The sequence below is a fragment of the Rhodoferax sp. genome (assembly GCF_010365055.1).
Taxonomy (GTDB): domain Bacteria; phylum Pseudomonadota; class Gammaproteobacteria; order Burkholderiales; family Burkholderiaceae_C; genus Rhodoferax.
This window is the reverse complement of the sequence record NZ_JAAFHA010000008.1, coordinates 1-57,671: the sequence shown is the minus strand read 5'-3', so window position 1 is coordinate 57,671 and position 57,671 is coordinate 1. Positions and strand designations below refer to the sequence as shown.

General features: G+C 61.2%; 48 protein-coding genes, 1 tRNA gene and 1 riboswitch (1 of these 50 running past the window's edge). Of the genes, 28 read left to right on the top strand and 21 right to left on the bottom strand.

Features of this window, described 5'->3' with window-relative positions; genetic code table 11:
• From GZ093_RS03840 to GZ093_RS03775, 14 genes are all read left to right on the top strand, one after another.
• Positions 1–479: the 3' portion of a transporter substrate-binding domain-containing protein gene (locus tag GZ093_RS03840; RefSeq protein ID WP_296482350.1), read on the top strand. Its footprint begins 316 nt before the window's first position; 479 of the gene's 795 nt are visible here — the last part of the coding sequence; its start codon lies off the left edge, out of view; its stop codon occupies positions 477–479.
• Positions 476–1,312: a CHASE domain-containing protein gene (locus GZ093_RS03835; RefSeq protein ID WP_296482347.1), complete on the top strand. Its 837-nt coding sequence runs from the start codon at positions 476–478 to the stop codon at positions 1,310–1,312. Before GZ093_RS03840 ends, GZ093_RS03835 begins: the two co-directional genes overlap by 4 nt.
• Before the next feature lie 36 nt (positions 1,313–1,348).
• A complete protein-coding gene (locus GZ093_RS03830) occupies positions 1,349–1,708 on the top strand; it encodes a PAS domain-containing protein (protein ID WP_296482344.1) in 360 nt (119 codons plus the stop codon).
• Entirely contained in the window at positions 1,684–3,576 is a 1,893-nt protein-coding gene (locus tag GZ093_RS03825; RefSeq protein WP_296482342.1) for an EAL domain-containing protein, read from the top strand. The genes GZ093_RS03830 and GZ093_RS03825 overlap by 25 nt, the downstream gene beginning before the upstream one ends.
• A gap of 69 nt (positions 3,577–3,645) precedes the next feature.
• Entirely contained in the window at positions 3,646–5,568 is a 1,923-nt protein-coding gene (locus tag GZ093_RS03820; RefSeq protein ID WP_296482339.1) for a PAS domain S-box protein, read from the top strand.
• A gap of 210 nt (positions 5,569–5,778) precedes the next feature.
• The gene (locus GZ093_RS03815) at positions 5,779–6,243 is read left to right on the top strand and encodes an FKBP-type peptidyl-prolyl cis-trans isomerase (protein WP_296482337.1); all 465 of its coding nucleotides are present in this window, start codon (positions 5,779–5,781) and stop codon (positions 6,241–6,243) included.
• Positions 6,240–7,202: a 4-hydroxy-3-methylbut-2-enyl diphosphate reductase gene (gene ispH / locus GZ093_RS03810; RefSeq protein WP_296482335.1), complete on the top strand. Its 963-nt coding sequence runs from the start codon at positions 6,240–6,242 to the stop codon at positions 7,200–7,202. Before GZ093_RS03815 ends, ispH begins: the two co-directional genes overlap by 4 nt.
• Before the next feature lie 60 nt (positions 7,203–7,262).
• The gene (locus GZ093_RS03805) at positions 7,263–7,829 is read left to right on the top strand and encodes an ATP-binding protein (protein WP_296482333.1); all 567 of its coding nucleotides are present in this window, start codon (positions 7,263–7,265) and stop codon (positions 7,827–7,829) included.
• Between the two features lie 63 nt (positions 7,830–7,892).
• Positions 7,893–7,990: riboswitch (TPP riboswitch) on the top strand.
• Between the two features lie 41 nt (positions 7,991–8,031).
• Positions 8,032–9,054, top strand: coding sequence for a thiamine ABC transporter substrate-binding protein (locus GZ093_RS03800; RefSeq protein ID WP_296482330.1), 1,023 nt, complete (start codon positions 8,032–8,034; stop codon positions 9,052–9,054).
• An 11-nt stretch (positions 9,055–9,065) separates the two neighbouring features.
• Positions 9,066–10,718: an iron ABC transporter permease gene (locus GZ093_RS03795; protein ID WP_296482328.1), complete on the top strand. Its 1,653-nt coding sequence runs from the start codon at positions 9,066–9,068 to the stop codon at positions 10,716–10,718.
• Positions 10,711–11,355 (top strand): ABC transporter ATP-binding protein, encoded by a 645-nt coding sequence (locus GZ093_RS03790; protein ID WP_296482325.1) that lies wholly within the window; start codon positions 10,711–10,713, stop codon positions 11,353–11,355. The genes GZ093_RS03795 and GZ093_RS03790 overlap by 8 nt, the downstream gene beginning before the upstream one ends.
• Before the next feature lie 43 nt (positions 11,356–11,398).
• Positions 11,399–12,757 (top strand): serine--tRNA ligase, encoded by a 1,359-nt coding sequence (serS, locus tag GZ093_RS03785; RefSeq protein ID WP_296482322.1) that lies wholly within the window; start codon positions 11,399–11,401, stop codon positions 12,755–12,757.
• A gap of 6 nt (positions 12,758–12,763) precedes the next feature.
• Positions 12,764–13,789 carry an extracellular solute-binding protein gene (locus GZ093_RS03780; RefSeq protein WP_296482319.1) on the top strand — a complete coding sequence of 342 codons (1,026 nt, stop codon included), beginning with the start codon at positions 12,764–12,766 and terminating at the stop codon, positions 13,787–13,789.
• A gap of 3 nt (positions 13,790–13,792) precedes the next feature.
• On the top strand, positions 13,793–15,511 hold the full coding sequence (locus GZ093_RS03775) for a GGDEF domain-containing protein (protein WP_296482316.1): 1,719 nt from the start codon (positions 13,793–13,795) through the stop codon (positions 15,509–15,511).
• Positions 15,512–15,622: 111 nt separating this feature from the next.
• On the opposite strand, the gene GZ093_RS03770 is transcribed toward GZ093_RS03775, so the two are convergent.
• The 8 genes from GZ093_RS03770 to GZ093_RS03735 form a co-directional block, all read right to left on the bottom strand.
• Positions 15,623–15,710, bottom strand: a tRNA-Ser gene (locus tag GZ093_RS03770).
• A gap of 43 nt (positions 15,711–15,753) precedes the next feature.
• Entirely contained in the window at positions 15,754–17,052 is a 1,299-nt protein-coding gene (locus GZ093_RS03765) for a tryptophan--tRNA ligase (RefSeq protein ID WP_296482314.1), read from the bottom strand.
• 33 nt (positions 17,053–17,085) lie between these two features.
• Positions 17,086–17,754, bottom strand: coding sequence for a site-2 protease family protein (locus GZ093_RS03760; protein WP_296482311.1), 669 nt, complete (start codon positions 17,752–17,754; stop codon positions 17,086–17,088).
• 32 nt (positions 17,755–17,786) lie between these two features.
• Positions 17,787–18,410, bottom strand: coding sequence for an L-threonylcarbamoyladenylate synthase (locus tag GZ093_RS03755; protein ID WP_296482308.1), 624 nt, complete (start codon positions 18,408–18,410; stop codon positions 17,787–17,789).
• A gap of 58 nt (positions 18,411–18,468) precedes the next feature.
• Positions 18,469–19,371 (bottom strand): DMT family transporter, encoded by a 903-nt coding sequence (locus GZ093_RS03750; protein WP_296482305.1) that lies wholly within the window; start codon positions 19,369–19,371, stop codon positions 18,469–18,471.
• Positions 19,372–19,378: 7 nt separating this feature from the next.
• On the bottom strand, positions 19,379–20,278 hold the full coding sequence (locus GZ093_RS03745; RefSeq protein WP_296482302.1) for a 3',5'-nucleoside bisphosphate phosphatase: 900 nt from the start codon (positions 20,276–20,278) through the stop codon (positions 19,379–19,381).
• A gap of 27 nt (positions 20,279–20,305) precedes the next feature.
• On the bottom strand, positions 20,306–22,030 hold the full coding sequence (gene recJ / locus GZ093_RS03740; protein ID WP_296482300.1) for a single-stranded-DNA-specific exonuclease RecJ: 1,725 nt from the start codon (positions 22,028–22,030) through the stop codon (positions 20,306–20,308).
• Positions 22,027–22,974, bottom strand: a complete 948-nt coding sequence (locus GZ093_RS03735) for a phosphoglycerate mutase (RefSeq protein ID WP_296482297.1) — start codon at positions 22,972–22,974, stop codon at positions 22,027–22,029. The genes recJ and GZ093_RS03735 overlap by 4 nt, the downstream gene beginning before the upstream one ends.
• Positions 22,975–23,060: 86 nt before the next feature.
• On the opposite strand from GZ093_RS03735, the gene GZ093_RS03730 reads away from it, so the two are divergent.
• A complete protein-coding gene (locus GZ093_RS03730) occupies positions 23,061–24,317 on the top strand; it encodes a lipoprotein-releasing ABC transporter permease subunit (protein WP_296482293.1) in 1,257 nt (418 codons plus the stop codon).
• Complete coding sequence (gene lolD, locus GZ093_RS03725) at positions 24,310–25,008, top strand: lipoprotein-releasing ABC transporter ATP-binding protein LolD (RefSeq protein WP_296482291.1); 699 nt, start codon at positions 24,310–24,312, stop codon at positions 25,006–25,008. The genes GZ093_RS03730 and lolD overlap by 8 nt, the downstream gene beginning before the upstream one ends.
• A gap of 42 nt (positions 25,009–25,050) precedes the next feature.
• Here lolD and GZ093_RS03720 read toward each other — a convergent pair whose 3' ends face one another.
• Genes GZ093_RS03720 through GZ093_RS03705 form a run of 4 tightly spaced genes read right to left on the bottom strand, consistent with a single transcriptional unit; the run spans position 25,051 to position 29,063 of the window.
• Positions 25,051–25,923 carry an ABC transporter permease subunit gene (locus tag GZ093_RS03720; RefSeq protein ID WP_296482289.1) on the bottom strand — a complete coding sequence of 291 codons (873 nt, stop codon included), beginning with the start codon at positions 25,921–25,923 and terminating at the stop codon, positions 25,051–25,053.
• A complete protein-coding gene (locus GZ093_RS03715; protein ID WP_296482286.1) occupies positions 25,920–26,807 on the bottom strand; it encodes an ABC transporter permease in 888 nt (295 codons plus the stop codon). Before GZ093_RS03715 ends, GZ093_RS03720 begins: the two co-directional genes overlap by 4 nt.
• Before the next feature lie 18 nt (positions 26,808–26,825).
• Positions 26,826–27,983, bottom strand: a complete 1,158-nt coding sequence (locus tag GZ093_RS03710) for an ABC transporter ATP-binding protein (RefSeq protein WP_296482283.1) — start codon at positions 27,981–27,983, stop codon at positions 26,826–26,828.
• A gap of 12 nt (positions 27,984–27,995) precedes the next feature.
• A complete protein-coding gene (locus GZ093_RS03705) occupies positions 27,996–29,063 on the bottom strand; it encodes an extracellular solute-binding protein (protein ID WP_296482282.1) in 1,068 nt (355 codons plus the stop codon).
• Between the two features lie 128 nt (positions 29,064–29,191).
• Between GZ093_RS03705 and GZ093_RS03700 the strand changes: the two genes are divergently transcribed.
• Both GZ093_RS03700 and GZ093_RS03695 read left to right on the top strand, forming a co-directional pair.
• Positions 29,192–30,043 carry a TatD family hydrolase gene (locus GZ093_RS03700; protein WP_296482279.1) on the top strand — a complete coding sequence of 284 codons (852 nt, stop codon included), beginning with the start codon at positions 29,192–29,194 and terminating at the stop codon, positions 30,041–30,043.
• Positions 30,044–30,166: 123 nt separating this feature from the next.
• Complete coding sequence (locus GZ093_RS03695; RefSeq protein ID WP_296482277.1) at positions 30,167–30,892, top strand: PEP-CTERM/exosortase system-associated acyltransferase; 726 nt, start codon at positions 30,167–30,169, stop codon at positions 30,890–30,892.
• Positions 30,893–30,999: 107 nt separating this feature from the next.
• On the opposite strand, the gene GZ093_RS03690 is transcribed toward GZ093_RS03695, so the two are convergent.
• Together GZ093_RS03690 and GZ093_RS03685 are read right to left on the bottom strand one after the other, a co-directional pair.
• A complete protein-coding gene (locus tag GZ093_RS03690; protein WP_296482274.1) occupies positions 31,000–31,899 on the bottom strand; it encodes a PEP-CTERM sorting domain-containing protein in 900 nt (299 codons plus the stop codon).
• A 206-nt stretch (positions 31,900–32,105) separates the two neighbouring features.
• Positions 32,106–32,957 (bottom strand): ThiF family adenylyltransferase, encoded by an 852-nt coding sequence (locus GZ093_RS03685; RefSeq protein WP_296482271.1) that lies wholly within the window; start codon positions 32,955–32,957, stop codon positions 32,106–32,108.
• Between the two features lie 245 nt (positions 32,958–33,202).
• On the opposite strand from GZ093_RS03685, the gene GZ093_RS03680 reads away from it, so the two are divergent.
• From GZ093_RS03680 to GZ093_RS03635, 10 genes are all read left to right on the top strand, one after another.
• Positions 33,203–34,057: a PEP-CTERM/exosortase system-associated acyltransferase gene (locus GZ093_RS03680; protein WP_296482269.1), complete on the top strand. Its 855-nt coding sequence runs from the start codon at positions 33,203–33,205 to the stop codon at positions 34,055–34,057.
• Positions 34,058–34,104: 47 nt separating this feature from the next.
• Complete coding sequence (locus tag GZ093_RS03675; protein ID WP_296482267.1) at positions 34,105–34,647, top strand: DNA-deoxyinosine glycosylase; 543 nt, start codon at positions 34,105–34,107, stop codon at positions 34,645–34,647.
• Between the two features lie 69 nt (positions 34,648–34,716).
• Positions 34,717–35,475, top strand: a complete 759-nt coding sequence (locus GZ093_RS03670; protein WP_296482368.1) for a spermidine synthase — start codon at positions 34,717–34,719, stop codon at positions 35,473–35,475.
• Complete coding sequence (locus tag GZ093_RS03665; protein WP_296482265.1) at positions 35,472–37,259, top strand: type II/IV secretion system protein; 1,788 nt, start codon at positions 35,472–35,474, stop codon at positions 37,257–37,259. Before GZ093_RS03670 ends, GZ093_RS03665 begins: the two co-directional genes overlap by 4 nt.
• Positions 37,260–37,294: 35 nt before the next feature.
• Complete coding sequence (locus GZ093_RS03660; RefSeq protein ID WP_296482264.1) at positions 37,295–37,786, top strand: tripartite tricarboxylate transporter TctB family protein; 492 nt, start codon at positions 37,295–37,297, stop codon at positions 37,784–37,786.
• Entirely contained in the window at positions 37,786–39,297 is a 1,512-nt protein-coding gene (locus GZ093_RS03655; protein WP_296482365.1) for a tripartite tricarboxylate transporter permease, read from the top strand. Before GZ093_RS03660 ends, GZ093_RS03655 begins: the two co-directional genes overlap by 1 nt.
• Positions 39,298–39,321: 24 nt before the next feature.
• Positions 39,322–40,626 carry a DUF3422 domain-containing protein gene (locus GZ093_RS03650; RefSeq protein ID WP_296482262.1) on the top strand — a complete coding sequence of 435 codons (1,305 nt, stop codon included), beginning with the start codon at positions 39,322–39,324 and terminating at the stop codon, positions 40,624–40,626.
• A gap of 42 nt (positions 40,627–40,668) precedes the next feature.
• A complete protein-coding gene (locus GZ093_RS03645) occupies positions 40,669–41,598 on the top strand; it encodes a DMT family transporter (protein WP_296482259.1) in 930 nt (309 codons plus the stop codon).
• 429 nt (positions 41,599–42,027) lie between these two features.
• Complete coding sequence (locus GZ093_RS03640) at positions 42,028–47,016, top strand: 2-oxoacid:acceptor oxidoreductase family protein (RefSeq protein ID WP_296482256.1); 4,989 nt, start codon at positions 42,028–42,030, stop codon at positions 47,014–47,016.
• Positions 47,013–49,856, top strand: coding sequence for a sulfide/dihydroorotate dehydrogenase-like FAD/NAD-binding protein (locus GZ093_RS03635; RefSeq protein WP_296482252.1), 2,844 nt, complete (start codon positions 47,013–47,015; stop codon positions 49,854–49,856). The genes GZ093_RS03640 and GZ093_RS03635 overlap by 4 nt, the downstream gene beginning before the upstream one ends.
• A gap of 58 nt (positions 49,857–49,914) precedes the next feature.
• Here GZ093_RS03635 and GZ093_RS03630 read toward each other — a convergent pair whose 3' ends face one another.
• The 7 genes from GZ093_RS03630 to GZ093_RS03600 form a co-directional block, all read right to left on the bottom strand.
• Entirely contained in the window at positions 49,915–50,616 is a 702-nt protein-coding gene (locus GZ093_RS03630) for a nitrous oxide reductase accessory protein NosL (protein ID WP_296482250.1), read from the bottom strand.
• Positions 50,617–50,626: 10 nt separating this feature from the next.
• Positions 50,627–51,211, bottom strand: coding sequence for a nitrous oxide reductase accessory protein NosL (locus GZ093_RS03625; protein ID WP_296482246.1), 585 nt, complete (start codon positions 51,209–51,211; stop codon positions 50,627–50,629).
• On the bottom strand, positions 51,208–52,023 hold the full coding sequence (locus GZ093_RS03620; protein ID WP_296482243.1) for an ABC transporter permease subunit: 816 nt from the start codon (positions 52,021–52,023) through the stop codon (positions 51,208–51,210). The genes GZ093_RS03625 and GZ093_RS03620 overlap by 4 nt, the downstream gene beginning before the upstream one ends.
• 9 nt (positions 52,024–52,032) lie before the next feature.
• The gene (locus GZ093_RS03615) at positions 52,033–52,980 is read right to left on the bottom strand and encodes an ABC transporter ATP-binding protein (RefSeq protein WP_296482239.1); all 948 of its coding nucleotides are present in this window, start codon (positions 52,978–52,980) and stop codon (positions 52,033–52,035) included.
• On the bottom strand, positions 52,955–54,232 hold the full coding sequence (locus tag GZ093_RS03610; protein ID WP_296482236.1) for a nitrous oxide reductase family maturation protein NosD: 1,278 nt from the start codon (positions 54,230–54,232) through the stop codon (positions 52,955–52,957). The genes GZ093_RS03615 and GZ093_RS03610 overlap by 26 nt, the downstream gene beginning before the upstream one ends.
• Complete coding sequence (locus tag GZ093_RS03605; RefSeq protein WP_296482233.1) at positions 54,229–56,865, bottom strand: NosR/NirI family protein; 2,637 nt, start codon at positions 56,863–56,865, stop codon at positions 54,229–54,231. Before GZ093_RS03605 ends, GZ093_RS03610 begins: the two co-directional genes overlap by 4 nt.
• Positions 56,866–56,929: 64 nt before the next feature.
• A partial coding sequence (locus GZ093_RS03600; RefSeq protein ID WP_296482230.1) for a cupredoxin domain-containing protein occupies positions 56,930–57,671 on the bottom strand: 742 nt, incomplete at its 5' end.

Genomic DNA, 57,671 nt, shown 5'->3' with positions numbered 1-57,671 from the left:
TCAGCAACAAATACTATTTGCTGGTGCGTCAGGACTCCGGTTCGCGCCAGTTGGCCGACTTCGAGCGCAATGAGCGGTTTCGGCTCGGCGTCATCCGCAGCTTTCGCTACAGCGAGTCCGCCAACCGACTGGTCGACAAACTCACGCTCGCCAACCGCGTCAGCCAGGCCAATGGCCTGGCGCCGCTGTATGAGACGCTGCTGCTCAACCGCATCCAGGGCATGATCATTGAGCCCTTCGACTACCCGGCGCTGGACCAGAAGAAAATCCGCGACATTAGCTCTGTCATTGAGTTTGACGACCCGCCCGTGCCCCACGGCCTCATCATGTCAAAGAAGGCCTTGATTCCGGCTGAGCAGGACAAGTGGCGTGCATTGGTCAATGACATGCGCGCCGATGGCACCGTGCGGCGCATCTTCGAGAAATACTTTGATCCCGGACTCGCTGGCGCCCTCGTTGATTTCCAGCCCCCGCCATGAGCTGGGTCCGCCTGAGCCGGTTACCCCTGCTCATCTTGGTTGCCTCGCTTGGCGTGACCTGGCTGCTATGGAGTCACGAGCGGCAAGTCTCGCGCAATCAGGTGCGCTCCCAGTTCGATTTTGCGCTGCGAGAGGCAGTCAGCCGTGTCGAGCAGCGCATGGCCAGCTACGAGCAGATGCTGCGTGGCGTGCAAGGCCTGCTCGCCACCACCGATGCCGCTGACCGCGACAAGTTCCGCGACTACGTCAGCGCGCTGCAACTCGGCGCCAACTTTTCCGGCATCCAGGCCATCGGCCACGCTGAGTGGGTGCCAGCGGCAGGCAAAGACGCCCACGAGGCCGACATGCGCCGGCTCGGCTTCGCAGACTACAGCATTCACCCCCTGGGTGAGCGCGAAAACTACGCACCGATAATCCAGCGCGAACCCTACGTGGGCAGCAACCGAATCCCCACCGGATTTGACCCCTGGTCAGAACCGGTGCGGCGACTGGCGATGGAGAAGGCGAGGGACTCTGGCATGGTGGCGATATCCGGCAAGGTCCGCCTGGCCGTGGACAAGCAGGCAGATGCACAGCCCGGCTTCATCATGTTTCTGCCGGTCTACACCCGTGGTCAGCCGCGCGACAGCGTGGCGCTTCGCCAAGCCCACTTGAGCGGCTGGGTCTACGCCTCGTTCCGCATGAACGACCTGATGGCCAGTCTGTATGGCGAACAGCCGCCCGGCCTCAGCCTCGCCATTTACGATGGCGTCGAGCCCGCAGCGAGCGCGCTTCTTTATTCGTCCCTTGTTGACGCTTCGCGCCCGCGCCGCGGCGCATTGGTGGCCGATTAGTACCTGGTCGTCGCGGGGCGCACCTGGCTGCTTTCCATGAACGCCAAGGATGAATTCAAGGACCGCGTCGGCAGCAGCGCAGAGTCGCTGATCGCCGTCACCGGCACGGGCCTGAGCCTGTTGCTGGCCTTGCTCGCCTGGCTCATGGCAACCGGGCGCGACCGTGCCATCGGTCTCGCTGCCACCATGACGAAGGAACTGCGCGAGAGCGAGGAAAAGTTCCGCGCCATCGCTGACTGCACCGTCAACCTGGAAGTCTGGTGGGGGCTCGACGGCCGGCCACGCTGGATCAACCCCTCGGTCAAGGACTACAGCGGCTATACCGTGCAGGAGTGCCTGGCCATGCCCGACTTCGCTGGCACGCTGAAGACATGCCGCGTGTTGCACCCGAGTTGAAAAAGGGGCTGCAGGGCCTGCGTGGTGACGACCTGGAATTCCGGTGTGTACGCAAGGATGGCTCCGTGTTCTGGCTGTCCGCGTCCTGGGTTCCGATCAAAGACGCCAAAGGCGTCTTCACGGGCTTTCGCACCAGCGGACGCGACGTCACCGACCGCAAGCAGGCCGAGGCCGAACTGCGCATCGCCGCGGTCGCCTTTGACTCGCTCGAAGGCATGATGATGACCGATGCCAGCAGCGTGATCCTGCGGGTCAACAAGGCGTTCACCGAAATCACGGGTTACTCGGCCGAAGAGCTTGTAGGGCAGACACCGCGGCTGATTCAATCTGGCCGCCACGGCAAGGACTTTTACCGCGCCATGTGGGAAGACATCCGCCGCACGGGCGGCTGGCAGGGCGAAGTCTGGAACCGGCGCAAGAGTGGCGAGGTCTATCCGCAGTTGCTCAGCATCTCGGTGGTGAAGGATCTGGACGGCACCGTGACCCATTACATCGCCGCGCACCATGACATTTCGGATCGAAAGAACGCAGAGGAAAGGATCAAGGAGTTGGCTTTTTTTGACCAACTCACCGGTCTGCCCAACCGCACGCTCTTGCTCGATCGTGTCGGACAGACCATGGCCGCCAGTTCCCGTGACGGCAGCTTCGGCGCGCTGATGTTCATCGACCTGGACAATTTCAAGATGCTCAACGACACGCTCGGCCATGACATGGGGGATGTCTTGCTCAAGCAGGTGGCGCAGCGTCTGAGCGCCTGTGTCCGGGACGGCGATACCGTCGCCCGGCTCGGCGGCGATGAATTCGTCGTCAAGCTGGCGGGTCTGGGCACCGTGGCGGCAGAAGCCGCGGCCAGTGCCGAGACCGTCGCAGACAAGATTCTTACCGACCTCAACCAGACCTACCAGCTGGGCAGTGTGGCCTACCACAGCACCCCGAGCATCGGGGTCACGCTGTTCAATGGGCAGAGCGTCGCGATCGAGGAGCTGATGAAGCAGGCTGACCTCGCGATGTACCGGGCCAAGGCGGCCAGCCGCAATACGATCCGCTTCTTTGATCCAGCCATGGAATCCGTCATGATGGCGCATGCCGCGCTGGAGCGCGACCTGCGTCAGGCCCTGGAGGAACATCAGTTCGTGCTCCATTACCAGGCCCAGGTCGCGGGGGATTACCACTTGACGGGCGCCGAGGTCTTGGTGCGCTGGCAGCATCCCGAGCGCGGCATGGTGTGGCCCGATGACTTCATTCCTGCCGCCGAAGAAACCGGTTTGATTTTGCCTTTGGGTCACTGGGTACTGCAAACCGCGTGTGCCCAGTTGACGGTCTGGGCGGCGCGGCCCGAGACCGCCGATCTCACGGTGGCCGTGAATGTCAGCGCTCAGCAGTTCCGCCAGCCTGACTTCGTGGCCCAGGTGCTGGCGGTGCTCGCTAGCACCGGGGCCAACCCGCAGCGCCTCAAGCTGGAGCTCACTGAAAGCCTGCTGGTGTCGAATGTGGAAGACGTCATCGAGAAAATGGTGGCGTTGAAGGCCCAAGGCGTGGGCTTTTCGCTGGACGACTTCGGCACCGGCTTTTCCTCGCTGTCTTACCTGAAGCGGCTGCCGCTGGACCAGCTCAAGATTGACAAGTCCTTTGTGCGTGACGTGGTCACCGATCCCAATGACGCCGCCATTGCCAAGACCATCATTGCGCTGGCCCAGAGCCTGGCGCTGAGTGTCATCGCAGAAGGCGTGGAAACGTCAGCACAACGGGACTTCCTGGCCCAGGCAGGCTGCCCGGCCTATCAGGGCTATTTCTTCAGCCGACCGGTGCCTCTCGAAGATTTTGAGCAGCTTTGCGCAGCGGGCTTGAGCGCGCCGGCAGGCGTCTGAATGACCCGTGCCATGCACCAAGAATGCGCAGGTCACCTGAGATTTCAAGAAATATTCCAAAGGTAACTTATGGCTTCAGCAGCACTTCCTTCCAATGAAGCTGAGCGAGTTTCTCTCCTGCATGCCCTGGATTTGTTGGACACGCCGGCCGAGCCCTCTTTTGACCGCATCACCCGGCTGGTGGCACGCACCCTGCGCGTACCGATTGCGCTCGTGTCTCTGGTGGACTCTGACCGCCAATGGTTCAAGTCGCGGGTTGGCTTGAACTTGCTCGAAACCCCGCGTGAATTTGCCTTCTGCGCGCACACTATTTTGCAGAAAAGTTCGATGGTCGTCGGGGATGCGACGATGGATGATCGTTTCACTGACAACCCACTCGTCACGGGCGATCCGAGCATCCGCTTTTATGCCGGTGCACCGATTGTGAGTACGGGCGGCATCGCTTTGGGCACGCTGTGCGCCATCGATTCGCAGCCGCGAGTTCTGATGCAGGATGAGCTCGACACGCTCATGGATCTGGCCAATTTGGTCAGCAAGGAGATTCAGCAACGCGAGGCCGTTTTTTTGGCGCGCCAGCATGTGAATCATGTGAAGACCGTGATTGAAGAGAGCGAAGCGCGTTTTCGATCCATCTTCGAGCGCGCCGGGCTCGGTATCGCGATCGTGGCACCCAATGGCCGGTGGACCAGCGTTAACGAAGCACTGTGCGAGATTGTGGGCTACAGCCAGGAGGAATTGGCCAAGCTCACGTTTCAGGACATCACCCACCCGGATGACCTGGAGTCCGATCTGAGCTTGTTGCAGCAGTTGGTGTCGGATGAAATCGGCCATTACCAGCTTGAAAAGCGCTATGTGCGCAAGACCGGTGAGGAGGTGTGGATCAACCTCAGCGTGACCAAGAAGGTCGATGCCGATGGGGGGCTGGACTACTTCATTTCTTTCATTCAGGATATTCAGGCACGCAAGGAGGCCGAAGCTTCGCTGGCCGCCTTGCGGCGTGACTTGGAACAGCGCGTTGACGAGCGCACCCGTGAACTGCGCACGACCAACGCCATGCTGTCTCGCAGCATGGCGCAACAGCTCAGCTATCAGCAGGCTTTGGTCAAACGCGAGGCCGAGCTGAGCGCAGTGATCGAGAACGCCAACGACGCTTATGTCTGCATGGACCAAGCTGGCGTCGTGAGTGACTGGAACCGTCAGGCCCAGGAAACCTTTGGCTGGAGCGCCGAAGAGGCGATTGGGCGCCGCCTGGAAGAATTGATCGTGCCCCCAAACTTGCGGGCAGCACATCGTGCGGGAATGAAACGCTACCTGGGCTCAGGCGAATCCACGATGCTCAACCGCAGGCTGGAACTTCAAGCCATTCGCCGGGATGGCAGCACGCTGCCCGTGGAGGTGCGCGTTCGGGCGCTCGACCTGCAAGGGCAAAAAGTCTTCAGTATTTTTTTGCATGACATCACCGCGCGCAAACGCCACGAAGAGGCCCGGGAGATAGAGGCCAGGCAGGATGCGCTGACCGGGTTGCCCAACCGCCGCGCCTTGTTCGAACGGCTGCCGCAGGCCATGGCCCGCTCCAATCGGAGCCGCACCGGGCTTGCCTTGTTGTTTATCGATCTCGATGGTTTTAAAGCGGTCAATGACACCTGGGGGCATGAAGCCGGAGACAGCCTGCTGCAGGAGATGGCCCGCAGACTGTCTGCCGGCTTGCGTGAAACCGACGCAGCCGCCAGGCTGGGAGGAGATGAATTTACCGTGTTGTTGGAAAACCTGAGCGGCCTGCGTGAGGACGCCGTTGCGGTCGCTGAAAAACTGTTGCTGAGCATCGCCATGCCCGTCCAGATTGGCAGGGCATCGGTCCAGGTCAGCGCAAGCATCGGGATTGCGTTGCACCTGCCCGGCGCGGATATGTCGCCAGACCAGTTGATCAATATCGCCGATACGGCCATGTACGAGGCCAAGCGCGCCGGCAAATCAAGATGCTGGGTGTCGTAGCGTTGACGCGTCATTGACGCCTGCGGCATGATGCTTGACGCGGTGCCTGGCGTCTTTGGCGCCAATTGGCGTTTGGGGTGCGGTCAATCGCATGGCTTGGTTTGTGCCCTGACGAAGGCTTTTACAATCGCTGCAGTTTATTCGCCCAACGCCGCATCCTTTGAGCATGTGGCTTCGTGGGCTTGTCCAGACTGAAACCAGGAATTAGATATGACATCGACACTCGCCACGGTTCAACCGGGTTCTTTCCTCACGCTGCATTACCGCATGGCCGGACCGGTCGGTGATGTGATCAACACCTTTGACGGCAAACCCGCCACGCTGACGCTGGGCACCGGCGAGTTGTCCCCCACGCTGGAGGCTTATTTGCTGGGCCTGGCCGAGGGCACGCACACGACCTTTGAGTTGCCGGCCGGTACCGCCTTTGGCCCGCACAACCCGGCCATGCTGCAATGGCTGGCGCGCCAGGAACTGATCGACATGGGCGAGCCCGACGAAGAGTATGCGGTGGGTGATGTGCTGCACTTTCCCACGCCCGACGGCAAAGGCAAGTTTGCCGGCTCGGTGCAAGACTTCAGAAGCGATGAGAAGGGTGACGCCGTGTTGTTTGACTTCAACCACCCGCTGGCCGGTCGTGCCGTGACCTTTGAGGTCCATGTGATCGGAATTCTGTGACCGCCAGCGCACCTCAAGAGATTCTGCTGGCCGAACCGCGCGGTTTTTGCGCGGGCGTGGACCGGGCCATCGAGATTGTGGAGACGGCGCTGCAAAAATTTGGCGCTCCCATTTATGTGCGCCATGAAATCGTGCACAACACTTACGTGGTGAATGACTTGAAGGCCAAGGGCGCTATCTTTATTGAAGCGCTGGACGACGTGCCGAAGGGGGCTACGCTCATTTTCTCGGCCCACGGCGTGAGCCGGGCCGTGCAACAGGAGGCTGCGGCCCGGGGTTTTCAGGTTTTTGATGCCACCTGCCCGCTGGTGAGCAAGGTGCATGTGGAAGTCGCCAAGCTGCATAAAGAGGGCTATGAGTTCATCATGATCGGCCACAAGGGACACCCGGAGGTCGAAGGCACCATGGGCCAGTTGGACGGCGGCATTCATTTGGTGGAGAGCGTGCTTGACGTGGCGCGCATCAACCCCGCCCAAACCGACAAGCTGGCGGTGGTGACGCAAACCACGCTCAGTGTGGACGACGCGGCGGACATTGCGGCCGCCATCAAGGCACGGTTTCCGAAGGTGCGCGAACCCAAGCACCAAGACATTTGCTACGCCACGCAAAACCGGCAGGACGCCGTCAAAGTGATGAGCCCGCTGGTTGATGTCGTGATTGTGGTGGGCAGCCCGACCAGTTCCAACAGCAGCCGGCTGCGTGAAGTCGCACGCAAGCTGGGCACCGAGAGCCACATGGTGGATGGCCCGGACGAGTTGCAGCCGCAGTGGTTTGAAGGCCGGCAACACGTGGGCTTGACAGCCGGTGCTTCCGCCCCCGATATCCTGGTGCGCCAGGTAATTGACCGCATCAAGGCGATGGGCGCGGTGTCGGTGCGCACGATGGCGGGCACGCCGGAGACCGTCAAGTTTCCACTGCCCAAAGGCTTGCGGTTGAACGATGCCGAGGATCTGAGTTAGCTATTTTAATAGTAGCGTAGTACGCATAAGGGACGGGGGCTCTGGCCTGATTCTTCATAAATGAGGCAGACCAACTTAGCGCGCGATGTGATGTTCAATCCGCAGCTCATCTGCCTGATCGGTGCGGAGTGCACCGGCAAAAGCACGCTGGCACCGGCCCTGGCCGCGCATTTTTCCGGGCTGTGGGTGCCAGAGCATTTGCGCGCGTTTTGTGACTTGCAGGGTCGCACGCCCAAGGCTGAAGAGCAGGTATTGATCATGCGTGCGCAGCTCGAGCAAGAGGAGCAAGTGGTAGCACGGGCCCGCCAAACAGGGTGTGCCTATGTGTTTTGTGACGGCGCACCGCTGCTCACGGCAATTTACAGCGACTTTTATTTTGCAGACGCCTCGCTTTTTGAGTGTGCCCACGCCTTGCACACCCGCTATGCGTTGACGCTGTTCTTGCAGCCAGACTTGCCGTGGGTGTCTGATGGTCTGCAGCGTGACGGCGGCCCCGTGCGGGCAGCCGTTCACGCCAGGCTGCGCCATGAGCTTCACGCGCTGCGCTACCCCTGCATTGACGTGGCAGGATCGGGTGAGAGCCGGCTGCAGGCCGCGATTCTTGCGGTTGAGACACTGACAAGCTGAACCATGACCCGCGCTGGCTGCAGGCGCCACGTCCGTGCAGCCAGAACTGCATCATTACAATGGCGACCTCACCGGGGGTGTCCGTTGCAATATGGGCTGAGAAATACCCCACCCACCTGATCTGGATCATGCCAGCGTAGGGAGCGTGAAGGTTTGCCTTCATCCCAGCGTTTTGTGCGTTGGCGCATCGAAAGGCTTTGCCATGAATCGTCGTCTTTTCACTCTGGCCGCCACCGCGTTGGCTGCTTTCTCGGTGTCGACTCACGCCAGTGCGGCCGATGAGCTGCGCGTGATGGTGCACAGCTCTTTTTCACTGCCCAAGCCCTTGTTGGCGCAGTTTGAGTCGCAAAACAACATCAAGCTGGCCATCATCAAGGGAGGTGATGCCGGTGAAATGCTCAATAAGCTGATTTTGACGCGGGCCCGACCCATCGCCGACGTGGTGTTTGGCATCGACAACACGTTGGTGGGCAAGGCGCTGGCTGCCGGCGTGCTGGAGCCTGCGCTGCCCCAGACGCAAGACGCACCCGATGCCAATCTGGGTGCTGCGCTGGCAGCCGTGGACTATGGCTTTGTGACCTTGAATTACGACAAAGCGGCTGTGGCAAAAAGCGGCATAGGTTTGCCAAAAACTTTGCAGGATTTGACGCTGCCCGCTTACAAGGGCTGGTTGGTCACACCCAACCCCGCCACCAGCAGTACCGGCTACGCCTTCATGTTGGCCACCATTTCCGCTCTGGGCGAAGAGCCCGCCTTTGCCTGGTGGGCGCAGATGCGTGGCAACGGCCTCAAGGTGGTCAAGGGCTGGAGCGAGGCCTATTACACCGACTTTGCCCGCAACAAGGGGGCCTACCCGCTGGTGGTCAGCTACGCCACCAGCCCGGCCGCCGAGGTGTTTTACAGCAAAGAAGAAATACAAGAGTCGCCCACCGCCAGCCTGAACCTCAAAGGCGGTGTCTTTCGCCAGGTGGAAGGTGTGGGACTGGTCAAAGGCGGTGGCCAGCGCATCGCCGGGCTGAAGTTTGTGAACTTCATGCGCTCTGCCCCCGTGCAAGAGGCGCTGCAAACGGCGATGTGGATGTACCCGGCGCAGGCCAAAACCCCGTTGGCCGAGGTGATGCGCCACGCCGCGGAGCCGACCGAGTTTGAAGCCCCAGCGACCCAGGTGGTGGCCGGCAAGGGTGCGCGGTGGGTCGCACGCTGGACCAAAGTGGTGCTCAAGTAGCGCGGCCGTCGATGTCGTCTGTCGTCTTGCCTGGCTGGTTGCGGCGCAGCGTCTGGCTCGGGCTACTGCCCGCTGCGGCGCTGCTGGTGCTGCTGATTGCGCCGCTGGGTCGGCTGGTGCTGGCCGGGTGGGCGGGTGATGTCAGTTTGCCCGGTGCGGCCGCCACCGAGGCATGGTCGCTCTGGTCACCCTGGCAAGACGATTACCTGCGCTGGCGCGTGCTCTGGTCGCTGGCGCAAGCGGGCATCACCTGCGTGCTGGCATTGGCGTTGGGCCTGCCGCTGGCCTGGGTGCTGGCGCGTTTTGAGTTTGCCGGACGTACGCTGGTGCTGCGCTTGTTGATGCTGCCGTTTGTGGTGCCCACCCTGGTGGCGGCTCTGGGTGTGTTGGCACTGTGGGGGCCGCGTGGTGTGCTCAGTGGCTGGCTCGGCGTCAACCTGCAAAACACGCCGTGGCTGCTGCTGTACGGCAATCTGTTTTTTAACCTGTGTCTGGTGGTGCGCGCCGGGGTCGATGCGCTCGGCCAGGTCAATGCCCGTCAGGTGGCGGCGGCGCGCTCCCTGGGCGCGACGCCGTGGCGGGCGTTTTGGCGGGTCGAATGGCCGTCGATCGCGCCGTGGCTGATGTCAAGTTTGTGCCTGGTGTTTTTGTATTGCTTTGCCGGCTTCGGCTTGGCCTTGGTGCTGGGCGGACAGCGCTATGCCACGGTCGAGGTGGAGATTTACACCCTGGTGGCGCATGAGTTGCAGCTCGGTCAAGCCAGTGTGCTGGCGCTGTGGATGTTGCTGCTGACCGGTACGGTGGCGCTGGTCTATGCCCTGCTTGAGAAACGCCTGGCGGCGCCCGGTCGCGTGGAACCCATTGCGCGCAGGGCGCCCCACGGCACGGCTCAATGGCTGGCCGTGCTGGCGGCGCTTGGGGTGCTGTTTGTGATTTGCGCGCTGCCCGTTCTGGCCATCGTCTGGCGCGCGCTGGATGCAGGCTGGGCCACTTGGGCCACGGTGCTGGATGCAGAGGTGCGTGCGGCTCTCTGGAACACCTTGCGCTTTTCTGCGCTGGCCTTGGCTATGGCGACGCTGTTGGGTGTGCTGCACGCGCTGGCTGCAGAGCGCTCGGTGCCCTGGCGCGCCGCGGCATTTTTGCCGTTTGTGGTGTCACCGGTGACCGTGGCGTTTGGCCTGCTGCTGCTGTACCCGAGCTGGACGGCCAGTTTGCCCCTGTTGCTGGCGGCCTACGCCGTGCTGGCCTACCCCTTTGTCGCCAAGTCCTTGTCAGCTGGTTTGGACAGTCTGCCCCCGCATGTGCTGCACGCTGCCCGCACGCTGGGTGCCAGCCCGCAGCGTACTTTTTGGCGTGTCACCCTGCCGCTGCTGCGCCCCGCCTTGCGCCGGGGCATGGCATTTGCAGCCGCCACGGCGCTGGGTGAGTTCGCGGTGACGCTATTTTTGTCGCGCCCCGAGTGGGCCACGCTCACGACCTTGATTTACCAGCGCCTGGGTCATCCGGGGGCGAGCAGTCTGGATCAGGCCATGGTGCTGGCGTGCCTGCTGATGCTGTTGGCCTTGCTGGCATTTTTGCTGATTGAGTGGCCGGTGGCCGATCGTCATGATCGCAGACGGTTACCGACAAGTGCCGTGGCTGTGGGGGCGTTTCTGCATGCTTGAGCTGCGCCACATCAGTCAGAACTATGGCGATCGGATCCTATTGCAGGACATCAACCTGCAGGTTGCTGCGGGTGAAATTGTGGCCTTGCTGGGGCCGTCGGGCAGCGGCAAGAGCACGCTGCTAAGCATCGTGGCGGGCTTGCAGCCGCCACTCAAGGGCAGCGTCTGGTTTGACGGACAGGACATCACCCGTGTGCCGCCCGAGCAGCGCCACTTTGCGCTGATGTTCCAGGACTTTGCGTTGTTTCCGCACTTGAACGTGCTCGATAACGTCGCATTTGGGTTGGTGGAGCAGCGGCTGGCCAAATCGCAGGCGCGGGCGCGCGCAGCGCAGATGCTGGCGCGCTTTGGTCTGGCTGACCATGCCCGGCACAAGGTGTGGACGCTCTCGGGCGGGGAGCAGCAGCGCGTCGCGCTGGCGCGGGCCCTGATCACGAATCCGCGTGCGCTGCTGCTGGACGAGCCGTTTTCGGCCCTGGATGCCGAGCTGCGCCAAGGCTTGCGCGTGGAGTTTTGCCAGCACATTGCCGCTGCCGGCATGGCGACGCTGCTGGTGACGCATGACGAGGCCGAGGCCCGCGCCATGGCTGTGCGCGGCGTGCGACTGGTGGAGGGGCAATTGCAGGCCGCGTGGTAGCGATTTGACACAATCCTGGACGCAAAAAATTTACAATCTTGTCATGCTAGACATCACCACCCTCCGAAAAGACCTCGACTCGGTTATTGCACGCATCGAGACCCGTAAATCACCGCAAGCCTTTCTCAATGTGGACGCCTTCAAGACGCTGGAGGCAGAGCGCAAGACGATTCAGATGCGCACGGAGGAACTGCAGGGCAAGCGCAATTCTTTGAGCAAGCAGATTGGTCAGCTCAAGGCCAAAGGCCCAGCCGGTCAAACCGAGTCGGATGCGGTCATGGCGGAGGTGGCAGGCCTGAAGGCTGAGCTGGAAGCCTCTGCGACCCGGCTGGAGCAGATTCAGCTGGAATTGCAGGCGCTGTTGCTGGGCGTTCCCAACTTGCCACACGAGAGCGTGCCGGTGGGCGCGGATGAGCATGGCAATGTGGTGGTGCGCACCTGGAGTCCTGACGGCAAGGGGCCAAAGGCATTTGATTTTGCGGTGAAAGACCACGTTGATATCGGCACGCCACTGGGGCTCGACTTCGAGTTGGGCGTCAAGCTCACCGGCGCCCGCTTCACCGTCATGAAAGGCCCGATTGCACGCCTGCACCGGGCGCTGGCCCAGTTCATGCTGGACGTGCAAACCCAGGAACACGGCTACACCGAGTGCTACACGCCCTACATCGTCAATGCGCAAAGCATGCGCGGCACCGGACAGTTGCCCAAGTTTGAAGCCGACTTGTTTGCCGCCAAAAAAGGCGGGCAAGAGGCTGAAGCTGCGCCCGACAACAGTGCACTTTACTTGATTCCGACCAGCGAAGTGCCGCTGACCAACTTTGTACGCGACGTGGTGTTGGCCGAGGCCGAGTTGCCGGTCAAGCTCACCGCTCACACACCGTGTTTTCGCTCCGAGGCTGGCAGTGCCGGGCGCGACACGCGTGGCCTGATTCGTCAGCACCAGTTTGACAAGGTCGAGATGGTGCAGATCGTGCACCCCGACAAGAGTTACGAGACGCTGGAACAGATGACCGGTCACGCGGAAGCGATTCTGCAAAAACTCGGTCTGCCATATCGGGTGATGAGCCTGTGCACCGGCGACATGGGCTTTGGTGCCAGCAAGACCTACGACCTGGAGGTCTGGTTGCCGGCGCAAAACGCCTACCGTGAAATCAGCTCGGTGTCGAACTGCGAGGCCTTCCAGGCGCGTCGCCTGCAAGCGCGCTTCAAGAACGCACAGGGTAAAAATGAGCTGGTTCATACCCTCAACGGCTCGGGTCTGGCGGTTGGGCGCGCGCTGGTGGCCGTATTGGAAAATTACCAGAATGCCGATGGCTCAGTCACCGTCCCGCAGGTCCTGCGGCCCTATGTGGGAGGCCAAAAAGTCCTGGGCGCCACCACCATGAATGACATGGGTATGTAGCATTCCATGAATCTGCGCCTGTTGCTGCTGCTCATCGTCGCATTGACGCTGAGTTTGCCAGGCCAGGCGGTGGAGACCTTGCGCGTATTGGCGTGGCCTGGCTACGCCGACGTCGATCTGGTGAAGGTGTTTGAGAAACAACAGGGCGTGCGGGTTGAGGTGAGCTTCGTCAGTTCTGACGATGTGCTGCGGCAAAAGATCAGCGCGAACCAGGGCGGCGACTTCGATGTGTTTGCGGCCAACACGGCCGAAATCCAGCACTACATTGACGAGCGACTGGTGGTGCCGCTGCGGCTCGCCAATATTCCCAACACGGCGCACCAGTTGCCCCGCTTTCGCAAGGTCCAGAGCATTCCTGGCATTACCCGCCTGGGTGAGGTCTACGCGGTTCCCTACACCTATTCCGAAATGGGGCTGATTTTTGATCGCAAGCAGTTCAAACAGGCACCAACGTCGCTGGCGGTGATGTGGGACCCGCAATACAAGGGACGCGTGCTTGCGTTTGACACCAGCAGCCACAACTTTTCGATTGCCTCTCTGGTGTTGGGTGGAAAGCCATTCCAGATTGAAGATAAAGATTTCAAAAACGTAGTCAATCACCTGATTGCCTTGCGCCGCAATGTGCTGACTTTTTACACCTTGCCGGAAGAGTCCGTCGAGCTGTTTCGCCACCACTCGGCGGCGCTCCTGTTTGCCAATTACGGCCGCCAACAGCTCAAGCTGCTGCGCGATGCCGGCGCCGATGTCGGTTACGTCATTCCCCAGGAGGGCGCGCTGGCCTGGTTGGATTGCTGGGCGCTGACACGTGGCGTCAAAAACAAAAAGCTGGCAGAAAGTTGGATCAACTTCATGCTGGACAAGAAGGTGAGCAGTGAATTGACCCGCCGCCAGGGCCTGTCCAATACGATAGAGGTTGACCCCGAAACGGCGAATGCGGACAAGATCATCTGGATCGAGCCAGTCGAAGGTGACAAGCGCCGCTCAGCCCTGTGGGGACGCATTATTTCTGGCGATTTGCCAGGACGGTTTTAGCCCATGCGCTACGGCATCGGTTTCAAGCTGGGGCTTCTGTTGGCCAGCTTCAGTCTGGTGGCGATGGGCATTGTGGGTTACTACGCGTACGCCAGTGGTCGTGCCGCTTTGCTGGCGGCGGCGCAACGCGACTTGCTAACGGCGACCCAAGTGCTGGGACGTAACTTTCAGGCCAACATCGACGCAGTTGCCAGGGACACCTTGCTGCTGGCCAGTCTGCCGGCAAGCGCTGTGATCGTCGGTGGCCGTGAGAACGAGGCAGCGGGTGATGACAAAAATCGGTTGACCGATGTGTTCGCGGCGATGATGGCGGTGCATCCTGAGTATTTTCAGGTTCGACTGATTGGCGTCGATCAGCACGGTCGGGAATTGGTTCGCTTGGACCGGGACCGCGACAAATTGTTGCCCGTGCTGGCGGCTGATCTGCAGGAAAAGGCCCATTACCCCTATGTATTCAACACACTGAAGCTCGGCCGTGGGCAGGTCTATTTGTCGGATATCACGATCAATCACGAAGAAGGCGCGCACGCCGGCTTGCATAAACCGACCGTGCGGGTGGCCGCACCCGTGCTGGCCGACAACGGGAAAGTGCGAGGACTGATTGTGATCAACCTGGATCTGAATGGCTTGTTTGACCGCTTGAAATCCGATTTGCCAAATGCCTATCAGCTGTACTTGAGCAACCATTGGGGTGACTATCTGATTCATCCCAACCCGGCCGAAGCTTTTGGTTTTGACCAGGGACGCAGAATCTTCATTCAGGAGGTTTTCGAGCCGGTGGCGGCCTTGATCAATGGCAAGAGCGCCAGTGTTGTGACCACCATTGAAGCAGCGCAGCAGACCGCAAGTGGCCTGGTGGCCGCTTTTGTCCGCATTCCATTTGGCGGCTCCATTGAGAAGCACTTTGTTATTCTGGGCCTGTCGCAGCCGCATGAGAATGTCGTGCGGGCAACATCAATATTGGGCTGGAAGACTGTGCAGATGATTCTTGGCCTGGCGGTGCTCGCTGCGCTGCTGGCGGCGTTGGTTTCGCGCGCCGTGACCAGACCCTTGCGGAGAATGGCTGGGGCGATGAGTCTGTTTTCGAAGGAGCAGGTGGTCAGAGATCTGCCAGCGGACCGCAAGGATGAGGTCGGCCTGCTGGCCAGCAGTCTGAACGACATGCAGAACATCATCGTGGCGAACATGCGCGATTTGAATGAAAGCCGGCAAGCGCTTGAGCATCTGGCCCAGCACGATTGCCTGACTGGTTTGCCCAACCGCGCACTGTTTGACGACCGGCTGCGTCAAGCGGTCTCGCAAGCGCGACGCGACAAGAATCACATGGCCTTGCTGTTTGTTGATTTGGACGAGTTCAAGGACATCAACGATACCTGCGGCCATCATGTCGGGGACTTGTTGCTGAGTGCCGCTGCGAAACGGATGCAGGCCTGTGTGCGCAATGCCGATACGGTGGGGCGCCTGGGTGGTGACGAGTTTGTCGTGCTGCTGACCCATGTCGAGATGGATCAGGATGCCGTGCAGGTCGCCGAAAAAATATGCAACGCCCTCGGTCAGCCCTTTGACCTTGATGGCCGAAGTTTGCGCATTGGGGCCAGCATCGGTGTGGCCCTTTATCCGGCGCATGGCAGTGACGAACTGGCGCTATCGCGCAGCGCCGATGCCGCCATGTATCTTGCCAAGGAGAGCGGCGGCAACCGCGTCAGACTTTTCGGGGCTTGACCCGACAATTGACCTTGAGGTATGAGCTCGCTGCGCGGCTTGGTGGCAGGAACCTGTCAATGAAAAAAGCTCTTTCACTATTTCTATTTAGTGAAAGAGCTTTGCTTTTTTTGGCGGAGAGGGTGGGATTCGAACCCACGGTACCTTGCGGTACGCCTGATTTCGAGTCAGGTACATTCGGCCACTCTGCCACCTCTCCTGCGACTCAAGCATTGGATTGTAGCAGTGGCCCCGACTGTCATTTATTTGGTTTTGGCATCCAGCAAGGCTTGCAGGGCAGTATCAATGTCCTGGGTTTGCACGTCCAAGCCGCATTGCAACCGGTCTTTCAGTTCAGTCAAGGCGCTCGCACCTTGGGTCTGTAGCATGGCAATGGTTTGGCCTGCCACTTTGGGTGAAGCAAAGCCCGTACTTTGCAGCAGCAAACGGCCGTCCGTATCCAACAGTTTGAAGTAAAACTGACCGTCGTTTTCGCGGTACTGTTTGAAAACCGGCAAGGCGGATTTGACGGACTTGGCGGTTTTGCTGCTTTGCGTGCGCAGGTCACGCAAGCCCACAGCCTGACGCAAACGACCCATAAAGGGGGTGGCAATGTGACGGGCCTTGGCCGCGCCCGCGAGCAGGATGGTCTCGATTCGGGCGGGGTCATCCAGCAGCGCTTGATAGACCTCGCGCAGCGGCGCTATTTCGTCGTCAATGCGCTCAAACACAATCTGTTTGGCGTCGCTCCACGCAATGCCATCGGCATAGGCCTGGCGCAGCGTGCTGCTTTCCTCTTGCGTGGCAAAGGCCTGGTAAATCTGGAACAGCGCAGAGCTTTCGGGGTCCTTGGCCTCACCGGGTGCGCGCGAGTCGGTTACGATGCTGGCAATGAGTTTTTTGAGCTGCGCGCGCGGCGCAAACAAGGGGATGGTGTTGTCGTAGCTTTTGCTCATCTTGCGCCCGTCCAGCCCGGGCAGGGTGGCGACGTTGTCCTCAATTTCGGCTTCGGGCGGCACAAAGTGATCGCCATAGCGGTGGTTGAAGCTGTACGCCATGTCGCGCGCCATCTCGATGTGCTGCACTTGGTCGCGACCGACCGGCACTTTGTGCGCGTTGAACATCAAGATGTCGGCGCCCATCAGCACCGGATACATGAAGAGACCCGCGCTCACGTCCGAGTCGGGGTCAGCACCGGCTGCGGCATTTTTGTCCACCGCCGCCTTGTAGGCGTGCGCCCGGTTCAGTACGCCCTTGCCAATGACGCAGGTCAACAGCCAAGTCAGTTCCGGGATTTCGGGGACATCGGACTGGCGATAGAAAATGACGCGCTCGGGGTCTAGCCCGGCGGCCAGCCAACTGGCGGCTATTTCCAGCGTGGAGCGCTGGATGCGCTCTGGTTCGTCAATCTTGATCAGCGCGTGGTAGTCGGCCAGAAAATAAAAGCTTTCCACATCTGCCCTGAGACTGGCCCGCACTGAGGGCCGAATGGAGCCGACATAATTGCCGAGGTGGGGGGTGCCGGAGGTGGTGATACCAGTCAGAAAACGCGTGGAACTCATAAGGGAAATTTGTGGGAAAAAAAAGGCGGCAGGCTAGCCAAAAATCATGGAAATCGGGCTGAGCAAGATGTCAAGTACGAAGTAGCTTAGCCTCATCAAGGGTTGCAGCCAGAGTGTGCTGACGATGCCTGAAATCACCAGTGCCATCACAATGAAAAAGCCCCAGGGCTCTACCCGCGAGACCAGTTCGGCCTGGCGATAGGGCAGCAAGCCGACCAGAATACGCCCGCCGTCCAGCGGCGGGAGCGGGAACAGGTTGAAGGCAAACATCACCAGATTGACCAGAATGCCGCCTTGCGCCATCTTGATAAAAAAGGGCTCGGTGACGCCTGTGCCTTTGAGTACATAGAACAGCGCGCCCCACAGAAAGGCCTGAATGAAATTGACGCCCGGCCCGGCCAGCGCCACCCAGATCATCTGGCGCTTAGGCTCGCGCAATTTGCCAAAGTTGACGGGCACCGGTTTGGCATAGCCAAACAAGAAGGCGCCCGAGGTGGCAAAGTACAACAAGAGCGGCATCAAGATTGTGCCCACGGGGTCGATGTGCTTGAGCGGGTTGAGCGTGACGCGCCCCAGCATGTAGGCCGTGTTGTCGCCAAAATGGCGGGCGACGTAGCCGTGCGCAGCCTCGTGCACCGTGATGGCGAACAGCACCGGCAGCGCGTACAGGGCAACGGTCTGAATCAGGTTGGCAATATCCATGGGGTCAATATCTAATGGGGGTGATCAGCGGCTTACAGGCCGAGGGCGGCCAGCGAGCCTCTGCCCTGGCGAATAACGACGGGCTCGGACTCGGTGAGATCGACGACCGTGGTCGGTTCCCGGGGACAGGCACCGGCGTCAATCACGGCTGCAATCTGGCTTTTGTAGCGCACACTGATTTCCTGTGCGTCGTTGATGGGCTCGGTTTCACCCGGCGGGATCAAGGTGGTCGCCAACAGTGGGCCGTGGTGCAGCTCCAGCAGCGCCTGCAAGACCTTGTGCTCGGGCACGCGCAGGCCAATGGTCTTGCGTGACGGGTGGCTCAGGCGACGTGGCACTTCCTTGCTGGCTTGCAGAATGAAGGTGTAAGGTCCGGGTGTGGCTGACTTGATGCGCCGAAACTGCTGGTTGTCCACCTGCGCGTAGTTGGCCAATTCCGAGAGGTCGCGGCACAGCAGCGTGAGGTGGTGTTTGTCGTCCACGCCGCGGATGCGGCGCAGCTTGTCGGCCGCCGCCTTGTCGTCCAGATGGCAAACCAAGGCGTAGCTGGAGTCGGTCGGCACCGCCAGGATGTCGCCCTGGTCGAGCAGGGCAATGGCCTGCTTGAGCAAGCGGGGTTGCGGGTTGACAGGGTGAACTTCAAACAGTTGAGGCATGGGCGTATTGTCGGTGAAGTTGGGTCAGTCAGAACCGCAACGCGGGGGAGAACACGGCTCAGGCCGCAGGGGCGACCGCGCGGCGCAGCTTGGCCACCTCGTGCGATGACAACAACGCATTGCCCACGCCGCTGGCCGCAATCACGGCAATGCCCAGCCAGGCCAGCGCGTCAGGCACATGCTTGAACACCAGCCAGCCCGCCAGGGTGGCGAAGGCGATTTGGGAATACAAGTAGGGCGTGAGCACCGGGGCCGAGGCGCGGGCATAGGCCCGAATCAACATCAAGTGGCCAAAAGTGCCCAAAAATCCGACGAGCACAAACCACGGCCAATAGGTCAGCAGGGCGACGGTGCTCCAATTGAAAACCACAATCGGGCTCATGACAGCCGCACCCGCCAGACCGGTGTAAAAGTGCGTGGTGTAGGGGTTTTCCTCGCCGCTCAAGCGGCTGGTGAGCACCTGAAACCAACCGTAGGTGGTCACCAGCAGCACCGGAAACAGCAGAGCCCAGCTGAAAACCTGGCCGCCGGGGCGAACCACCAGCAAGACCCCGGCCAGACCGGCGGCCATCAACAACCAGCGCCGGTGTGAAACGTGGTCTTTCAGCACCCAGGCCGCCATGGCGGTGGCGGCCAGCGGCGACAACATCACCATGGCGGTGAACTCACCCACTGGCAAATAACGCAATCCAAAAAACGCGCAGGCGCTGGTGATCAGCAACAACACCCCGCGCAGCGCCTGAAAGCGCGGATTCGGGGTGCTGAACAAGCGGCCCTTCTGGATCGGAAAACGAAGGACAAACGTCAGCACCGCCTGAAACGCGTAGCGAAACCAGAGCAGCATCAGTAGCGGTACCAGCGTGACAATGTATTTGGTGACAGTGTCGAGGATGGCGAAGGCCAGCGTGGCCAGCACAATCAAAGCAATGCCAGCCGCTTGCTGGGTGCGCCAGATTGCCATGGCGGGGCTAATGAATTGCGGGGGCGACGGCCCCCAGGCTCGGGTGAGCGGCGACCTGAATCCGGTCGACCAGCAATTCCCAAACCGGCGTCAGTGCAGCCGGCAAAGATGGCAGCGTGCCGATCTCGGTGTGGCTCTCGTCGGGGCTGTGAAAGTCGCTGCCGCGCGAGGCTGCCAGGCCAAATTCGCGCGCGGTGTCGGCGTAGCTGATGTATTCGGCCGCCGTGTGGCTGCCGGTGACCACTTCGACGCCGCGCCCGCCGTGCCCCTTGAATTCGGCAAACAGGGCAAACTCTTCATTGGCAGAGAATTTGTAGCGCGCCGGGTGGGCAATCACGGCCAGGCCGCCGGCCTGCGTGATCCAGGTTACAGCGTCTTTCAGGCTGGCCCAACGGTGTTCGACAAAACCGGGCTTGCCTTCGGTCAGGTACTTGCGAAACACCTCATGGGTGTCGCGGCAGACGCCAGATTCCACCAAAAAACGGGCAAAGTGGGTGCGAGAAATCAGGTCACGATTGCCGGCGTACTTGAGCGCACCCTCAAAAGCGCCGTGAACGCCGACTTTTGCCAGGCCCAAGGCCATTTCCCTGGCGCGCTGTTCGCGTCCACCCCGGGTTTGGCGCAAGCCGTTGACCAGGGCCGCGTTGTCGGCATCAAAACCCAAACCCACTATGTGGACGGTCTGGTGCAGAAAACTGACCGAAATCTCGACCCCGGTGAGGTGGCCCATGCCCAAGGCCTTGGCTGCCGCTGCGGCGCGTGCCTGACCGCCGACTTCATCGTGGTCGGTGAGCGCCCACAACTCCACCCCGTTGGCTTTGGCGCGTGCGGCCAGTTCTTCCGGCGTCAGCGTGCCATCGGAGACGGTGGAATGGGAATGGAGGTCGGCGTTGATAGGGGCTGTCACGGCAAACATTTTCGCATAGGTCGGCTCTTACAGCTCTGCCGCCTCGACCAAAAACCGCACCCGGCGCACGCCGTTCCAGGCATCGGCATCCAGCCGGAACGCAAGCTTGACGCGGGCCGGTAGCGGCTCGGTGTGGCCAAACCAGATGCCGTCCACCGGTTGACCTTGGTGCTTGAGCTTGAGCGCCAGGTGCTTTTCACCCACCAGGCGCTGCGACAGCACGTCGACTTCTTCGCTGAAGGTCGGCGGCGCAAAGCCCTGGCCCCACACCTCTTGGTGCAGCACATCCACCAGTTCGACCCGGCGGTACTCGGGTTTGAGCGGGCCGTCGGTCTCCAGGCGGCGCAGCAAGGTGGCGGCATCCAGCCACTCTTGCGCCACCAGGCTCAGGCCCTGCTCAAAGGTGGCCAGGTTTTCTTCGGCAATGGTGCAACCGGCCGCCATGGCGTGGCCGCCAAAACGCAGCAGCACGCCGGGGTGGCGCTTGGCCACCAGATCAAGCGCGTCACGCAAATGAAAGCCGGGGATGGAGCGGCCCGAGCCTTTGAGTTCATGCTCGCGCCCTGGCGCCCCACTGGCCGCAAAAACAAAAGTCGGGCGATGCAGCTTGTCCTTGATGCGCGAGGCCACGATGCCCACCACGCCTTCGTGAAAGTCCGCATCGAAGACGCAGATGGCCGGTGGTGGCTCCTCGTTGTCGTCAAACAAGGATTCGGCCACGGCAAACGCCTGTTCGCGCATGCTGCCTTCAATCTCACGGCGCTCGCGGTTGATGCCGTCGAGTGCCTTGGCCAGTTCCGCGCCTCGCGCTGCATCGTCCGTCAGCAGACATTCAATGCCCAAGGTCATGTCGGACAAGCGCCCGGCGGCGTTGATGCGCGGCCCCAGGGCAAAGCCAAAGTCGAAGGTGGTGGCGACTTTGGCGTCACGCCCGGCTGCTACAAAAAGACTAGCTAGTCCGGTAGGTAACATAAGGGCTCGCACCCTTTTTAGCCCTTGGGCCACGAGGCGGCGGTTGTTCGCATCGAGCTTGACGACATCGGCCACCGTGCCCAGCGCCACCAGCGGCAGCAGGGCATCGAGTTTCGGTTGCGTGGCAGCATTGAACATGCCACGTTGCCGCAACTCGGCGCGCAGCGCCAGCAACACGTAAAACATCACGCCGACACCAGCGATGGACTTGCTCTCGAACGTGCAGCCGGGTTGATTCGGATTCACGATCACGTCCGCTTCGGGCAGCACGATCCGGCCATCCTGGCTGGCGGGCAAATGGTGGTCCGTCACCAGCACCTGCAAACCCAGGGCACGCGCGGTGGCGACACCTTCAAAACTGGCGATGCCGTTATCGACCGTGATCAGCACGTCAGCGCCGCTGGCCTTGACGCGCTCGGAGATCGGCGGCGTCAGGCCATAGCCATCGACCACGCGGTCGGGCACGATGTAGCTGACGTGCTTGGCGCCGAGCAGGCGCAAGCCGCGAATGCCGACGGCGCAGGCGGTGGCGCCGTCGCAGTCGTAGTCGGCGACGATGCAGAGCTTCTTGTCAGCCGCAATCGCGTCGGCCAGCAGACGAGCGGCCGCACTCAAACCCAGCATTTCGTTTGGGGCAATCAGGCGCGCCAGGCCGTCGTCGAGCTGCTGCGCACTTTGCACGCCGCGCGCTGCATAAAGCTGGGCCAGCAGCGGGTGGATGCCGGCCTGTTCCAGCGTCCAGGCAGAACGGGGCGGAATCTCACGAACTAATATTTTCATAGCTGCTCAAGCAATATGGACGGGGGCTGGGAGCCAAAAAGCCTTAAAACTTTCCTCAGAACCGAGGCTGGCTTGGCCGTGAAGGTCTGGGCACTGCGTTCGCCACAGAGGGTCAGCTCAAAGCTGCCGCCCTGACTCAAGGTGGTCAACAGCGCGGCGCACTCGGTCGCATCCAGCGCTTGCCAGGCTTGCGCCCAGGCGGGCCAGTTTTCACTTAACGCAGCGTCACGCAAAGTGCTCACGACCACCGGCTGCGCCGCTGTGCCAGCTGGCTGCGGCAATTCAGGCAAGGCGCCGGTGCCGCTGATCCAGAACGAGTTGACAGTTGGCACGCCGCGGGCTGCGCGGGCGTCGTTGACCGGGTGGTGGTAGAGCAGCATCTGCATTTCACTTTGCAGGCGTTGCAGGGGAATGGCGCGGCTGCTGCCGGGCAGCCAGTGCGCCACGTCGCGCCCGGCCACGCGGTCCAGGGACGCGGTGGCCAGGCCTTTGAACACGTCGCCGCAGGCCAGCCAACGTCCGGGCTGGTCATAGTGCAAGCTGATGCCGTCTTCAGAAAAATAGGGCTGCATGGCTGCCAGCAAGGCAGTAGATTCCTGCGCCGCAAATTCGGGCAGCGTCGCCTCGCCCATGGCGACATGCTTGGCGCCGGTGCGCCAATGGCAAGGGGTGATGAAGGCCCAGGCCTTGCTGGCTTCGGGCGTGGCCAGGGTGGTTTGCGCCTGCAGCCCCGCCCAGGGAATCAAGCCGTCCTGAGTCGGCAGACCCAGCGCGCTCGCCAAAGCGCGTTCATGCGGTGGCGACAGGCTGGACTCGTCGCCGCTGTCCAGCGGCTGCGGTGTCAGGCGGCGCAGCAGTTTTTCAAGATTCGGGAGTTTGAGCGGCGCCAGGGCCAGGCGGCAGCCCTCGGAACTGCAAAAGGCGAAGGGGATCAAAAGGTGCATGGCTTGATTGTCCGGGAATTGTGGCTGCAACTCAGGCGGAGGGGTGTCAATGCCACAATGCCCCCTGTTTTCAACTTTGGCGGTCCATGCAACTCCCTTATGAGCTCATTCTTGGCTGGCGCTATACGCGCGCTGGCCGCGCGACCCGGCGCAACGGTTTTATCTCGTTCATCTCGGGCGTCTCCATGCTGGGCATTGCGCTGGGCGTGGCGGCACTGATCATCGTGTTGAGCGTGATGAACGGTTTTCAGAAAGAGGTGCGCGATCGCATGCTGGGCGTGGTGTCGCACATTGAAATTTTGGCGCCCAATGGCGCGGCCTTGCCCGATGTGGCCCTCACACTGAGTCAGGTGCGGGCCCATCCGCAGGTGATTGGTGCAGCACCTTTTATAGCTACGCAAGCCCTGCTGGCGCGGGGTGAGGACATGAAAGGCACGATGGTCCGGGGCATTGAGCCGAGGCTGGAGCCCGAAGTGACCGACCTCGCCATCGAGCTCAAGAACACCGGCTTGAACCGCCTGATCCCCGGTGAATTTGGTGTCGTGCTGGGCGGCGAACTAGCACGTTCCCTGGGGGTGAGCCAGGGCGACAAGGTGACGCTGGTCGCGCCCAGTGGCCAGGTGACCCCGGCCGGTGTCGTGCCGCGCCTTAAGCAGATGACGGTGGTGGGCACGTTCGACTCCGGGCATTTTGAATACGATTCGGCGCTGGTGCTGATGCACATTGAAGATGCGGCGCGCATCTTCCGTTTGGAGGGCCCCAGTGGCGTGCGGGTCAAGCTGCGCGATTTGCACCAGGCGCGCGAGGTGGCGGCTGACCTGGCCAAGACCTTGAGCGGCGAGTTGTTGATCCGCGACTGGACACGCCAGAACCGCACCTGGTTTGCCGCCGTGCAGATGGAAAAACGCATGATGTTCATCATCCTGACCCTGATCGTGGCGGTGGCGGCCTTCAACCTGGTCAGTACGCTGGTGATGACGGTCACCGACAAGCGCGCCGACATCGCCATCCTGCGCACGCTGGGCGCCAGCCCCCGAAGCATCATGGGGATTTTTGTGGTGCAGGGCGCGATGGTGGGGGTGATTGGCACTTTCGCCGGGCTGGCCCTGGGCCTGGGCGTGGCGTTCAACATCGACGTGATCGTGCCCGCGCTGGAGCGGCTGTTTCACGCCAGCTTCTTGCCCAAAGACATTTACTTGATCAGCCGCATGCCGAGCGATCCGCAGCAGGCGGACATCGTGCCGATTGCCGTCATTTCCCTGGTGCTGGCTTTTCTGGCCACCCTGTACCCGAGTTGGCGCGCCAGCCGGGTGAACCCGGCGGAGGCTTTGCGTTATGAGTGAAATTAAGAGCGACATTGTTTTAAGCGCGCGCGCCATCACCAAGCGCTTCACCGAGGGCCGGCTCGATGTGACCGTGCTGCAGGGCGTGGACCTGGATGTGCGCGCGGGCGAGACGCTGGCTATCGTCGGGGCATCGGGTTCCGGCAAAAGCACGCTCTTGCACCTGATGGGCGGGCTCGATGCGCCCACCAGTGGCTCGGTCTTCTTGCACGGACAGGACCTTGCGCATCAGAGCGCCGCTGCGCAAGGGCGTCTGCGCAACCAGTACCTCGGCTTTGTCTATCAGTTTCACCACCTGCTGCCTGAATTCAGCGCGCTGGACAACGTCGCCATGCCTTTATGGATTCGACGCCTGGCCCCCGCAGAATCTTCCCGTATAGCTACTGAAATGCTAGTGAAGGTTGGCTTGCAGGATCGCCTGCTGCATCGCCCGTCCGAGCTCTCAGGTGGCGAGCGTCAGCGCGTGGCGATTGCCCGGGCGCTAGTCACGCGCCCGGCTTGCGTGCTGGCCGATGAACCCACCGGCAATCTGGATCGCGCCACGGCTGACGGCGTGTTTGAGCTGATGCTGGAACTGGCGCGCACCCAGGGCACGGCGTTTATCGTCGTTACCCATGATGAGGCACTGGCAGCGCGTTGCGGGCGGCAATTGCGGCTGGTGCAAGGTCGGCTGTCAGAAGACGGGCGCTGAATGCTGGCAGCTGGTGAACGGGCGCTTGCGTGTTCGCGCCGTTCAAGACTTTGCCGACGGCTCGGCTGAAGGATTGCCACGCAACAACGTCAAAGCCAGCAGCGCCGAAGCCACCATCAAAAACAAACTCACCGCGTTGAGCACCGGCGTCGCCCCCTCGCGCATGCGCCCGTACATCATGACCGTGAGCGGCGCATCCGAGCCGACCAGCATTAGCGTGGTGTTGAAGTTCTCGAACGACATCAAGAATGAAATGGCGGCTGCCCCAATCAGCGCCGGTTGCAGGTAGGGCAGGGTGATGGTGGCAAAGACTGCAGCGCGCGTGGCGCCCAGGTTGTAGGCGGCGTCTTCCAGCGTGAGGTCAAAGCGTTTCAGCCGCGCCGTGATGGTCAGCGTGGCAATCGACACGATGTAGGAGAACTGCCCCAGCACCACCAGCGGCAAACCCGGGCGCAAGAATTCCAGTTCCAGGCCCCACACATCATCGGCGAGATTGGCGATGCGGCTGGCAAACGCCAGGATCGAGATGCCCAGAATCACCCCCGGTATCACCAGCGGCGCCAGCATCAATAAAGACAAAGCTTGCTTGCCGCGAAACTGCGTGCGCTCGATCAGGAATGCGTTGGCGGTGCCGACCAGGACCGACAGGATGGTGACCCAACACGCCACCACGACGCTGGTCCACAGGCTGCCCAGCATGGCGCTGTCGGCAAACAGGCCACGGCGCGCCGTGTCAAAGCCGCCCAGGAACCAGTCCAGCGTGAAGCCGCGCCACGGCGGCGCCGGGTAGGCGGCGTCGTTGAAGGCAAATACCGCCACCACCAGCAAGGGCAGAAACAAAAAGGCAAAGAACAGCAGGCCGTAGATCACGGTGCTGGCGCGCAGCCACAACGGGCGAGGCAGGGAGGCAATCATGACCGCTGCATCACTTCACCAAACTTCTGGCCGCTGAGTTTCAAGCCGAACCAGACGATCGCCGTCGACAAGCCCAGCAGCAAGAAGCCAAAGGCCGCACCTTGTTCCCAGTTGAAACGGGTAATGAACTGGGTGTAGATCTGCTCGGTGAACCACTGTGAATTTTTGCCGCCCAGCAGCGTCGGTGTCAGGTAATTGCCCAGGGTCAGCATAAACACCACAATGCAGCCCGCCACGATGCCGGGTGCGGCGTGCGGGATGACGATCTGGCGCAGGATGGACCAGCCGTTGCCACCCAGGTCGTAGGCGGCTTCGATCAGTGAGTCGTCCAGGCTTTCCAGCGCGCTGATCAAGGGGATGACCATGAACAGCATTGAGGTGTAGACCAGCCCGACCAGAATGGTGCTGTCGTGGTAGAGCATCTCGATCGGCGCCGGGGTCAGGCCCAGCCACACCAGCAGACCGGGCAGCACGCCGGACTCGCGCAGCAAAATCATCCAGCCCAGCGTGCGCACCGTCTCGCTGACCCAAAACGGAATCAGGCACAGGATGAACAACATTGATTTGTTGCGCCCGCGCGTCAGCTTGGCGATGGTCCAGGCAATCGGGAACGCCAGCACCAGAGTGATGACAGTGGCCAGGATCGACATCAGCGCAGTGCGCACAAAGGTGTGCCAGTACAGTGGCTCTTCAATGAAAGTTCCGTACTGCGCCAGGCTGAATTCATAGACACGTGGCGCCACGCGTGCGCGCAGCGACAAGATGCCCAACTCCACGTGCGGCAACACGATCAGCCCCAGCAGCCACAAGAGCGCTGGCGCGAGCAGCAGCATGAGCATCAGCCGCGCGCAGGGTAGGGCGTCGCCGGGAGATTCAGTGGGCATGGACCGGCATCGTGTGGCCTAGGACAGGCCGACGTCTTGTTGGCTGGCCGCAAAACACACCGCGCGTTGGGGGTCGAAGCCGAAGTGCACGCGCTCACCTACGGCCAGGTCGGCGAATTGGCCGGTCTGGGGCAAGGCGATGCGAAACTCGGTGTGCGAGTTTTCCTCATGCAGCAGCACGGCTGAATTGGCGCCGTCAAACAGCAGGCTGTCAACTTGCGCCCGGTAGTGCGACAAGCCGGCATCTGCCAGCACCGCTGCGCTGCGCGACAGGCTGGCAACCTCCGGCCGCACAAAGGCTTCGACCGTGTCACCGCGGGCTACCTTGCCGATGGCGCGCGCCAGGATCACCAAGCCTTCACCACTGGCGACCGTCACGATGTCCCCGTTGACCTCCGTGGCGCGCCCGGCGATACGGTTGTTGGCGCCGACAAAGCCCGCCACAAATGGCGTCTGCGGCTCGTAATAAAGCTGCTGCGGCGTGCCGACCTGCTCAAAGCGGCCGTGGTTCATCACGGCCACATGGTCCGACAGCACCAGCGCTTCCGACTGGTCGTGCGTAATGTAAACAAAGGTGGTGCCAAAAGCCGCCTGCAACTGTTTAAGCTCGATCTTCATGTGCTCACGCAATTTGAGGTCGAGTGCGCCCAGGGGCTCATCGAGCAGCAACAAGGTGGGCTCCAGCACCAGGCTGCGGGCAATTGCCACGCGCTGTTTCTGCCCGCCCGAGAGCTGGTCAATGCGTTTGTCTTGTGCATTGGGCAGGCTCACGCGCTCCAGCATGTCACCGACGCGGCGCTTGATTTCAATTTTGGTCACGCCGCGGCGCGCCAGACCGTAACCGACGTTGTCGCCCACGTTCATCATCGGAAACAGCGCCAGATGCTGAAACACCATGTTCACCGGGCGCCGATTGGGCGGTACGCCGTTCATGGCCTGGCCGCCGATCTGGATGCTGCCAGCATCCGGGCTCAAAAAGCCCGCAATCATGCGGAGCAGCGTGGTCTTGCCGCAGCCTGAAGGCCCCAGGATCGAGAAAAAACTGCCGCGCGCTACTTCGAGAGACAAATTGTCCACGGCACGAAAGGCGCCGTAGTGCTTGGCCACGCCGGTGGCCTGCAGGTCAGGCTGCGCCGCATCAGAGGCGGTGGGCGCAGCAGATGCGTCAGAACTCAATGCAGACCAAGCTTAGTTGGCCGCTTTGATGCGGTCCAGCACCCGGCCTTCAATCTCTTCAATGCCAGCGGGAACGGCCGGGTACCACTTGACGTTCTTCAACGCGGCTTCCGGGAAGCTGTCGGCAAACTGGGCTTTGAGCTTGGCGTCCATCAACAAGTCAGCGCCCTGGGAGGCGGTGAAATTGCCGGCCGATTTGGCCACGCGCGCCGCAATCTCGGGGCGCATATTGAAGTTGATCCAGGCATAAGCCGCTGCATCGTTCTTGCCCTTGGCCGGAATGGCAAAGGTGTCGATCCAGCCCAGCGCCCCCGACTTGGGCGCGATGAACTGGATTTCCGCCTTCTCGCCGTTGAGCTTCCAGCCGCCGGTGTCCCACATCATGGCGCCGACGATCTCGCCCGTGCGCATGCCGTTGAGCAACTGGTCTTTGTTGTCCCAGAAGAACTTCAGGTTGCCTTTGCAGGCGATCATGGTTTTGCCGACTTCGTCCATCAGCGCGCCGTAGGCTTTGGGGTTGCCGTAGAGCGCAAACGGGTCTTTGCCGGCGGCAAAGGCAAACGCGAGCAGGGTCGGGCGTTTCAGGCGCACGGCGGTTTTGCCTTTGACATCGCTGCGGCACAGGTCCGGGTAGTCGGCCATTTGGGTCAGCTTGGTGTTGACCACCAGACCATCGGTACCCCAGATGTGCGGCAGGCCATATACCTTGCCGCCCAATGACGTGTTTTTCTTGGTGGCTTCCAGCATCGAGGGGATGAACAACTCGGCCTTGAGCTGGCTCATGTCCATCGGCTTGTAAATGCCGAATTCCTGTTGCGGCCCCGTGATGCGGTCTTGCGATGGCTGCGCCAGGTCAAAGCCAGCACCGCCAGTGGCGCGCAGCTTGGAGATCATTTCTTCATTGTTGGACAATGTCAGCGCCACCTTGTAGCCGCTTTCTTTCTCGAACTGCGCCACCACCTCAGCCGGCGCGTAGTCAGCCCAGGTCAGCAGGCGCAGGGTTTTTTCCTGGGCCAGGGCGGTGGTGCCCAGGCCAAGCGCGAGAGCGCTGGTGGCGAGAAAAGCGTGGAGGACTTTCATGCGGGGTTCCTTGTGAATAGAGTGACGACGTTCAGTTTGACGACAACGCCAAAAAGTCAACCAAGCATACGGTGACTAAATGACATTTTGGTGTCAGCGCCGTGACGTAGATATGGTACTTTCCCTGCATGACCATTTGGATCGACACCCATTGCCACCTCGATGCACAAGAGTTTTGGCCTCTAGCCCTTGAGGTACGTGCGCGAGCAGCTATTAATAATGTAGCACACTGCGTGTTGCCCGCCGTCGAACTTGGCAACTTTGACGCCGTGCGGGCACTGGCGCACACGGGCGACGACAGCTACGCACTCGGCATTCACCCTCTGTGTGTCAAGCAGGCGCAGGACGATGCGCTGAACCGCCTGGACGCCGCCTTGGCGCAGCACCGTTCTGACCCGCGCCTGGTGGCTGTTGGCGAAATTGGCTTGGACTACTTTGTCCCTGAACTGTGTGTCAGCCCGCTGCGTCAGCGCCAGGAATATTTTTTTCTGGCACAGCTCAAACTGGCGCAGCAATACGACTTGCCGGTGATCTTGCACACCCGTCGTTCGGTAGACCGCGTCCTTAAAGGCTTGCGCGACGTCGCAGGCAAGGCGGGGCAGTGGCACGGTATTGCCCACGCCTTCAACGGCAGCGAGCAACAGGCGCAAGCCTTCATGGCGCTGGGCTTCAAGCTCGGCTTTGGCGGGGCGCTGACCTATGAGCGCGCGCTGCAGTTGCGGCGTCTCGCGGCCAGCCTGCCTTTGGGGTCCATCGTGATGGAAACCGATGCGCCCGACATGCCGCCGCACTGGTTGTACAAAACGGCGGAGCAACGCGCAGCGGGTGCCGCCCAAAGCCGCAACGAGCCGGGCGAGCTGCCGCGCATCGGGGCTGAGCTGGCGGCGCTGCGCGGCATCAGCGCCGACGAACTGGCCGAGGCCACCACGCGCAACGCGCTGGCGGCGCTACCCGGGCTGCGCGCTTTGTTGCTGAGTTGATCCCCGGCCGCGCCCAACCGGCCGCATTGATTTTTGTCAAGTGCGCAGCGGCCACCAAGTCGCAGACTGCTTACTCTAGCCGTTGATAACAGCTTCCAGAATCTTGCGTCACCTGGACCTTGCATGCCTACCCTATCACTAGATCAAGCAGAGTTTGCGCCCCTGTTCCATAGTTGCGAGGCCATTCAGAGTCGGGACAACGCCCTGATGCTTCGGATTTTTGAACTGCGCTACCAAGTCTATTGTGAGGAACGCGGTTTTCTGCCCGCCGCCAATTATCCGGAGCGCTGCGAGACAGACGAACGCGATGCCAGCTCGGCGCATTTCTGCGCGTTCAATCTGCGCGATGAGTTGGTGGGTTACGTGCGCCTGGTGCGCTCAGACCTGGGGCAGTCCTTTCCGTTTCAATCTCATTGCAGCGCGTTGCTGGAGGGCGCCAGCCTGGCGCCGCCGGCACAGGCGGCCGAAATCAGTCGATTGATGGTGCGCCGCGACTACCGACGTCGGCGCGGCGACGTGCTGGAAGGTGTCACCGTTGAGGAAGACCTTGCGAGGGGCGCTCATGAACTGCGGGACCACTCGCCCCAAATTCTGTTGAGTATGTACCGTCAGATGTACGCCTTCAGCCTCGCCAACGGCATTCGCTACTGGTACGCGGCCATGGAACGCCCTCTGGCCCGCGCCTTGAACCAGATGAACTTCGTTTTTCGGCAGATCGGACCGCCGAGCGACTATTACGGCGTGGTGGCGCCCTACATCGGTGATCTGCGTGAACTGGAAGCGCATCTCGAGGAGAAGAATCCGGCGCTGATGGCATGGATGCAGAGGTCGGAAACTGTGAGCCTCTAATCCTGGCAATTTGACAAGAATTTTGCGACCCTGCGCGACGGGTGCCTGTAAAACAAAAAAAACTGCCTGGTTTCAACCAGGCAGTTTCCGTCGATGAGCTCTGAAACTTACTTCTTATTCTCGCGGCGACGAATCACACCAAATGCAGCAAGTGCGAGGCCAAACAAAACCAAGCTACCTGGCTCAGGAATCGCGTTACTTTGAACCGGATCATTGATCAGTCCGAGGAAACACTCGCTAGGCAGGGAACCAGTCGGACACGCACCGCCAAACGCCGCAAAGTTAGGCTTCAGTGTGAAGTTTGCGTCGAAATCCGCAAAAAGACCACTTGGCAACAAAAAGCCATTGGAATTCCATTGGTTCATGGCCGACCCGCCGGTGGCGTCAGCAAAGAACGTACCGGCACCAGTCGTTGGAAGCGTATTTGCGTTTGCGTTCTGGAAAAGCGTCGCATCTCTTTCATCAATCAGTGGAGTGGAGGGATCATCAACAATGACTTTGCCCGGCACGAGCTCAAGACCCAAATACAGGCTGGCCCCTGCGGCGTTGGTCAAGCCATTGAAGCCATTGAAGCCGAGTCGACCATCAGGGTCCTTCTGGAGAATTCCAGAAATAATCGATGGCATGCGATAGATGTCGATGTGAATCTTTCCATCGCACCCTAAACCACCGGTACAACCCACGTTGTAGATGTTAAAGCCAGAGCTTATCGGGTTGACCGTGAGGTCGGCCATGCCATAGAGCATGTAGTAGAGGTAATCACCACCGTCCCCCTTGGTCCAGGCAGGATCGCCGTTGGACTGGTTGATTTCGGTGATTTGACCAATGCCCCACGTTGTTTCTGCGAGGGCACCAGCGCCGTAGGCCACCGGACTGTACTCACTGGTCGTGCCCTGAAGCTTCCAGTTGTAAGGGCCCGCCAAAGTTTCCAGCGGGGCGGCTGTTGCTGCCAGCGACGCCACCGCGGTCATCGCGGCGACGGCCAGAGCTTTGATGTGCATCTTCATCTTCGAACTCCTTGAAAAATAACAGTACCAGAAGGCGGCAGCTGCTAGATTTAATAAAGCACATACCGTGCCGGACTTCGATGGGTTTCTATTTTCTATTTGAAATCAATTAGTTAGATCGCATGCAGGGCATCTCTCTCAATGCCCGGTAAGGCGGTTGTAAAAAATTCCGACACCGGGACAGCCTAGTCATAGCCCGAGTTTGACTACATGGCCTGAGTCCGGCTGACCGATACATCCACTATTTTGGTCTGATAGCTCCTGAAGCTGTGCAGGACCAGTTTGGGCGCCGAGGGGACGGGATTGCCCGCCAGCAAGTCGTGGATCATGGACATGGCCATGGCGCCGATCGCAAAGCTGCCAACGGCGACTTGCGAGGCCGGACAGGGCTTGCCATCCTTCATCATGGTGAGCACCTTGCTTACCTGCTCGACGACCTCAGCATCGAGATGTGGTGCCAGTCGTTGTATGAATGAGGCGAAAACATCGGCGTAGCTGGGGACAGCACCGCCCGCACTGACGTCCGCGATGTCCGGTGCCAGCATATCGGTCAATGCCAGGCTGGAGTCCGCCGGGAAATACCAGACCAAAGCGCCAAAACCTACGCTCAAGGCTGTAAATATGTGCGCCTTGTGTTGCTTTGCGCTGTCATGCAAGCGCAGGATCGCGGGCAAGTCAAGGAAATCAACGGTATCAAACACGATGTCTGCTTTGCCAACAATGTCGTCTGTATTGTCTGCATCAAGATACGCCTCGATCGCCTCCACCTGGGCCAGCGGGTTGATCCTCAGAATCTTGTCTTTCAGCGCCGCGACCTTGGGCTTGCCGATATCCGAAAAGTCGTAGAACTGGCGATTCAGATTGTGTGCGTCAACCACGTCACCGTCCACCAATACAAAATTTTCGAAGCCCATACGTGCTGCACAGACTGCGGGGCTGCTGCCAATTCCGCAGCCGGCGATCAGCAGTCTCGTCCTTCTAATTTTTGCCTGCGTCTCGGCCGTGATGTAGCCGTTGTTTCGGGTGATCGATGTTTCGTAATCAAAGGCGTTTGTCATTTGTCAAATCTCCTGGGTCAAAGAAAATCAATAATTTTTCCACAGTTCCGTGCGCGGATACGACTCCCGTATGCCGCCAAAGCTGTAACGAAACTGTAACGAAAGCGGCCTCAATGTACGCTGAATATCCAAAGACCCTGTGACATAGTGCGCCACTCGAAACAGTCTGTAAACCCCGCCCATGTTTGAGGCAATCCTGGCTTAGGATGGCCGCGCATGAATCTTCTTTACTGACACGTGACACCATGAAAACACATCGTTTTGAGACCAAAGACCATCGATTTGGAAGACTCGAACACCCCACACGAGACCTTGACGTGGCCGCGCGGTCGATGAAACCAACGGTTGGCGCGACGCATTGGGACCAGCCTGGCCTGCGCATCCAGCATCGTGCCTTTAGAAGCGCCCTGGAACTCAGGTACCAGGTCTATTGCGTGGAGTGCAGTTTCTTGTCGCCGGACAACTACCCGGATGGGGTGGAATCGGACGAACACGACAATGCCGCAGAACATTTCTACGCTTTCGACTCGCAGCAAGATTTGGTGGGTTATGTGCGCCTGGTTCGCCCCGATGCTGACCAGCGGTTCCCGTTTCAAAGTCATTGCACGACCTCCGCGAATGGCGTCAAACTGCCCGCGCCTGGCCGCGCCGCCGAGATCAGTCGGCTGATGTTGCGCTGTGACTACCGGCGCCAGCGTGGCATCCAACTCGCAGGCGTGGCGGGGGGGCAGGCCTGCGCGGTGGCGCCGGGTGTGAGGCGTGATGACGCTACGAACGTGCTACTGACACTCTATCGCCAGATGTACGCCTACAGTCGCGCCAATGACATCAGCCATTGGTACGCCGCCATGGAGCGCCCGTTGGCGCGCTCGTTGAAGCGCATGAACATTGCCTTCCAGTCCATTGGACCGCAAACTGATTACTACGGACCCGTGGCCCCCTATCTCGCCAGTCTGCAAGAGGTCGAGGCGCAAGTGGGCGCGAACGACCCCGCTCTGTTGGCATGGCTGCAGCAGACTGAGCGCCGCAGTGCAACGCCAGGATTTGCCAAGAAGACCAGACTCGCCCAGGTGTGCCATCCCAGTGAACTAGCGCTTTAGCTGTCCTACGATCGTTCAATTCCATTGAACCCCCCTCTCCCGGTCTGATGTCGAAAGACCAAAAAGGCACTGCCTATTCGTCCCCAACGCCACGTCTGCTCGGCTTGCCACCCCTCGTCTCTGAGGACACCCGGCTGCTGATACTGGGCAGCTTTCCCAGCGTGGCCTCGCTCGCGCAGCAGCAGTATTACGCCCACCCGCAAAATCAGTTTTGGCGAATTCTTCAAGATATTTTACCTTCCAGCCCCCGTGGAATAAGCGCAGCTAGCTATGAAGAACGTAGCGCCTGGTTGCTGGCGCACGGTCTTGGTATTTGGGATGTCTATGCTTCCTGCGAGCGCGCCGGCAGCCTGGATACGGCCATTCGCCAGCCGCAAGTCACTGATTTCAGCCAGCTCAAGCTTCGTTGTCCGCAACTCAGGTTGATTGCCCACAACGGCGGCGAGAGCTTTCGGCACGCCAAATACACCGCCACCTTGGGCCTGCCGGTACTCAAGTTGCCTTCAACCAGCCCGGCCAATGCCAGCTGGAGTTTTGAACGCAAGCTCGTGGCCTGGCGCGAGGCGGTGGCGGCGGCCGGTCTGCTCTGAACGTCCGTGCAGGTGCCGGGTGCCGGGCGCTCTCGGCGGTTCGGCACAGCGTTTGGGGATAATCGCCCCATCTTGAAAAAACGCACACACACCCTCCCCGAAGTAAATTTCTCTGACGACGGCCCGGTCCGTCACCTGCATCTTGGCACCGAATGGATTCAGGGCTCGATGTACCTGGACCAGCCCAACGCGCTGGTGCATGAGTACATCCAGCGCATGATGGCCTGGCTGTTGTTTGTGGAGCCCGATTCGGTGAAAGACCGACAAGCGATGCAGTTGGGCCTTGGGGCGGGCTCACTGACCAAGTTCTGCCACAAAGAACTGCGCATGAAAACCACCGCCATCGAGCTGAACCCGCAGGTGCTTGTCGCCTGCCGGGGCTGGTTCAAGCTGCCGGCTGAAAACACCCGCCTGCAGGTGGTGCTGGCGGATGCTGCGCAAGAAATGCAGAACCCCAAATGGTGGGGCACGGTGGACGCACTGCAGGTCGATCTGTATGACCATGAGGCGGCGGCGCCGGTGCTCGACAGCCTGCCGTTTTATAACCACTGTCGGCGCATGTTGACACCGGAAGGCTGCATGACAGTGAACCTGTTCGGCCGTGCCTCCAGCTTTGCCCGCAGTGTCGAAAAAATATCGGCGGCTTTTGGCAAGGAAGCTGTTTGGGCCTTCAAGCCCACGCGCGAAGGCAATACCGTGGTGCTGGCGCAGAGTACGCCAAGCCGCCCCAAGCGCGAGGTCTTGATGGCGCGCGCTGACATCATTGAAGCGAAGTGGGGCCTGCCCGCCAGCAAGTGGGTGCGCGTGTTCAAGCCGCTGCTGTCATGAACAGCGCCGCAGCCTCCAGGACCCGCAACCCGGCCCATGCTGGCCCGCTGGATTGGCGCAATCTGGTGCTCTGGCTGCACAGCGACGGCGTCATCAGCACCGAAGAAGCCCAGCGCATCAACGCGCGCTGCGCCCAGGCCGAGAGTGTGCAGCACCCCCTGGTGCGCCTGGCCAGCGTGTCGGTGCGGCGTGTCAGTGATGGCAAGCCGCTGGACATCGAGCTGCTGACCCAGTGGCTGTCCGGGCGGGCCGGCTTGGACTACTTGCGCATTGATCCGCTCAAGGTGGATGTGGGCAAAGTGGCCGACACCATGAGCGCCGCCTATGCCGAGCGCCACAAGATATTGCCGGTGCAGGTCACGCCCACGGAAGTTGTTGTCGCCACCGCCGAACCTTTCATGACGGATTGGGTGGCTGAAGTGGAGCGGCAGTCGCGCCGCAGCGTGCGCCGGGTGGTGGCCAGTCCGCAGGATATTCACCGTTACACCGCAGAATTTTTTGCGCTTGCCAAGTCGGTGCGTGCCGCCAACAAGGCCGGTGGCAACGCCGGGGGTGCCAGTTTTGAGCAGTTGGTGGAACTGGGCAAGACCAACAAGCAACTCGACGCCAATGACCAAAGTGTGGTGCAGGTGGTGGACTGGCTCTGGCAGTACGCGTTTGACCAACGCGCCAGCGACATTCATCTGGAGCCGCGGCGCGAGCAGGGCGTGATCCGTTTTCGCATTGACGGTGTGTTGCACCCGGTCTACCAGATGCCGATGGGCGTGCTCACTGCCATGACGGCGCGCATCAAGTTGCTGGGCCGCATGGATGTGGTGGAGCGCCGCCGTCCGCAAGACGGTCGCATCAAGACTCGCAATCCGCGCGGCGATGAGATTGAGATGCGGATTTCGACGCTGCCTACCGCTTTTGGCGAGAAGATGGTGATGCGGATCTTCGACCCGGACACCACCGTCAAGGATCTCGATGCCCTGGGTTTTTCCGCGCATGATGCGCAGCGCTGGGAGGCGTTGGTCAAGCGGCCGAACGGCATCATTCTGGTCACCGGCCCGACCGGCTCGGGCAAGACCACCACGCTGTACTCCACGCTAAAAAGAATTGCCACCGAAGAGGTGAACGTCAGCACGGTCGAAGACCCGATCGAAATGATCGAGCCGTCGTTCAACCAGACCCAGGTGCAGCTGCAGTTGGATTTTGGCTTTCCGGAGGGGCTGCGCGCCCTGATGCGGCAAGACCCGGACATCATCATGGTGGGGGAGATCCGCGACAGCCAAACGGCCGAGATGGCGGTGCAGGCGGCGCTCACCGGCCATTTGGTGTTCTCCACCCTGCACACCAACGACGCGCCGTCCGCGGTGACGCGCTTGATGGAGCTGGGCGTGCCGTCCTACCTGATCAACGCCACGCTGCTGGGCGTGCTGGCGCAGCGCCTGGTGCGCACCTTGTGCCCGCAATGCAAGGTGCCAGACCCAGCGGCGACGCGCGAGGCGCTGGCCGAGGTGGTCAAGCCCTGGCAGATCAACGGCGCTTACAAACCATTCAAACCGGTCGGCTGTGTCGATTGCCGCATGACCGGTTTCATGGGTCGCATGGGTCTGTATGAGTTGTTGGTCGTCAGCGAGGCCTTCAAGGAAAAAGTCAACCGGGAGCCCAACGCTGATGGGCTCAAGCGCCAGGCCGTGCTTGATGGCATGCGCCCGCTGCGGCTGGCCGGCGCCTTGCGTGTGGCCGAAGGTTTGACGGTGCTGGAAGAAGTGCTCTCAAGCACGCCATCGTTGACCTGATCTGCGCCCGAGCGGACATTGCAGGCCAAATCTTGATGAAGATTCAAAGTCAAAAGGATTTTTTTTCCGGAATCCTGTTCATGGTCGCCGGTGTCGCGTTCGCTTGGGGTGCCACCGACTACACAGTCGGAGATAGCGCCCGCATGGGGCCGGGTTATTTTCCTTTGCTGCTGGGCGTGTTGCTGGCGCTGCTGGGCGCCGCTGTGACCTTCAAGGCTCTCGTGATTGAAACGGCAGATGGAGAAAAAGTGGGCCTCATTGCCTGGAAGCCGCTGGTGTTCATCATCGCGGCCAACCTGGTGTTCGGGGTCGCGCTGGGCGGCTTGCCGCGCCTGAAGGTGCCTGCGCTGGGCTTGATCGTCGGCATTTACGCGCTGACTTTGATCGCCTGTCTGGCGGGTGACCGCTTCAAGGCCAAAGAAGCCGCGGCGCTGGCCACGGTGTTGGCTGTGCTGAGCTACCTGGCCTTTGTGCTGCTGCTCAAACTGCAGTTTGTGGTGTGGCCCGCGTTGACGGTTGGATCGTGATGGAGCTAGTCAACCACCTGTCGCTCGGTTTCGGTGTCGCCTTCACACCGATCAACCTCATGTATGCCTTTGTCGGCTGTCTGCTGGGCACCTTGATTGGTGTGCTGCCCGGCATTGGGCCGCTGGCCACCATCGCCATGCTGTTGCCCGCCACCTACGGGCTACCGCCGGTGTCGGCGCTGATTATGCTGGCAGGAATCTATTACGGGGCCCAGTATGGCGGCTCCACCACGGCCATTCTGGTCAATCTGCCGGGTGAAGCGTCGTCGGTGGTCACGGTGATTGACGGCTACCAGATGGCGCGCCTGGGCCGCGCCGGCCCGGCCTTGGCTGCGGCGGGACTGGGCTCTTTCTTTGCCGGCTGTGTTGGCACGTTGGTGCTCGCCGCCTTTGCCGTGCCCTTGACCGAGCTCGCCTTCATGTTTGGCGCGGCCGAATATTTCTCCTTGATGGTGCTGGGGCTGATTGGCGCCGTCGTGCTGGCCTCGGGCTCGCTGCTCAAGGCGTTTGGCATGATTTTGCTGGGTTTGCTGCTGGGCATGGTCGGCACCGATGTCAACTCGGGCGTGGCGCGTTTCAGTTTTGACATTCCAGAGTTGAGCGACGGCATCGGTTTCATCGTGATTGCCATGGGCCTGTTTGGCTATGGCGAGATCATCAGCAACCTGGGCAAACATGAGAGCGAGCGTGACGTATTCATTGCCCGGGTGCAAGGCTTGCTGCCAAGCCGGCAGGACTTCAAGCGCATGGTGCCGGCGGTCTTGCGCGGCACCGCCCTGGGCTCGGTGTTGGGCATTTTGCCGGGCGGTGGTGCGGTGATGGCGGCGTTTGCCGCCTACACGATTGAGAAGAAAACCAGCTTGCAGCCGGGTGAGGTGCCGTTTGGCCAAGGCAATATCCGCGGCGTGGCAGCGCCCGAGTCGGCCAACAACGCGGCCTCGCAAACCTCCTTCATTCCTTTGCTGACCTTGGGTATTCCACCCAACGCGGTGATGGCCTTGATGGTGGGCGCCATGACCATCCACAACATCCAGCCCGGCCCGCAGGTGATGACCAGCAACCCGGAGCTGTTTTGGGGCCTGATTGCGTCGATGTGGATTGGCAATGCCATGTTGCTTGTGTTGAACCTGCCCCTGATCGGCATCTGGATCAAGCTGCTGAGCGTGCCGTACCGCTGGCTGTTTCCGGCCATCGTGCTGTTTTGCGCGATCGGGGTTTATTCCACCAACAACAACACCTGGGACATCTGGATGGTGGGCCTGTTTGGGGCCATCGGCTATCTGTTCATCAAGCTCGGCATGGAGCCGGCGCCGCTGCTGTTGGGCTTCATTCTGGGGCCGATGATGGAAGAATACCTGCGCCGTGCCCTGTTGCTGTCGCGCGGGGACTGGAGCGTTTTGCTGACGCGCCCTCTGTCGGCGGGCCTGTTGGCGCTGGCAACCCTGTTGTTGCTGACGGTGCTGCTGCCGTCAATCAAAAAGAAGCGCGAAGAAGCGTTCGTCGAGACCTGAACTCAATTGCCGCAAGGAAGTCCCATGCCACTCAAAACCCATCTGCCATTGCGCTTGATCCAGCACCCGCAACGCGCGGCCCTGCACAACGAGGTTCACGCCCGCCCGCCGCAGGCGCTGGCGGCGCCCCTGGCGATCTCCCATGTGGTCATGCTGTGCGACGCGGCGCAGCGCGATGCCAGTCGCGCGCATGTGTCAGCGCTCTTACGCGACCACCACCTGCCGCTGCCTGATGCGCAGTCCAGTCACTTCCGGATGGACCTGGGCCGGTTCCACATTCGCTGGGAGCTGCACACCGAGTTTGTCAGCTGGACCTTCATGTGCCCGTTGCCCACCGCCCGTTTGGGCGAGATCGAGCCCGCGCAGGCGCTGGCCGCCGTGCCGCAAGACTGGCTGACGGGCTTGCCCGGACAGTGTTTGTGCAGCTTGCACCTGTGGGTGATTTCAAACCACACGCCGGGCACGTCGGCGCTGGTGAAGCAGGTGCTGCAGGAAGATACCTTGCTGGCCTCCAGCGTGGCCGGTGGGGGTGGTGAGGTCTACACCGACTTTGCCATGCATGCCGATGGCTTTTCACGCATGGTGCTGCTGGCCGGCAACCTGTCGCCGCGCCGATTGGGCCGCTTGGTGCAGCGCTTGCTGGAGATTGAAACCTACCGCATGGCGGCTTTGCTGGGCTTGCCCACGGCGCGCGAGGCGTCCAGCATCCTGGCCAGCGCCGAGCGTGAGCTGGCCGAGCTTGCCAGCGCCATTCGCAGTGCCAGCCCCGAGGATGAGCCGCTGCTGCTGGACCGCCTCACCAAGCTGGCCGGGCAGGTGGAGAGCCAGCACGCCGCCACGCATTCGCGCTTCTCGGCCAGCGTCGCTTATTTTGAGCTGGTGGACAAACGCATTGCAGAGATCAACGAGTCGGCGCTACCCGGCATGCAGACCATCGGTGAATTCATGGATCGGCGTTTGACCCCGGCGCGCAGCACCTGCGAGTGGGCCACCCGACGCCAGGACGCGTTGTCGCAACGGGTCTCGCGCATCAGCAACTTGCTGCGCACGCGGGTCGAGATTGAACAGCAGCAAAGCAGTCAGGCCTTGCTGGCGACCATGAACCAGCGGCAAGGCCTGCAACTGCAATTGCAATCGACGGTGGAGGGGCTGTCGGTGGCGGCCATCACCTATTACATCGTCGGTCTGGTGAGTTACCTGGCCAAGGGCGCGGCTCAGCTGGGCTGGCCCTGGAGCGGCGAAAGCACGGCGGCGGTGGCGATTCCGGTGGTGGCGCTGGGGGTTTGGTGGTCGCTTCGCCGCTTGCACTACAAGGTGTTCAAGAACTGAGCTGCACTGGCTTAGCCCGGTTCTCACGAATATATACAAATAATGGCTGTAGCCCCCGTATCAATTGAGTATGTAGCTCCTAAGAAAATAGCATTTGGACTGTTGCTGGCGGTGCTGGGCGCGATGGCGTTCAGCGGCAAGGCGATCATCGTCAAGCTGGCTTACCGCCATGGGGTGGACGCGGTCACGCTGATCATGTACCGCATGCTGTTTGCGCTGCCCATTTTTGCGTTGATGGCCTGGTGGGCCAGTCGCGGCAAGCCGGCGCCGACGGGCCAGGACTGGTGGGGCATTCTGGGCTTGGGTGTGACCGGCTATTACCTGGCCAGTTTTCTCGACTTTGCCGGTCTGGCCTATATCAGCGCCTCGCTGGAGCGCCTGATCTTGTACCTGAACCCGACGCTGGTGCTGCTGCTTGGACTGGTGCTGTACCAGCGCCATATCCAGCGTGCGCAGGGCTGGGGCATGCTGATCAGTTATTGCGGGGTGTTGCTGGTGTTCGGCCACGAGATCCAGTTTCAGGGCCGTGATGCGGCGCTGGGCGCTTTGCTGGTTTTTCTCAGTGCGGTCAGCTATGCGCTTTACATGACATTCAGCGGTGAGTTGGTCCAGCGGCTGGGCTCCTTGCGCCTGGTCGGGCTGGCCACCACCGTGGCCTGCTTGCTGTGCATTGGCCAGTTTGTGCTGCTGCGGCCCTGGAGCGCCGCGCTGGTGGCGCCCGAGGTGATCTGGCTCTCCATCCTCAACGCCACGCTGTGCACGGCCGCGCCGGTGCTGATGGTGATGATGGCGATTGAGCGCATCGGTGCCAGTCTGGCGGCGCAGGCTGGCATGGTCGGCCCGATGTCCACCATTTTGATGGGCGTCGTGATTCTGGGCGAGCCCTTCACCGCCTGGGTGGCGGCGGGCACGGTGCTCGTGGTGGCGGGGATATTTGTTTTCAGTCGTAGCGGGCGACCGGCATCCGCGTAAAGATCCGCTGAACAATCCAGTTTCAGCCTTGGTAGCTATTGCTTGATTTCCTGATGACGGAACTTCTTACCACTTGGCCGCTCAGAAAAAATATTTACTTATCAGAACTTTGATCTGTGCGTAAAACTAATTTGATTTACCTGTTCTTTGGAAGTGAATTTCATATACTGAGGCCTCACGGACAGGTGAGCGGCGCAATTACTCGTCTGCTGATTTTGGACGAGTGCCAAGCCATTTGCCTGTAGGTGGGCCGGAAAATATCCGGTCGCACCGTGAGCGGTTTTCAGTCTGGAGCTCCTGATGCACCGGGCTTGGCGCCGCGCCGATTGAGTTTGTAGAGCCTGCCTGTGTGTTTTGCGTGTTGTCAAAGCGCGAATCATCCATCCTGGGCGTTGAAATCAACTGACACAAGATGAGACACACAGCAAGATGAATACCAACAAGGCTAAATACCCCGGCATCCCCAACGTTATCCACGGCAACGGCGCGGTCGCCTACGTCATGAACCATGTCTGCGGCGGTGTCATCGGCTACCCCATCACCCCGTCGACCGAAATCGCCGAGATTTACGAGGCATTCCGGGCGGAGGGCGGCATCAATGTCTGGGGCAAACACCCGTTTTTCTTCGGCCCGGAGGGCGAGCATTCGGCCCAAAGCGGTGCGCTGGGGGCCGCCTTGACGGGTGGACAGTTCATTTCCAACGCCTCGTCGAGCCAGGGCATTTTGTACGCGCTGGAATCGCATTACGTCACCGTCGGCAAAAAGGTCGGTGGCTTTGTGCTGCAGGTCGCCGCGCGCGTGGTGTCCAAACATTCGCTCAACGTCATGGCCGGTCATGACGACGTTTATGCGTTGATGTCCTCGGGTTACACCATTTTGTTTGGTGCCAACCCGCAGGAAGCGGCTGACCTGGCGGCCATTTCTTACCGCGTGGCCTCGCTGTCGCTGATTCCAGTGGCCAACGCCATGGACGGTTTTGCCACCAGCCACATGCTGTGTGAAGCGCTGATGCCCGAGCCCGAGCTGCTGGCCGAGTACCTGGGCGACCCGGCCGGGCGCATCAAGGCGCCGACGCTGGCGCAGGAAATGCTCTACGGTGCCAGAGGCCGGGTGGTCCAGTTGCAGCAGTACCTGACGCGCCGTCAGGCGGACTTGACGCCGGCCAGTCTGTCAGAGTTGAACAGTTTTCTGGGTGCCAACGCCGCCGAGGTAGAACAAGACAACGCGTGTCAACTCGTCGCCCGGACGCTGAGCTGGCTGCCCGAAGAATTGCACGGGCAATGGCAGCGCCAGTGGGTCAACGCTTTTGAGAAAGGCACGCGCCAGTTGGTGCCCGCGCTGGTGGATGTGAATAACCCGGGGCTCACCGGCGCCGTGCAAAACCAGGCAGACTTTCAGGCCGGTGCGGTCGATCACCGCACCCACTTTGTCAACGCGGTGCCTGGCATCGTGCGCCAGGCGATGGACGAATACAGCGCATTGACCGGGCGCCAGTACGCGCCGGTGCAGACCTTTATGTGTGACGATGCCGACACCGTGATGGTGGGCCTGGGCTCGGTCACGGACGACGTCGAGGCGGTGGTCAGCCACCTGCGCGGCTTGGGCCAGAAGGTGGGCCTGATCGCCATCAAAATGCTGCAGCCCTTCCCGGAAGGCGAGCTGGTCGCTGCGCTGCAAGGCAAAAAGGCGGTCACCGTATTGGAGCGTTCGGATCAGACCGCGCTCACCGGCCTGGTGACGCAGGCCTTGTTCAAGGCGCGCGAAAATGCCGCGCAGTTGCGTCACCCCGGCATCCCGGCACTCAGCGCCAGCCCCGTACTGACCACGGCGATCTTTGGTCTGGGCGGCCATGATTTGCAGCCACGCCATTTGATTGCGGCCTTCAAGAACATGCAAGACGGCAAGGTGGCGCCCTTGATCTACCTGGGCTCCCAGTTCTTCTCGGCGACCGCGTCGCCGCGTGTGGCTGAACTGCAGGCGCGCCTGAAGCTCGCGTACCCGGAAACCGAGATGATGGCGCTTGAAACGCAAGCCAACCCGAAGCTGCTGCCCGATGCCGGTTTTCGGGTGCGTTTTCACTCGGTCGGCGGCTACGGCACCATTGCCTCGGGCAAACTGCTGACCGATATCCTGGCCGGCGTGCTGGAGATGCATTCCAAGTCGGCGCCCAAGTATGGCTCCGAGAAGAGCGGGGCACCGACCAACTACTACATCACCCTGAGCCCGGAGCCGGTCAAGATCACCAACGCCGAACTGGAGGATGTGGAAGTTGTCATCGCCCCGGATCACAAGGTGTTCAGTCACACCAATCCGCTGCTGGGGCTGGTCGCCGGTGGCACCTTTATCTTGCAGTCGAACGCGACAGCCGAAGAGGTCTGGCAAGAGCTGCCGGCCCAGGCGCGCAAGACCATTCGCGCGCGCAGCATCAACTTCTTCATCGTGGATGCCTTTGCCGTGGCCAAAAAGCATGCGCCAACGCCGGAGCTGGCGACCCGCATGATGGGCATCGCCTTTATCGGCGCTGTCGCCGGTCACGTCAGTCAGGTCTCAAACGGCGCCGCGCCGGAGGTGATCCTGGAGAAAGTCCGCCAGCAAATCGCCAAGAAATTTGGCGGCAAGGGCGGCGCGGTGACGGAGGGCAACATGGCGGTCATCCGCGAGGGCATTGAGGCCACGCAAAAAGTGGATTACGCGCTCGATGCGTTTGCGCGTATCGACGCCAGGCCCGCGCCAATTGCGATTCACGATGCGTCGCTGTCGGCGTCGATGTGCCAGAGCGCAGGCAGCTCAAGCTGCGCAGGCATGTTTGACCGTGAATACTACGACGACATGGTGCTCAACCCGTTCCGCGAAGGCGCCATTGGCGAAGCCCCGGTGCTGCCCGGCACCGGGCTGTTCATGCCCGCGGGCAGCGCAGGCGCCAAGGACAAAGGGCTGTTTCGCCGCAGCGTGCCCGAGTTCAAGGCCGATTTGTGCACCGGCTGCATGGAGTGCGCGCTGGTCTGCCCGGACGGTGCCATTCCTAACAGCGTGCATGACATTCATGAGTTGCTGCTCACGGGCATTGGCCAACTCGAGCTCCCACCGGCCCAGCATGAGGTCATGCGCGGCCATGTCTATGCGCTGACTGAAGGCGTGCGTGAGGCTTACCGCCAGAGCAAACAAGCGCGGCCGTTCCATGAGCTGGTGGCCGAAGCGGCGACCAGTCTTGAAACCGACAACGTCACCGTGCTTCGTAATTTCACCAAGCTGATCGACGCCTTGGCGCTCTATCCGGTGGCGCGCACGCGGCCGTTTTTCGATGCCATGGAGAAGGCCAAGCCGGGCAGCGGCGCGCTCTACGGCGTCAGCGTGGATCCGTGGAAATGCACCGGTTGTCTGGAATGTGTGGAGGTTTGCGGCCCGGGTGCCTTGGTCACCCGCGAACAGGATGCGGCCCTGCTGCAAACCCTGCAACAGCGCTTTGATTTTCTGAGCAAGACGCCCAACACGCCGGCGCGCTTTGTGGCCGATGCGATCAAGCCCGGCGGCGAGATCAAGCGCCTGCTCCTTGATCGCGCCAACTACTACAGCACCACCGGCGGCCACGGCGCCTGCCGTGGCTGTGGCGAAGTCACCGCCACCCGTCTGGTCATGGCGACCAGCCACGCTATTGCCGACAAACGACAGCGCGAGCATATCCATGAGTTGGAGAGCCTGATTGACGGCATGAAGGACAAGCAGGCGACACTTGCTGATGACGCAGAGCGCCAGCAACGCCTTGGGGCGCTCATCAGCACGCTGGAAAAGAGGCTCTATCTGTACGAGAGCGGCCCGACCGGCAACGGCCCGGCCGGCACGGTGGTGGCCAATTCGACCGGCTGCAGCAGTGTCTACGCCTCCACCTTTCCGTTCAACGCTTTCAAGGACCCTTGGGTCAACAGCCTGTTCCAGGACGCGCAGCCGCTGGCCAAAGGTATCTTTGAGGGCATTGCAGCGCAGACCGTCGGCGACGTGCGGGCGCTGCGCCTGGCGCGGCTGGAACTCGCCGATGCTTACGACGCGTCAACCCACGACCTCGCCTTGCGCATGTTGTCGTGGGAGCAGTTCAGTGCGGCGGAGCTGGGCCTGATGCCGACTGTGATCACCATCGGTGGCGACGGCGCCACCTACGACATCGGTTTTGGCGCGCTGTCGCGCATTCTGATGAGTGGCACGCCGCTTAAAGTCCTGGTGCTCAATACCGGCTCTTATTCCAACACCGGCGGCCAAGCCTCCACGTCGAGCTTTGTGGGGCAGGACTCTGACCTGGCGCGCTTTGGCAGCACCGCGACGGGCAAGCACGAGTCGCGCAAGGAACTCGGCCTGATAGCAGCATTCCACTCCAATGTGTTTGTGTGCGCCACCAGCACCGCGCTGCAAGGCCACTTTCTGAAGAACACGATGGAGTGCCTGTCTTACACCGACGGGCCCGCCGTGCTGGATGTGTACACCCCGTGCCAGGGCGAGCAGGGCATTGGCGATGGCGCATCGTCCGAGCGCTCGCGCTTGGCGGTCGAGAGCCGCATGAGCCCGGTGTTCGTGCATGACCCGCGCCGTGGCAGCACGCTGCACGACTGGTTCTCGCTCGAAGGCAACCCCGATCCGCTGCAGACCTGGGCCACAACGACGCTGGAATACCAGGATGACGAAGGCCAGCTCAAACTAATGAGCATGGCGCTGACACCGGCACACTTTGCCTTGGGTGAAGTGCGCTTCAAGAAGCAGTTTCACAAGCTCGGCGCCGACGATGCCAATGCAGTGCCGGTCGAAGCCTATGTTGAGTTGCCCAAGGCCGAGCGAGCGGGCAAGACCGCGTTCATCTGGTCCACCGATGCCAAGCAGCGCCTGATCAAGATCGCCGTGGCCGAGGCCATCGTCGCGCTGGTTGAAGAGCGGCGCAAATACTGGCATTTGCTGCAATTCCTGGACGGCCAGCATGTGGCCAAGATGGACGAGAGCCATCGCACAGGCATGGCCGCCTTGCAAGCGCAGTACCTTGATTCGGTGACGCAGCGCGACAGCTCGCTTGACTCGTTTGCGCGTGCCATGTCCGAGCTGGCCGCCGCCAGCAAGGCGCCGGTTGGCAGCGCCCGCGTGATCCCCATCATGGCGCTGCCTGCAAGCGCTGGCAGCGCCGCGGCCAGCCCCGCCGTTGGTGCTGCGGCTGAAGCGCTCGTCACTTACGACATCGCTGACCAGGTCAAATGCACCGACTGCAAGACTTGCTACCAGGATTTGCCGGAGCTGTTCGAGAAAATCCGCATCGTCGTTGATGGCGAGTCGCGTGATGTGGGCCAGCTGATTGCTGGCGCCATGGAGCGCATCAAGGTCACGCCCGAGTTGAAGAGCCGCATCAAGCGGGTGGCTGCCAATTGCGACGCGGAGATTATTCTGTGAGTACCGACAGCCTGAACCCAGCCAGCGGCGACGAGTTGGGCCGCTACGTCAGCGCGAGCCGCACGCTCGATGCCACGCGCTCGCAAATCGACGCGCTGGAGCAAACCGAAGCGGTCGAGACCTTCCATCGACAGTTGGCGCTGTTGCGGCGTCGCCTGCTCAGTGAACCGCAGGCGTTTCGGGACATCTTCATCGCTGACGGCAGCGAGGCCATGGTCTGGGAGTTTCAGCAAGACGAGCTGGGCCCCGATTTCACCCGCACGCTGTGGGCCTTGATGCTGCGTGACGACGACACCAGCAAAGTGCTGATGCGCTTTGTCTGGAACGTGCCGCTCAAGCTCAAGCGCAAATTTGTGCGTGCCATCGACACACATTTGTCAGAGCGCTACCCGATGTTCAAGGGCCTGTCGGAAAACTGGCCGGCGGAAAATTACATTCCACCCTTTATGCGTGACGCTGTGGAGCGCTCGCAAGACTTCGGCCTGGTCAACCAGGGTTACCTGGGCTACATGAGCCAGGGCTACAGCGCACGCGAGGTCGAGATGTTTGTCTGGCTGGAAGCGCTGCGCGACAAACAATGTGAAGACAAACCGTGCGAGCTGGGTCTGCATGTGGCAGGCCAAGCCGAGCCCAAGGGCGGCTGCCCAGTCAAGATTCATATCCCGGAAATGCTGGAATTGCTGGGGACCGGGCGCTTTCGCGAAGCGATGGAACTGATCGAAAACTGCAACCCCTTGCCCAATGTAACCGGGCGCGTCTGCCCTCAGGAATTGCAGTGCCAGGGCGTTTGCACGCACCAGAAGCAGCCGATCGAGATCGGTCAGATTGAGTGGTACTTGCCGCAGCGCGAAAAGCTGGTCAATGCCGAGGGCATTGCGGCGCGCTTTGCCAACATGCCCGACCCCTGGGCCAAAGCCGACAAGCCGCCGGTGGCGGTGGTGGGCTCCGGCCCGGCCGGGTTGATCAATGCGTACTTACTCGCCTCCGAGGGTTTCCCGGTGACGGTGTTCGAGGCCTTTCATGCCCTGGGCGGCGTGTTGCGCTACGGCATCCCTGAGTTCCGGCTACCCAACGACCTGATCGACGATGTGGTTGGCAAAATCAAGCTGCTCGGCGGCAAGTTCGTCGCCAACTTTGTGGTGGGCAAAACGGCGACGCTCGAAGACCTGAAACAAGCTGGTTTTTGGAAAATATTCATCGGCACCGGCGCCGGTCTGCCGCGTTTTATGAACGTGCCCGGCGAGCACCTGCTCAACGTCATGTCGGCCAACGAGTTCCTGACGCGCGTGAACCTGATGCAGGGCCTGCACCAGGACTACGAGACACCCTTGCCGGAGACGCGCGGCAAACGCATCATGGTCATCGGCGGCGGCAACACGGCGATGGATGCCGCGCGCACGGCACGACGCTTGGGCGGCCTGGTCACCATCGTCTACCGCCGCACGCAGGCCGAAATGCCGGTGCGGGTCGAGGAATTGCACCATGCGTTCGAAGAAGGCATTGAGCTCAAAGAGCTGCGTGCGCCGCGTGAGTTTGTCGGCGACGACAAGACGCATTTTGTGACCCACAGCCTGCTGGATGTGATCGCGCTGGGCGCGCCCGATTCCTCGGGCCGGCGCAGTCCGGTGAGCACCGGCGAGTCCGAGTCGATGGCGGTGGACCTGGTCATCATGGCGCTGGGCAACACACCCAACCCGATCATCAAAGACTCCGAGCCCAGCCTCAAGACGACCAAGTGGGGCACCATTGATGTGGCTGCTGGCTCGCAACAGACGTCGCTGCCGGGGGTGTATTCGGGTGGTGATGCAGCGCGTGGCGGCTCCACGGCGATTCGCGCCGCCGGTGACGGTCAGGCCGCCGCGCGTGAAATCGTCGGTGACATCAACCTGAGTGCGGACGAGATCAGTGCCATGGTCAGGAGCGCTGCGCACTACACCAAAATGGGTGCGGCGCCGCAGACGATTTTGCAGAAGATTGATCTGGCCGACGGGATTGTCGAGTTCATCGTGCATTCGCCGCTGGTGGCCAAATCGGCGCAGGCCGGCCAATTCGTGCGCGTGTTGCCGTGGGACAAGGGCGAGCTCATTCCGCTCACGCTGGCGGACTGGGACGCGACAGCCGGTACCATTTGCCTGGTGGTGCAAGCCATGGGCGCCAGCAGTATCGCTATCAACCATATGAAGGTGGGCGATGCCTTTACCGGTATCGCCGGCCCGCTGGGCCTGCCCAGCGCCTTGCACCGCTATGAAGGCCAGCAGACGGTGGTGTTCACTGCCGGTGGCCTGGGCTTGCCGCCGGTTTACCCGATCATGCGGGCGCATCTGCGCCTGGGCAACCACGTCACGCTGATTGCGGGCTTTCGCAATGCCGACTTGCTGTTCTGGGTCAAGGCGGGCGAGCGCGTGAGCCAACTGCAAGCCGAATTCCCCGATTTGCTCGACGTGATCTACACCAGCAACGACGGCAGCTTTGGCGCGAAGGGTTTTGTCACCACGCCGCTCGAAGCCATGCTCAGGGATGGGCAGACCAGCAAGGGCCGTAACATTGCCGAAGTCGTCACCATTGGCCCGCCGCTGATGATGCGTGCCGTCAGTGATATGACCAAACCCTATGGGGTGAAGACCGTCGCCAGCCTGAACTCGATCATGGTCGACGCCACCGGCATGTGCGGCGCCTGCATGGTGCCCGTGACGATTGACGGCAAAATGGTGCGCAAGCACGCCTGCGTTGACGGCCCCGAGCTCGACAGCCACATCATCGACTGGGACAAGTTTTTGCCGCGCTTTAACCAGTTCAAGCCGCAGGAGCAGGCCAGCCGGGTCACGCACGGGTTTGCCTGAGGGTGCTGGGAGACGCTTGGATGTGTCAGCGCAGCGTCGTCCATGACGCTGCGGTCTATCAACCAGTGCCGGTCAGTCCCAAATGCTTCCTGATTAGCGCATGCTGTGTGTGAGTCGACCGCGTGTTCAAGGCGTCTAGCAGGGCCGGACTGATTTTCCCGGCGGTCAGCACTTTCCCGCCACGCTGCTGGGTGAAGCGCTGGGCCGCCGTTTCACTGGCAAATGCAGGCAGGTTGCCATTGCGCATCGGCCCCAACGCAGTCGAGCCCTGCACGTAAAAGGCTTGCCTGGCAGGCGTCCAATGACCGGACTCGGTGTCCGTAACATAGGTGGTCGCCACCTCGCTGGCATTGCGCCCCGGGCTATAGCGCGTCACTGCGTTCAGGTAAAGGTAGAGGCTCAGCGGCGAGTCAAAAAAGTGGGCATCGCCATTGCTGAAGATCAGCTGTGCCGCCCATTGCGGCGTGCGTGCCGGGTACATGCCGCAGACCGGGCAGCGCGCGTCTTTTGGAATGGTGCGCGCTGCCAGTAGCGGCAAGCCGGAGGCCGGGTCGTAGGCCTGTGGCGCCGCCATGACACAAATGTCGACGGGCAGGGTGGCGATGGTGCTGCTATTTGCGCGAATCAGCAGCGGGGCAGCCAGCAGCAGTGTCGCCACGCTCAAAAGCACGACGATCAGGCGCGTGTGGGTTCCTTGCCGACCTGTCGATGCGCCGGACCATGCGGATCGAAATCGAAAGAGCAGCCCCTTGCGCGTCATGCCCTGGCGCTCACATCCGGGTGTCGTGCAGCGCACCGCCGCTCAGGTCCACCACATCGGGCTTGACCTCGGCATAGCGCAACAGTTTGCCGCCCCATTTCCCGGCAAATTCTTTGGCATCAGACTCCTGCGCGAAGCTGGCAATCGTCGGCCCCATCGAGCCATGGCGTTTGCTACCCAATACATAGAAACCGCTCTTGGCGTCCATCCAATTGCCGCGCGGCTGGTCCCAGTCGGCCTTGCCCATGTCTTGCACATACACCGCCAGCACCTTGCGCACCTGTTCGGGCTGCAGCATGGTGTTGAATAGTTCCACCGTGTCGCAAAAGAACACCGGCGCGGGCGCACCGGCATAGTGTATTTGCCCCTTGGGGCCGGGGTAGTCGCCCAGCAGCATGCCGTCGAGTTCGCAGGAGGTCGAGGCGTCAATCTCCACGGGGGCCAGCGGCCGGGCGTCGTCAGCGCGGTCGCCGCAACCCGCGAGGCTGCCCAGGGATCCCAATGCAGCCAGGGCCGCAAGACCGAGCAGTTGGCGGCGCGCGCCGCAGGTTGCGTCGACGGGGGTGTGGCGACGGCAGGAACAGGTGAAGTTCATGATTTAAATCTCCAACGTGCCAGTGCAAGCGGCACAACAATCCAGGCCAACATGACCGAGCCCATCAACCAGGGCTTGGCCAGGGCAGGCGGCACGATGGTGGCCAGGCCATACAAGGTGCGAACATCTTCCAGCGTAAACACATTGAGAATGCGAAACACATCTGCCGGGTTGAGCAGCAACATGTATGCGAATGCGTCGCCACCGTAGGCGCCGCCCGTGCCCACCAGCCCCGCCAGCAGCAGCAGGTCAAACACCAACACAAAGAAGAACCACAGTGCAATCGCCAGCCCCGAGGCGCGCGTGCGCTCACGTGCAATCACCGACATCAGCACCGCAAGACTCAGGAAAACCAGACCCAGCAGCACCGAGCTGATCATGAACCCCAGGTAGTGGTACAAACCCGGCCAACTGAACTGCTGAAACAGCAAGATTGCCACCAAGCCAAAGCCCGCCAACGTAGAGAGCGTAAGCGCCGCCGCCAGCCCCAGGTACTTGCCAAGCAACAACTCAAGCCGCGTGATGGGCAAAGACAACAACAGGTCCAGCGACCCGCGTTCGCGTTCACCGACGACTGCATCAAAGCCCAGTAACAAGGCGATCAACGGAATCAGGTAGATCACCAGACTGACCAGGCTGGCGATGGTGAACTCGATCGAGCGCAAGCCCAATTGGCCTTGTTGGGCGCCGCCAAAGTAGGCAATCACCAGCGAGAACACAGTGAACACCAGGGCCACGGCCAGAACCCAGCGATTGCGTATGCGGTCGCGGAATTCTTTCGCGGCCAGTGTCAGGATTTGGGTCAGTTCCATCGTGTTACCTCAATCCGAAAAACCAAAAAAAACATCTTCCAACGAAGGCTCCTGGATTTTCAGATCCAGCAGTTTGGCACCCAGGCCCATGAGCGCGCCCAGCACGGCCATCTTGGCCTCGCGCGGGCAGCTTATCCGCAGCCCATCTGCGCTCGGTGTACTGCTCACTGCCGGAAGATGGGCGACCAGCTGCTGCGCCGCCAGCACATCGACGGGCGCCAAACGCAATGCCAGGCAAAGCGGCAGGTGCATCTGGTTGCGCAATTCCTGCACGCTGCCCAACGCCTGAATTTTGCCGGCCGACATGATGGCGAGTCGATCCACCCGTTCCTGCAACTCGGCCAGGATGTGCGAGGTGATCAGGATGGTGACCCCGTCATCGCGCAGGCCGCGCAATGTCGCGTAGAAGTCGCGTATGGCTTGCGGGTCCAGGCCGTTGGAAGGCTCATCCAGAAACAGCACGCTGGGTTTGCCCAGCAGTGCCTGGGCAAACCCCAGACGCTGGCGCATGCCCTTGGAATACTCTCGCAACGGGCGCGACGCGGCATGCGCCAAGCCGACCCGCGCCAAGGTAGGCGCACATTGCGCACTCGGCGCGCCCTTGAGTTTGGCAAAGAAACGCATCGTCTCAAGGCCACTCAAGTTGTCATACAGCACCACGTTCTCGGGCAGGTAGCCAATGTGGCGGCGTGCAGCCCGAAAGTCGCGCCCGCGTACCGATGCGCCACCAATCAGGATCTCGCCCGCGCTGGGCTCGATCAGCCCCAGCATCATCTTGAAGAGTGTGCTCTTGCCGGCGCCGTTGTGACCGATAAGGCCAAATATTTCACCACGTTGCACGGTCAGGTCCACACCGTCCACCGCGTGCAGGGCACCGTAGTACTTGGCAACGCCGCGAGCTTGAATCGCGGGGCCGCCCAAATCCGGCGGGTTACTGGCCAGGGTAATGTTTGTCACGCCACTCACTCCATTGCTTGTTGTTCGGTTGCATACGCGGTTTGGGATCGACCACGCTGGGCACGCGCAGTATCGGGAACTGTTGGCCGACCAGGCGCAGGGCTTGTACTGCGGGGCTGGCCAGCAGCAGTTTCATGCTGGGGTAGCGCCAGTTCAGCCGGTCCACCATGTCATTGGCCTCGTAGCGCACATCGCCGAGGCCATTGCCATCGCGATCCCAACCCAGGTAATTGTTCCAGTGGTTGCCGCTTTTGGCGCCCCACACCTCATCGCGCGCGCCAACATAGCGCACCTGCTCGCGGTTGGCGATGAAGTCGTTGCCCTCGACCACATTGCGCGTCGAGCCGGCTGACAGGTGCACACCCACGACGTTGTCCACCACCAGGTTATTTTTCAGCTCAACATACTCGACGTCGTAGATGAAAAAACCTCGGTTGTTGCCCGCCACCACATTGCCCTCGACCACCGAGTCCTGGACCGAGCGCAGCATGATGCCGTGGTCGGAGTTGCCCCAGGCGCGATTGTTGCGCACGGTCTGCTCGCGTACCTCCATCAGTGCCAAGCCGCCCCGGTTGTAGTAGCTGTCGTTGTCTTCCCACAGGTTGTAGTAGGAGGTCATGTAGTGCGAGCCATAGCGGCTGTGGTGCAACTTGTTGCCCCGGAACACCGCGTGGTGCGACACGTCCACATAGAGCGCGTCGCGCACGAAGCTGATGTTGTTGTCGATGATTTTCGCGCCCTGCGTGTTGTAGAGCTGGATGCCATTGCCCCGCTGCGCCGAGTTGAAATCGCGCTTGCCGGTGATGGTGTTGCGTTCAATGCGCACATCCTTCACCTTCTCGATCCACAGGCCGAACAGGTTGTACGTCAGGTCGCAGTGCTGCACCACGGCACGGTGCGCACCGGGATAGAGGTAGATGCCGGCGTTCTGGTTTTGCAGGCTGCTGCCAGAATCACGCACGATCAAACCTTCAATCGTGACGTCTGGCGCTGTCACGCGGATGGTGTCACCCGTCAAACCGCCATCGATGGTGGGTCGGTTCAGGCCGCGCAACGTCAGCGGCTTGTCAATCAGCAGGTTGGCACGGTAGTGGCCACGCTGCACCTCGATCACGTCGCCGGGCGCAGCGCTGGCAATGGCGGTCTGCAGGTCCTGCCCCGGCTGCACCACTACTGTGGCGGCATGCAGCGCAGGCAGGCCCGTCAGGTCCAGCGCTGCGGCGCAGACCGCAGCGCACACAAAGCGCCTCATGGCACCAGCCAACCCATCGACTTGAACACCAGGAACAACGCGGCGCCAATCATCAGGTTCTTGAAGCCAACATAACTCACCATGTCCACCACGCCGGCCTGGCGGTAGTGGTCGCGCCACCACAGGCCGTCCTTGACGTATCGCTTGCCCGACAGGCGGATCAGCACCTCATAGACGCTCCAGCCAAACCACCAGCCAATGATGGCGCCAGAAGACAAGGTGCCCATGGCATTCATCACCCAGGCCACCGTGGCCGCGATGGCCAGCGAGATGCCCGCCATTTGCAGTGCACGCTGCGAGCGCCAGCCATCGGCACTCCAGGGCCACAGGTGATCGCGCACTTCCAGCCACAACCACTGCAGGCCATGTGCGCCATTCTTGTGCGCGGGCAGCACGGGCGGCGTGGGCATGCGCGGGTCAGGACCGTTCACAGCCTTTGCGCTGATCTGCTCGGTGAAGCTGGTGGCGGGGTAGATTGGGATGAAATAGCCGTTCTTGCCGATTGGCGTCATTTCCAGGCCATCCTTTTCGCGGCGCTTGCGCTCTTTGGCCAGCGGCGGACAGCCCTTGGTGTCGGTGTACAAAATCATGCAGTCCAGGCAGTGCAGGCATTCGCGGTGGTCAATGCGGCCGTCGGCGTCGATTGCCTGTGCGCCGCAGCCCACGGCGCAGGCCTTGCAGCTATTGCAGTCCTGCTTGCGTTTGAGGCCAAACCAGCGGAAGGTGCTGGGCATGGCCAGCGACGCGCCCAGAGGGCAAATGTACTTGCAGTAAGGTCGCTCGATGAAGATCGACAGGCCCAGGATGGCAGCCACAAACAGGCCGTAAGGCCACGGGCGGTTCAAGATGCCGACCAGGAAGGTGGTCTTGAAGGGCTCGACCTCGGAGAGCTTTTCAGCCAGGCCCATGGAGAACATCGACACCGCGATGAGGCCAAAGAAGATGATGTACTTGAGCCATTTCATCCGGTCGTGCCAGCGCTGGGGCACCTGCCCCTGGAAACGCTTGAATCCCACCACGCTCGCCACCTTGAAAATGGCCTCCGACAGCGAACCAAACGGACACATCCAGCCGCAGAACAGGCCGCGTCCGAACAGGAACACAGTGACGATGATGAAAATCCAGAACAGGAAAATGAACGGATCAGACAGAAACAGCGACCAGGTCCACTGGAACAAAAGCGCATGGAACCAGGTCAGCACCTGGGTGATGGACGGCTGCGCCATGACGCCGAAACCCACGAACACGATGGAGAGGCCCCAGGCGGTGTACTTGAAGGCGTTGACTGGCCACTTGTTTTTGTGAGTTGAAAGGCGCGTGAGCCGCTCGCGGTACGCATAGACCACGCCCACCGTCACCAGCAGCACGATGAACAGGCTAATTTCAACCGCACGTGATTTCCAGATGCGGACCCAAGGCGCATCGGGCTCAACCACCTTGGGTCGGCCACCGTCGAGCATGGACGCAGGCAGCCAGTAGGGTGTGTCAAAGCTGGTGAAACTCCGGGCGCCGGTGGCGCGATCGACGCGGTTACCCAGCAGGCTCAGTTTCCAGGGGTAGGCATCTGAAAACGCCGGGGAACGGATGATGAAGATGGCCGATTCGTTGAAGCTGGGCGAGCCTGTGGCTTGCACGCCATAAAGGTTCAAATAATCGAGGTCGCGGAAGGTGAACGAATCAGTGCCCTGCCTGACCTGCACACGGTCGTACAGGCCACCGCGCACAAAGCCCGAGCCCTTGAACGACTCGCGTCCGGCGGTGCGGATGATGAAGATGGCGTGTTCGTTCTCTTTGAGCTGCAGCTTGAGGTTGCCCCAGCTGGTGGCGCCGAGCACACTTTTGCCAATGTCGGGGTGGCTGAGGTCGCCAAACCACAGTTCGATGAAGGGGTAGGTGCTGCGTTCCTGGCCCAGCTGTTCAGGCATGACGCGCAGGTGCTGCACGGCGCCCCGCTTCACCAGTTCGTCCCAGGTGAGCGCATCGCCAGTCACTTTGTAGCGCGCCGGCTGACGCACGGTTGGCGCCAGAATGCCGACCTGCTTCGCCACAGCCGAACCCGAGGCCATCATGACCTGGTTTTGCGCAATCACCGTGACGGTGGCGCCGGAGATGGCGTCTAGTCCCACCACGTCCTCGTCGGGGCGTGATTGGCCAATTTCAATCTTGTCAGCGATCGACTTCCCGAGGTACTGGTCGTTGAATTTCAGCAGCGCGGACTCGGGGATGCCCAGCAGCAGGATGGGCTCGGAATGTTTGAGCACCTTGACGCCGACGAAGTGGCCGGTCTTGTCCATGCCGATCAGCGTGACCACGGGCTTGCCTGAGTAGGCGGGGGTGTCGGTGATGTCGGTCGAGAGCATCACATAGCCAAGCAATTGGCGGCATTCACCGGCCTTGTCGTAGGCCTCAACGTAGGGCGGCTGGCCCTTGCGTTCTGAAAAATGGTTGGCGCCCGGGAACACATCCTTGCATGGCAACAGCGCGCACATGTCCTTGGCGGTCGCCAGTCCGGCCGGAAGTTCAGCCTCGTAGGAGCCCGTGCCTGCCGCCTGTACGTCTGGAGAGAGTGGAGTGAGCGCAACGAGAAGCGCGATCCAAAGAATCGACAGAAGGCGGAATTTCGGCAAGAGCATCGGATATCCAAACAAGAAAAGGGGCAGCGCAGCCCGGTGGCCACGCTGCCCCAAGCGAGATTTTTTAAGCCTCGACCAGCATGCGCGAGCGCATTTCAAGGTGCAGCGCATGGCAGAAGTTGGTGCAGTAGCACCAGTACACGCCCGGCTTGTCTGCAATGAAGGTGACCGACTTGGTCTCCTGCGGGTTGACGATGAAGTTGATGTCGTACTTTGGAATCGCGAAACCGTGGGTCAGATCTTCCACCTTGTCGAGGTTGGTGAGGATGATGGTCACCTCATCGCCGCGCTTGACCGTCCACTCGCGCAGGCCGAAGGTAGGGGCCTGGGAAGTCAGGTACACAGTGACCGTCTTGCCCTTGCGCTCCACGCGGCAGTCCTTGGCGTCCTTGACGGCGTTCGGGAACTCGTTGATGTCGTACACCTGGCGCGTGCGAATGAGGTTGCGCGGGATGATGATGGAGTCGTGCGGCTCGGAATACACCGAGTGGTCGGCCACCAGCTTCATCTTGTCGCCGCTGATGTCGATCAGCTGCGCCGTCTCGGGGTGCAGCGGGCCGACGGGCAGGAAGCGGTCCTTGGAGAACTTATTGTCCGACAGGAAGTATTTGCCGTCGGCATCCTTGGTTTCACCCATTGAGGTGAAACCGTGCCCTGGCTGATACTGCACGTCCAGACGGTCCACCACCGGCTTGGCAGTCTTGTCGCCCTGGAAAGACTTGATGGCGGCTTCGACATTCCATTTGACGATCTGGCTGTCGAGGAACAGCGTGGTGTAGGCATTGCCGCGGCCGTCAAAGCCGGTG

Coding starts and splice junctions, on each gene's coding strand:
- GZ093_RS03835 (WP_296482347.1), top strand. CDS start 476: ATGAGCTGGGTCCGCCTGAGCCGGTTACCCCTGCTCATCTTGGTTGCC.
- GZ093_RS03830 (WP_296482344.1), top strand. CDS start 1,349: ATGAACGCCAAGGATGAATTCAAGGACCGCGTCGGCAGCAGCGCAGAG.
- GZ093_RS03825 (WP_296482342.1), top strand. CDS start 1,684: ATGCCGCGTGTTGCACCCGAGTTGAAAAAGGGGCTGCAGGGCCTGCGT.
- GZ093_RS03820 (WP_296482339.1), top strand. CDS start 3,646: ATGGCTTCAGCAGCACTTCCTTCCAATGAAGCTGAGCGAGTTTCTCTC.
- GZ093_RS03815 (WP_296482337.1), top strand. CDS start 5,779: ATGACATCGACACTCGCCACGGTTCAACCGGGTTCTTTCCTCACGCTG.
- GZ093_RS03805 (WP_296482333.1), top strand. CDS start 7,263: ATGAGGCAGACCAACTTAGCGCGCGATGTGATGTTCAATCCGCAGCTC.
- GZ093_RS03800 (WP_296482330.1), top strand. CDS start 8,032: ATGAATCGTCGTCTTTTCACTCTGGCCGCCACCGCGTTGGCTGCTTTC.
- GZ093_RS03795 (WP_296482328.1), top strand. CDS start 9,066: ATGTCGTCTGTCGTCTTGCCTGGCTGGTTGCGGCGCAGCGTCTGGCTC.
- GZ093_RS03790 (WP_296482325.1), top strand. CDS start 10,711: ATGCTTGAGCTGCGCCACATCAGTCAGAACTATGGCGATCGGATCCTA.
- serS (WP_296482322.1), top strand. CDS start 11,399: ATGCTAGACATCACCACCCTCCGAAAAGACCTCGACTCGGTTATTGCA.
- GZ093_RS03780 (WP_296482319.1), top strand. CDS start 12,764: ATGAATCTGCGCCTGTTGCTGCTGCTCATCGTCGCATTGACGCTGAGT.
- GZ093_RS03775 (WP_296482316.1), top strand. CDS start 13,793: ATGCGCTACGGCATCGGTTTCAAGCTGGGGCTTCTGTTGGCCAGCTTC.
- GZ093_RS03765 (WP_296482314.1), bottom strand. CDS start 17,052: ATGAGTTCCACGCGTTTTCTGACTGGTATCACCACCTCCGGCACCCCC.
- GZ093_RS03760 (WP_296482311.1), bottom strand. CDS start 17,754: ATGGATATTGCCAACCTGATTCAGACCGTTGCCCTGTACGCGCTGCCG.
- GZ093_RS03755 (WP_296482308.1), bottom strand. CDS start 18,410: ATGCCTCAACTGTTTGAAGTTCACCCTGTCAACCCGCAACCCCGCTTG.
- GZ093_RS03750 (WP_296482305.1), bottom strand. CDS start 19,371: ATGGCAATCTGGCGCACCCAGCAAGCGGCTGGCATTGCTTTGATTGTG.
- recJ (WP_296482300.1), bottom strand. CDS start 22,030: ATGAAAATATTAGTTCGTGAGATTCCGCCCCGTTCTGCCTGGACGCTG.
- GZ093_RS03735 (WP_296482297.1), bottom strand. CDS start 22,974: ATGCACCTTTTGATCCCCTTCGCCTTTTGCAGTTCCGAGGGCTGCCGC.
- GZ093_RS03730 (WP_296482293.1), top strand. CDS start 23,061: ATGCAACTCCCTTATGAGCTCATTCTTGGCTGGCGCTATACGCGCGCT.
- lolD (WP_296482291.1), top strand. CDS start 24,310: ATGAGTGAAATTAAGAGCGACATTGTTTTAAGCGCGCGCGCCATCACC.
- GZ093_RS03720 (WP_296482289.1), bottom strand. CDS start 25,923: ATGATTGCCTCCCTGCCTCGCCCGTTGTGGCTGCGCGCCAGCACCGTG.
- GZ093_RS03715 (WP_296482286.1), bottom strand. CDS start 26,807: ATGCCCACTGAATCTCCCGGCGACGCCCTACCCTGCGCGCGGCTGATG.
- GZ093_RS03705 (WP_296482282.1), bottom strand. CDS start 29,063: ATGAAAGTCCTCCACGCTTTTCTCGCCACCAGCGCTCTCGCGCTTGGC.
- GZ093_RS03700 (WP_296482279.1), top strand. CDS start 29,192: ATGACCATTTGGATCGACACCCATTGCCACCTCGATGCACAAGAGTTT.
- GZ093_RS03695 (WP_296482277.1), top strand. CDS start 30,167: ATGCCTACCCTATCACTAGATCAAGCAGAGTTTGCGCCCCTGTTCCAT.
- GZ093_RS03690 (WP_296482274.1), bottom strand. CDS start 31,899: ATGAAGATGCACATCAAAGCTCTGGCCGTCGCCGCGATGACCGCGGTG.
- GZ093_RS03685 (WP_296482271.1), bottom strand. CDS start 32,957: ATGACAAACGCCTTTGATTACGAAACATCGATCACCCGAAACAACGGC.
- GZ093_RS03680 (WP_296482269.1), top strand. CDS start 33,203: ATGAAAACACATCGTTTTGAGACCAAAGACCATCGATTTGGAAGACTC.
- GZ093_RS03675 (WP_296482267.1), top strand. CDS start 34,105: ATGTCGAAAGACCAAAAAGGCACTGCCTATTCGTCCCCAACGCCACGT.
- GZ093_RS03665 (WP_296482265.1), top strand. CDS start 35,472: ATGAACAGCGCCGCAGCCTCCAGGACCCGCAACCCGGCCCATGCTGGC.
- GZ093_RS03660 (WP_296482264.1), top strand. CDS start 37,295: ATGAAGATTCAAAGTCAAAAGGATTTTTTTTCCGGAATCCTGTTCATG.
- GZ093_RS03655 (WP_296482365.1), top strand. CDS start 37,786: ATGGAGCTAGTCAACCACCTGTCGCTCGGTTTCGGTGTCGCCTTCACA.
- GZ093_RS03650 (WP_296482262.1), top strand. CDS start 39,322: ATGCCACTCAAAACCCATCTGCCATTGCGCTTGATCCAGCACCCGCAA.
- GZ093_RS03645 (WP_296482259.1), top strand. CDS start 40,669: ATGGCTGTAGCCCCCGTATCAATTGAGTATGTAGCTCCTAAGAAAATA.
- GZ093_RS03640 (WP_296482256.1), top strand. CDS start 42,028: ATGAATACCAACAAGGCTAAATACCCCGGCATCCCCAACGTTATCCAC.
- GZ093_RS03630 (WP_296482250.1), bottom strand. CDS start 50,616: ATGACGCGCAAGGGGCTGCTCTTTCGATTTCGATCCGCATGGTCCGGC.
- GZ093_RS03625 (WP_296482246.1), bottom strand. CDS start 51,211: ATGAACTTCACCTGTTCCTGCCGTCGCCACACCCCCGTCGACGCAACC.
- GZ093_RS03620 (WP_296482243.1), bottom strand. CDS start 52,023: ATGGAACTGACCCAAATCCTGACACTGGCCGCGAAAGAATTCCGCGAC.
- GZ093_RS03610 (WP_296482236.1), bottom strand. CDS start 54,232: ATGAGGCGCTTTGTGTGCGCTGCGGTCTGCGCCGCAGCGCTGGACCTG.
- GZ093_RS03605 (WP_296482233.1), bottom strand. CDS start 56,865: ATGCTCTTGCCGAAATTCCGCCTTCTGTCGATTCTTTGGATCGCGCTT.